We start from the raw sequence: 56,068 nt of genomic DNA on the forward strand, positions 1-56,068 counted from the left end.
GTTCGGTGTAATTCGGATTGAGTTGCCAGAGTTCGGTCAGTTCGGGGCTGAACGAGACCTCGGCATCGCAGGCACGCCAGGTCTGCTGACGATCCCAGTGTTGCGCCGAGCCTTGAATATAAAGGCTGTGATTGGGATTGATGTCCAGGTTCCAGCGCAGCGAGCCGGCATAGTCCTTGGCGATGACGTCGGAATTGTCCCCGGCGGCGGTAATCCCTGAGAACACCGGACGGTAGGTATAGGGCCGCTGGTTAGTCCCGTCCTTGGCATTCAGTTGCCAGTCGATGTTCTGGTTTTCATTGAGCGTCTGGCTGACGGCGAGGCTGAAGCGGTTCAAGCGACGACTGTCGCGGTAATCGGCACCGGTGCGGTCCGAGTCGAAGCCATCGTCTTGCTGGCCGGACAGCGACAGGCGCAAGTCGCCGCTGTCCCAACCCATGCCCTGGCTGGCATAGAAATCATTGATACCGCGCTGGCCACGGGTGACTTTCAGCCGCGTGCCGTGGCTGTCGGCCGGTTTGCGGGTGATGATGTTGACCACCGCCATCAGCGCGTTGGCGCCGTAGCTGACGGTGTTCGGGCCACGGAAAACCTCGATGCGCTCGATGTCTTCCATGGCCACCGGAATATCACTCCAGTCCACCGTGGCGAGGCCCGCGCGGTACACCGAGCGGCCGTCGATCAATACCTGCATGCGCCGCGCTTCGCTGGCATTGGTGCCGTGGTAGTTCACCGCCGCCTGATTGCCGCTGATGTTACCGACCATCATCCCCGGCACCAACCGCAGCAACTCGCTGATGTCCCGCGCGCCGCTGGCATTGATCAGTTCGCTGTCGATCACCGTCATGCTTCCCGGCACGGCCGCCGGCGATTGCTTCAGGCGCGTCGCCGTCAGCACTTGCGGCAGCGGATCATTGTCGAGGAACAGGTCGTCGGCCAGCAATGGCGAGCTGAAGACCAGCGCCAATACCAGCGGCGAGCGAGGGCAGGGAAAGCCAAAAGACACGGCACGGCCTTGATAGCGATTAGTTGGCGCGCATGTTAACCGAGCGCAAAGACTTTTCCAGTCACGTTGTGGGCATTTTCCTCGGTTTTCTTGGTCTTCTTCCTACAAGTGTCGGTAATTGATGCTGGGGCTGGCCGCGACCGGGCCGCTCCGTATAATGCCGGCATCGCCACTGGTATGGATTAACGGATTGCATATGACTGAACAGCGCCCAATTGCGGTCCTGGGAGGCGGAAGTTTTGGTACCGCCGTGGCTAATCTGCTGGCCGAGAATGGGCATCAGGTCCGGCTGTGGATGCGCGACCCCGAACAGGCCGAGGCCATTCGGGTCAATCGTGAGAACCCGCGTTACCTCAAAGGCATCAAGATTCTTCCGGCGGTGGAGGCGGTCACGGACCTGCAAGCCACCCTGGAGGCCTGCGACCTGTGCTTCGTCGCGCTGCCATCCAGCGCGCTGCGCTCGGTATTGGTCCCTCACGCCGAGCGTTTGAGCGGCAAACTGCTGGTGAGCCTGACCAAAGGCATCGAAGCCCATACGTTCAAGCTCATGAGCGAAATCCTCGAAGAGATCGCCCCGCAAGCGCGCATTGGCGTGCTGTCGGGCCCGAATCTGGCCCGTGAAATCGCCGAACACGCGCTGACCGCCACCGTGGTCGCCAGTGAAGACGAAGAGCTTTGCCAAAGGGTTCAGGAGGCGCTGCACGGCCGAACCTTTCGCGTGTACGCTAGCGCCGACCGCTTTGGCGTGGAGCTGGGCGGGGCGCTGAAAAACGTCTACGCCATCATCGCCGGCATGGCGGTGGCGTTGGGCATGGGTGAAAACACCAAGAGCATGCTGATCACCCGGGCACTGGCGGAAATGACCCGCTTCGCGGTGAATCAGGGCGCCAACCCGATGACTTTCCTCGGCCTGGCGGGTGTCGGCGATTTGATCGTCACCTGTTCGTCGCCGAAAAGCCGCAACTATCAGGTCGGGTTTGCCCTCGGCCAAGGTTTGAGCCTGGAAGACGCGGTGACGCGTCTGGGCGAAGTGGCCGAAGGGGTGAACACCCTCAAGGTGCTCAAGGCCAAGGCTTCGGACGCGGGCGTGTATATGCCTTTGGTCGCCGGATTGCATGCGATTCTGTTCGAAGGACGCACGCTTGATCAGGTAATTGAGTTGTTGATGCGTGGTGAACCGAAAACCGACGTGGACTTTATTTCCCCCAGTGGTTTCTAAGCACTTAACCGATACGAGCAGGGAGCGAGACAGACATGAATGATCCGAAAGTAGAAGCCAAGTACGAATCCATCCTGCTGCGAGTGCTGTGGATGATTGTCTATGTGCTGGTCTGGCAAGTGGCGCAATTGATCCTCGGTGCGGTGGTGCTGGTGCAGCTGATCTATCGTTTGATTTATGGCGCACCGAGCGCCAGCCTGATGAACTTCGGCGACAGTCTGAGCCAGTTTCTGGCGCAGATCGGTCGTTTCGGCAGCTTTCACAGCGACCAGAAGCCTTGGCCGTTCGCCGATTGGCCGACGCCGCGTACTCCGGAAGGTGAAGCCCCGCACGTTGTGGCGCCAGCACCGCATCCGGCCCGAGATGAGGAGCCAAAACTATGAAACTCTGGGTATTGCGTCATGGTGAAGCCGAGCCTCACGGTAGTCGCCCGGACTCCGAGCGGGCATTGACCGTCAAGGGGCGTGAAGAGGTGTTGCGCGCTGCCGCCCAATTGATCGGGAAGCCGTTAACCGCCATTTATGCCAGTCCTTATCATCGAGCGCAGGAGACGGCAGAAATTGTGCGTACGGCGCTGGGTTTCGCGCCGGAGATCCGCACGGTCGACTGGCTCAAGCCCGACAACTATCCGCAAGCAGTGGCGGAGCAGTTGGTGTCTGTGGATCACGCACTGCTGGTCAGCCATAACCCGCTGGTCGGTAACCTGCTGGGCTATTTGCAGCATGGTCATGTGCAGGAGCCGGAGAAAGTCGGCACAGCCGGGTTGGCGGAGCTTGAGGGCGACGAACTGCTGGTCGGGGCGATGAAGCTCAACGGCATCAAACACCCGTAATCTGCTTCTGCTCTGGCTTCTGCTTTTGTAGGAGCGAGGCTTGCCCGCGAAGCTTTTAGCGTTTTCGAAGGCTTCTTCGCGGGCAAGCCTCGCTCCTACAAGAGCGGTGGCGTTCCTTTTTTTAAAGGCGGCATTCCTGGTTTTTGTGTGAAATAGTCAACCAAGCACTTGCTTGGTTGACTACGCTTGCTCCAGACAAAAAATAAAGGAGCAAGTCGCATGTCTGCTGCTTCCCGTTTGCCATTGGACGCCTTCTACGAGCGTGAAACTCGTCATCCCCGCCAACGCTTTTTGGTGCAACCGATGGGTGGCGGCCAGGTCGAAACGCTGACCTGGGCCGACGTTGGTCATCAGGCGCGCTGTGCCGCCCACTGGCTGCGGGCTCGCGAATTGCCCCAAGGCAGTCATATCGCGCTGATCTCCAAGAACTGCGCCCACTGGATCATCGCCGATCTGGCGATCTGGATGGCCGGCCATGTCTCGGTGCCCCTTTATCCCAATCTGACCGCCGACTCCGTGGCTCAGGTGCTCAATCACTCCGAAGCCGCACTGGCATTCATCGGCAAGCTGGATGACTGGCCGGGCATGTCCGCCGGCGTCAGTTCCGACCTGCCAACCATCAGCCTGCCGCTGTGCCCGGCCGGCACCTTCGATTTCAGCTGGGCCGATCTGCAACGCAGCTCGCCGATTCAGGACGACCCCAAACCCGCCGCCGATCAACTGGCGACCATCATTTACACCTCCGGCACCACGGGCCAACCCAAAGGCGTGATGCACAGTTTCGGCACCTTGGGATTTGCCACCACTCGTGGCACGCAGTTGTTCGGCCTGAATGAGTCGGATCGCCTGCTGTCCTACCTGCCGCTGTGCCACGTCGCCGAGCGGATGTTCGTTGAGTTGGCGTCGATCTACACCGGACAAACCGTGTTCTTCGCCGAGAGCCTCGATACCTTCCTCACCGATTTGCAGCGTGCCCGGCCGACCGCGCTGTTTGGCGTGCCGCGGATCTGGACCAAATTCCAGATGGGCGTCTACAGCAAGATCCCGGCTCAACGCCTCGATTTTTTGCTCGGCTTGCCCTTCATTGGTAAACGGGTAGGGCACAAAGTCCTTGCCGGGCTGGGGCTGGACGCGTTGCGCATCGCCTTGTCCGGCGCGGCGCCCGTGCCGCGGAGCTTGCTGCTGTGGTACCAAAAACTGGGGCTGGATGTGCTCGAGGTGTACGGCATGACCGAAAGCTGCGGTTATTCCCACATCGGCCAGCCCGGTCCGAACAAACCTGGCTGGATCGGCAAGCCATGCCCGGAAGTCGAGGTGCGCATCGAACCGTGCGGTGAAGTACTGGTACGTAGCGGCGCGACCATGCTCGGCTATTTCAAGGAAGCTGAGAAAACCGCCGAAACCATCACCGAGGATGGTTTCCTGCGTACCGGTGACAAGGGCGAGGAAGACGCCGAAGGCAACCTGCGCCTGACCGGGCGATTGAAGGAAATCTTCAAAACCAGCAAAGGCAAATACGTCGCCCCTGCACCGATTGAAAATCGCCTGTCGGTGCATGCGCGGATCGAACAAGTGTGTGTGGTTGGCGATGGTTTGAGTGCACCGCTGGGGTTGTGCGTGTTGTCGGCGGTCGGTCAGCAGGACGCGAAGGGATCGGCCCGGGCGGGTTTGCATTCAAGCCTGGAAAAACTGCTGGAGGAGGTCAACGGTGCCCTCGACAGGCATGAGCGCTTGCGTCGGTTGGTGGTGGTCAAGGACAGTTGGGCGGTAGAAAACGGCTTCCTGACACCAACCCTGAAGATCAAGCGCAACATGATCGAAGCGGCTTACGGTGCGCGCTTCGAAGAATGGAGCGAGCGTAACGAGGCGGTGCTGTGGCAGGATTGAGCCACGAACAACTCCAACAAAGGAACGTAACGATGAGTCTGTGGCGCACCACTCCCAACGTCGAGCAGTTGAACGCAATCCAGAAAAACACCATCGGCGAAGTGCTGGATATTCGCTTCGAAGCCTTCGATGACGAGTCCCTGACCGCAAGCATGGTCATCGACCACCGTACGCACCAGCCCTATGGATTGCTGCACGGTGGCGCCTCGGTGGTGCTGGCCGAAACCGTTGGCTCGATGGCCAGTTTCCTGTGCATCGACGCCAGCAAGTTTTATTGCGTGGGCCTGGAAATCAACGCCAACCATTTGCGCGGCCTGCGCAGTGGGCGGGTGACGGCGGTGGCCAAGGCGATTCACATCGGTCGCACGACGCATGTCTGGGATATTCGGTTGAGCAATGATGAAGGGAAGGCCAGTTGCGTGTCGCGGCTGACCATGGCGGTGGTGCCGTTGGGGGAGAATCCTCCGGCGAGATGATTTAGAAGATCAAAAGATCGCTGCCTTCGGCAGCTTCCTAACCTGCGATCTTTTGATCTTTGCTACATCTCCTACCACCATTCCTGGCAGTTATGGTCATTGCTGTAGGACCCGGTCTTACGGACAATCAACCCCCGTTCTCGCTCATGGATTTGCAGGTATGTCGCAACAGATATTTTTCGCCCACGCTAATGGCTTTCCTTCGGGGACCTACGGCAAGTTGTTCGCGGCGCTGGCGCCCGAGTATCAGGTGACGCATCTGGAGCAGCACGCCCATGACCCGCGTTTTCCGGCGGATGACAACTGGAACAACTTGGTGGATGAGCTGATTTATCACCTCAAGCAGCAGCCCGAGCCGGTCTGGGGCGTCGGTCACTCCTTTGGCGGCGTGCTGCACCTGCATGCCGCATTGCGTTGCCCTGAGCTGTATCGCGGCGTGGTGATGCTCGATTCGCCGGTGCTGACCCGCGCCGATCAATGGGTGATCCGTGCCGCCAAGCGCTTCGGTTTCATCGATCGCCTGACCCCGGCCGGCCGCACGCTGGGACGCCGGGAAGAGTTTGCCGATCTGGACGCGGCCCGATTGTATTTCGCCGGTAAAACCCTGTTTCGTGGCTTCGATCCGGAATGCTTCGAGGCCTATCTTCGACATGGTTTGCACAATGTCGGCGGCAAGTTGCGCCTGCGTTTCGACCCAGCCACGGAAATCAGCATCTACCGTGGTGTGCCCCATACCAGCCCCGGCCGTGCCCGGCAATTGAAAGTGCCGCTGGCGGTGGTTCGCGGGCACAAGAGCCGCGTGGTGATGCGCCATCACGCCCGGTCCGTCGGGCGCATGCCTCTGGGCGAGTCCTTGACCATGCCCGGCGGGCATATGTTTCCCCTCGAACGTCCACAAGACACGGCCACGCTGCTGAAGAATCTGTTCAGTCGCTGGGAAGGTCGCAGCCAACAGGATTGCGCATGAACAGCGTCGTCGAAGAAGTTCGCCTGAGCCTGCCGCATATCGAGTTGGCGGCGCACTTGTTCGGTCCCGAGGATGGCTTGCCGGTGATCGCCTTGCACGGCTGGCTGGACAACGCCAACAGCTTTGCCCGGCTGGCGCCCAAGCTCCAAGGCGTGCGCATCATTGCGCTGGACATGGCCGGGCACGGTCACTCGGGGCATCGGCCGAATGGCGCCGGTTACGCGTTGTGGGACTACGCGCACGACGTGCTGCAAGTGGCCGAGCAGTTGGGTTGGAAACGTTTTGCGCTGCTGGGGCATTCCCTGGGGGCGATCGTCTCCCTGGTGCTGGCCGGGTCGTTGCCGGAACGGGTGACCCATCTGGCCTTGATCGATGGCGTCATTCCTCCTACAGACAAAGGAGAAAACGCTGCCGAGCGCATGGGCATGGCCCTGCAAGCGCAGCTGGATCTGCGGGAAAAACGCAAACCGGTCTACAACACCCTCGACCGCGCCATCGAAGCACGAATGAAAGGCGTGGTGGCAGTCAGTCGCGAAGCCGCCGAACTGCTGGCCCAGCGCGGCTTGATGCCGGTGCCGGGCGGTTATACCTGGCGCACCGACAACCGCCTGACCCTTCCATCACCGCTACGTCTGACCACTGAACAGGCGATGGCCTTCGTCCAGCGTGTCAGTTGTCCGACACACTTGGTGGTCGCGGCTGACGGCATGCTCGCCAAACATCCCGAGTTGCTGGAACGTCTACCCTTTAGCCGTGAACAGTTGCCTGGCGGCCATCATTTGCATCTGAATGACGAACCCGGTGCCGACCTTGTCGCAGACTGTTTCAATCGGTTCTTCGCCGTTCCTTGACTTGCGCCCGGCAACTGTCGAGGCTGGGCGGGTTGAAATGGGAGACAACCATGATAGATCTGTACACCGCTGCGACCCCGAATGGCCACAAGGTCTCTATCGTGCTCGAGGAACTCGGCCTGCCCTATACGGTGCACGCCTTGAGTTTCGACAAAAAGGAACAGAAGTCCCCGGACTTCCTCAAGATCAATCCCAATGGCCGGATTCCGGCGATTGTCGACCGTGCCAATGGCGATTTCGCCGTGTTCGAGTCCGGCGCGATTCTGATTTACCTCGCCGAGATGACCGGCAAACTGCTGCCACAGGACCCCAAGGGGCGCTCGGTGGTGTTGCAGTGGCTGATGTTCCAGATGGGTGGGATCGGTCCGATGCAGGGCCAGGCCAACGTGTTTTTCCGCTATTTCCCGGAAAAACTCCAGGGTGCCATCGACCGTTATCAACACGAAACCCGGCGCTTGTATGAAGTGCTCGACACGCGTCTGCAAGCCGTAGAGTTTCTGGCGGGCGAGTACAGCATTGCCGACATTGCCACTTATCCGTGGGTCCGTGGCCATGAATGGTCCGGTGTCGCGGTGGATGGCTTGTCATCACTGCAGCGCTGGATGGCGACAATGGAGGCGCGCCCTGCGGTACAACGCGGTTTATTGGTGCCCGAGCGCATCGATGACGACAGCGTCATCAAGGGTGCCCAGGCCATGCTGATTCGATGAGTCTATCCATGCGTTCACTCACTCTGCTGGCGCTGTGTTGTTTCAGTCCTCTTTTATTTGCCGCTGATGTCCCTGGCAGCCAGGACCTGCCGATCGTGCCGCGTATGGCCGATGCGCAGATCGTCGATTATCGCCCGGCTGTCGAGCTCGAGCGGATCTACCCGCTGGGTTCGATCCGCAAGATCAGTGGCCAGCTGCGCTTTGACGGCCAAGTCACCGCCCGGGGTCAAACCACCTCGGTGACCTACGAATTGCCACCGGAGCATTCCTCCACCGATGCCTTCACCACCGCTCGCGAAGCCTTGCAGAAACAGGGCGCCGAGTTGCTGTTCTGGTGCCAGGCCCGGGATTGTGGCGAAAGCAGTCTGTGGGCCAATGAAGTCTTCGGCAACGCCAAGCTGTATGGCGCCGATAATCAGCAGGCTTATTTGCTGCTGCGTCTGGCAGCCCCTCAAGACAACACACTGGTGGCGCTTTACAGCATCACTCGCGGCAATCGCAAAGCCTATTTGCACGTCGAGCAGTTCGACGCTGCTGCACCATTGGGCGATTTGGTGCCAACTTCCGCGACCTTGCTGCGACAGCTAAAAAGCACCGGAAAACTCGATTTCCCCAAACTCGACGGCGACCCTGACGAAACCTGGCTGCGTTTGCTTTCCCGAGGCCTGAACCTGGACACTACATTGCGCGTCAATGTTTCGGGGCCCAATGCCGAAGCCTGGCGTCAGGCGCTGATCGGCCAGGGTGTGCGCTCGGCGCGGATGGAAACCGGCAACGTCGAAGGCTCTGGCCTGCACTTCGAGCTGTTGCGATAAGCTTCATCAGGCGAACGCGGTTCGCGCGTTCGCCTACTCTTTGCTGGCTGACTTTTTCGGCTGACTTTTTTCGGGATCATACATGCTCAATAACGACCGGCTGTTGGTGCAGATTCTGCTCCTGGTGCTGTTTGGCGCGAGCTTCTGGGTGATGGCGCCGTTCTGGTCGGCGCTGTTCTGGGGCGCGGTGCTGGCGTTTGCCAGTTGGCCGCTGATGCGTTTGCTGACCCGTTGGCTCAATGGTCGTGAATCCCTGGCGGCGCTGTTACTGACGCTGACCTGGATGTTACTGGTGGCAGCACCGCTGGTGTGGCTGGGTTTCAACCTGGCAGATCATGTACGCGATGCCACGGCGTTCATCAAGGATGTGCAAGTCGACGGTCTGCCTGAAGCACCGACCTGGCTGGGCAGTATTCCCTTGGTCGGCGAGCGTTTGGTGGGTATCTGGAACAGCATCGATCAGCAAGGCGCGGCGATGATGCTGGCGATCAAGCCTTATCTGGGCCAGGTCGGTAACTGGTTGCTGGCGCGCAGTGCACAGATCGGCGGCGGCATCCTCGAGCTGACGCTGAGTATTGTCTTTGTATTCTTTTTCTACCGGGACGGGCCACGGTTGGCAGTGTTTATCCATGGGTTGCTGGAACGGCTGATCGGTGACCGCGCCGGCTATTACATCGAATTGGTGGCGGGCACCGTACAGCGGGTGGTCAACGGGGTGATCGGCACAGCGGCGGCTCAGGCAGTGCTGGCGTTGATCGGTTTCCTGATTGCCGGCGTGCCCGGGGCGCTGGTGCTGGGGATTGTGACGTTTTTGCTGAGTCTGATTCCGATGGGGCCGCCGTTGGTGTGGATTCCGGCCACGGCGTGGTTGGCCTGGAAGGGTGAGTACGGGATGGCGGTGTTCCTCGGGATTTGGGGCACGTTCATCATCAGCGGGGTCGACAACGTGCTTAAGCCATACCTGATCAGTCGGGGCGGGAATTTGCCGTTGGTGATTGTGCTGCTCGGGGTGTTTGGCGGGTTGATTGCGTTCGGGTTTATCGGTCTGTTCATCGGCCCGACCTTGTTGGCCGTGGCTTATAGCCTGCTGACCGATTGGAGCAAGAGTCAGGCTCGGGTCGAGGATCGCCGGCCCTGAGACGCCGGCACCGAACACCTTGAGAGATTCTATGTTGCAGGGCAACCCTGCAACTTCAGGTCGGCTGGTATTCGCTCTGATTTTTCATCAGGGCAAATGCCACCCGGCAGAGTTTCCCGGTCAAAGGCATATCGATAACGTATGGCGAATCGCTGTCGCAAAGGGTAGTTGGGCTGTTTCCAGTATTTCTTCCTCAAGAAATTGCTGAAAGTCTTCGATGTCCGGATTCTCCAGAAACAGTTGTTGGAGTGCTTCCGCTGTATCCAGGCAGCGACGCACAGCTTCTCGCCTCATTTCACGAAGCGCACCGTTCTCAGCATCCAGATTGAAGATGCGCAAGGTTTCGACTGCTCTGTGGCGCAACGGGGCATCGAGATCTGCACGTGGTGCAATTGTGCCGTCGCTGACGAAAATGAAATAGTCGTCAGGATTGTCTTCATCGGGTTTTATCAGGACGGTGTGATCATAGAGGCGACACCGGTCTTTGAAATTCCCACACGATTCTTCCCGTTTACATGAACCGAACAAATTGCTCCAATCGAAAGTACCTTGGCGGTGTCTTTTTCTCTGCCGAAAGTGTTCGATTTGCGCATTGGTGTGTTTGCTGATATCGGTTTCGCAGTAGGCGCAACGAGTATCTTGCATGGCTCGCAGATGTTCCCAGATTTGCGCACGCTCCGGCAGCGTCGGCGAGTCCAGCGACCATCTGTGCAATCCATGTTTGTAGCGGGTAAGACAGCGTGGTCCTTCACCCCGAACGAGCTTGCGCATGTACCCGATTCCCTCTTCTTACTGATTTGTCAGCTGTTTGCGTTTGAACGTTTCCAGTCTGATCAGCCGCTGGCAGTCAAGCATGTTGGGATGTTGAGTGCCGAAATGTTCATCCAGGTACTCACGGAGGGCCAGGCCCTCTGCTGACTCATGAAGGTCCTGCTGTATAAGCGCCATGTACTCGCTCAGTTTTTGAGCAGGCTCATTGTCCGGCGTCGGATCGATATCCATGACGTAGGCGAGCACCTGCGAACTGGCTACGCCCTGAGTCTGTTGATCCACATTGCTCACGGTGACCCTACGCCCTTTTTCGTCGGTCACGGTTTGTAGAACTCGGATACAGCGTGCTGGCACTGAAGTAATTACCTGCGGGCTGTGGGTCGTCACAATGAATTGGATACACGGGAAAGCCCCAAGCAGATCAGGTATGACGGTTTGCTGCCACGAGGGATGAAGGTGCATGTCGACCTCGTCAATCAACACGACCCCAGTACTTTTACGAGGGGCGAGGATACCCAAGTGAGGATTGAGTTTGACGCAGCGGTAGGCAATGTCGGCAGCCAGGGCGACAATATTGCGAATCCCGTCGCTGAGTTGGCTGACCTTCAGAACTCCGTGAACTGGATGCTCTAGCACCAGATCGGCGAACTCACTGCTATAGGCCAGATCTCGCCATCCTGTTTGAGTTGCCAGGACAGCATTCACTGCGTTCTGCACCGCTAGAACCGGATGGGCGAACTCGTCCTTCACGTCAATGCTGAGCTTTCCACGCTCAATATTACGAATTTGTTCTTCACGATAGCTGCGGAAAATTCGTGTGTACCATTTGGCAAAGTGTTTATAGCTGGAGGCCGGGTCAAGGCAATCGCGATAGCCATAGGTCCTCGAAAACTCAGCGTTTTCGGCCTTTTCAAAAGCTGCCGTCAGTTTTTTCTGACTCCAGAGCCGTCCGGTGCCGTAGTAAGCCAGAACAGGTAAGTCGAACGGTTTCAGTTGCCCGGAAACCGCTCTGTCAAAGATCTGTACTTCAAGTACTTCGGCTGTGGCTTCTAGCCTGGTGGCGTCGGCATCCCCCCGGGTTTGTGTACCTTTTCGGATGCTTTCCCGGCGACGTGACCACTGCCATACTTTTTCCAGAAATAAAGCATGGGCGGTCAGGCGAGAGGGGAGAGAAGGTTCCATCTGATGCGCTTTGACGGGGCGCAAAAAAACATCGTCTGGGTGTATGCCAGTGATGTCATTAGTGGTGCTACCGAGGTCAAATCCACGGAGGTAGGGCCACAATGCAACTTTGATGGCATCCAGCAGGCTGGTCTTGCCTTGGCCGTTTCGGGCAACCAACAAAGTCAGTTGCTCATCGATCTCGAGAGTGAGTGTGGGGAAGCAGCGATAGTTTTCCAGCTCCAGCCTGATCAGTTTCACAGACTTTCCTCCATGTAGACCGATGCCAGGCTGCGGCAGAGGTGATGTTTCCGGGGAACATATATGGCGCGGATTCTACTGTGAATGAAAACAGGTGAACACCATGGACATAGGGCGTTGCAAAACTACATCGGCTCCGGCGGCCCGATCAGTCTTCCCATCACCCCAAACAACCCCAACTCCCGAATGACCTCCAGCTCCCCCTGCGTCTCCACCATCTCCGCAATCAACGGTAGATCAATGCTATTGGTCGCCCGGAAAATCGCCTCGATGAACAGGCGCTTGTCAGTCTGTTCATCGATACCCCGAATGTAGGCTCCGTCGATTTTCAGGTAAGCGAGCCCCAACTGCGTCAGGTTACCGATCTGGCTGAAGCTGCCGCCGAAATGCTGCAAACCGATGCGATAACCGGTGTTAAGCAGGCTGTGACTCAGGCGTTGCAGTTCTTCGGGGGGCGGCAGTTGGCGTTCGTCGATTTCCAGGGTCAGCAGTGGCGCCAGTTCCGGCAGTGATTCAAGTATGTCGCAGATCAGTTTCAGTTGGGCCTGATCGCGCAGCGTGCTGCCGGACAAGCTCAGCGCGAGCGGCCAACGGTTGGCGGCCAGATACTCGAGGGTGGTTTCCAGCATCGCCAGGTCGAACCGTGCCGACCAGCCAAGACGCTCGATCCACGGCAGGAAATGTCCGGCGGCAATTGCCTCGCCCTGCGGGTCGAGCAGGCGTGCGAGGACTTTGTGATGCAGCACCTGGCTGGTATCGGCGCATTGCACCACCGGTTGGAAATACAGCTGCAGCTTGCCCTCGGTCAGCGCTTCGTCGATCCAGCTGCGCCAGTCATGTTGGGACTGGTTCGGAGCGGTATCGGAATGGGCCAAGTGTATCCACGGCCGCTCGGGGTGCTGTCGGGCCTGGGTCAGCGCTTGATCGAGGCGCAGCAGCACGTCGCTTACCGGTTCACCGGGGTTGTAGGCGACGACGCCCAGGTGCGCCACCGGCATACAGTCGCTGGCACCGGTCAGGCGCAGGTTTTCCAGAGTGGCGCTGATTTCGGAGGCCAGACGGGCGGCATCCTTAGTTTCCACGCCTGGCGTCAGCAAGCTGAATTCACCGCCACGATTGCGCGCCGCAAGCCAGGTTCGACGTTCCGGTGGCTGCGTCAGACGTTTAAGCAATTCGCCGACGGCGCCGATCAGGGTATCGGTGCGCTGGCCGCCCAAACGTTGGTTGAGACCGATCAGGTCATTGATCCGCAGCATGAGTAAATGGCCGTCGCGGCTTTGCTCGCAAACCAGTAGTTCATCGGCCAGTTGCTCATGCAGCAAGCGCCGGTTGGCTAAACCCGTAAGACTGTCCTGATAAGAATCGGACCGCAGTTTTTCGCTGCGCGCGGCCTCTTCTTCGAACAGCTCCTTGAGTTTCTCCACCATCTGATTCATGGCCAGCACCACGCGTTTGAGTTCCGGGGTTTGCGGCAGTTTCGGCAAGCTGCGAAACTCGCGCTTACTGATGGCTTCAGCCTGCTTGACCATCTTGTCGAGTGGGCGCAATTGCCGGCGCAACAGCCAGCCACCAAACACGGCGCTGAGCAGTCCGCAAATCAACAGCCAGATCAGGCTGCCGAGTGTACTGTCCCAGAGTTTGGCCAGGGCGAATTGTGGATTGCTCAACACTTCGACCCGTGCCGCCTGCTCCCATCCACGCATGATCAGTGCGTCGCCACCCTGTGGACGCAGGTTCACCAAACTTACAAACCAGCCCGGAACACCCTCGATTTGCGCCGGCGCGCTGCGTTCCACCAATACCTGTTCATCGACAATATTGACGACCCGGATGCTGCTGAAATAGCCACTGTCGAAAATCGAGCTGACCATCAACTCAATCATTGCCGGGTCGTCGATCTGCGCGGTCAATGAAAGGCCCAATGCCGTGGCGGCGTCCTGAGCGTGGGAGCGCAGCTGGCCGAGCATCTGTTCGCGAGAGCTTTCCAGGCTGACAAAAAAACTGCCGCCGAAGGCCACCAGCAAGAACAGGCAAATGGCGAGAAACAACTGTTTGCGCAGTGACATAAAACGCTCCTTGCAGTAGCGGCTAGCCTTCGCCCACGGCGAACCCTTCAAATTGCATCTTTCTCAACACGTCTTGCCAGCGCGACAGTTTTTTCGAATCGCTGCTGCGTTTGCCACCATTGGCTCCTGGTAAATACAGGCCTTCGGCGTTAAAGGCGTACACCGGTAACAGGTCTTTGCGTTGGGAAGCGGGGCGGATCTCGCCGATCAGATTGTCCAGCACCAGCGGGTCGGCCGTGGGGCTGCTGTAGAAGGTCAATACCATATGCGCCTGGTTCTGGGTCAGGGCCTTGACGTAGGTGATGCGCAGTTTCTCGCTGGGAATGCCGAGGTGACGCAGGCTGAAATATTTCGCCAAGGCGTAGTCCTCACAGTCGCCGGCGGCCTTGATCAGCGATTCCACTGGCGTGGCCCAGTAATCGGTCTGGTGCCAGATACGCGTGTCGTCCTGAAAACTCAGTTGTTGATTGAAGAAGCGATTGACCGCGTTCAGTTGTTCGCGCTCGGGCGCGTTGAGTTCGCTTTGCAGCATTTGAGTCCAGGCCTCGATCCGTCCTCGGGCCAAGCCAAGGGGGCCGTAACGTTTTTGGACCGTTTGCAGAGTCTGCGCAAAGTCGTGGTCAGCCGAGATGCTGCCTGACCCTGCCAGCAGAAAACTCGTCAGCAGCAGCCATCCACCGAACCGAAGTCGGAGCGTTGACCTTCCTGGACTACGCGGACTGCGGGACATGTCTGGCTGCTCGGGTGCAGATGTCTGAAGTCTAGGCGGTGTTTTCAGCGAGGAAGGGCAGGTCGTCGGCCCACAAAGCAAAAGATCGCAGCCTGCGGCAGCTCCTACACTGACCGGGTACACCGACAATGGTGTGGATGTACTCGATCCCGTAGGAGCTGCCGCAGGCTGCGATCTTTACCGCAAACACTTGAATCTCAAGTCTTGTGCAGCGTCTTCTGCCGAAGGATATAAACCGTCACCAGCACTGCACTGGTCAGCATGAACCCGCGCGCCCACGGCAAGGGCACCAGGTAGCAGGACAGCAGAATGCTTGCCCACATGATGCCGATCGCATAGACCTTGCCCTTGAGCGGAATGCCGTTGCCATCCAGATAATCGCGAACCCACGGCCCAAGCCGTGGATGTTCAACCAGCCATTGATAAAAGCGCGGCGAACTGCGGGCGAAACAGGCGGCCGCCAGCAACAGGAACGGTGTGGTGGGCAGCACCGGGAGGAAAATCCCGATCACCCCCAGCGCTACGCTCAGCCAGCCGATGGCCAGCAGCACGTAGCGCAACATCAGGGAGCGGTTGCCTATGGGGTTGTCCATAGGCAAAACCTTAGTGATGACGTGGCTTGAGAATCGCCGGTTTTTCGTCTGGCGCGTTGCACAGCAGGTACAGCGCGGTCAGGGCTTCCGGGATCTGCACGATCATGTCGTCCATCAGGTTGGCGTCGGCCGCGATGTCGGAGAACTCAGGCTGTTCGTCGAACAGACCCGAACCGACCATGATCGGCAGCAGCATTTCGCTGACTTCGTCTTCGGCGGTTTCGAACCAGGCCGCTTCGCGCAGGAACACGCCTTCCATGAAACCGATGCACCAGCCGCGCAGGTCGGAATCGTCCGGCTCGTCGCCCAGGTCGAGTTCGCACGGCAGTTCGAACTCTTCATCGGACGCCAGTTGGCGAGCGATGTGCGCCTTGAGCAGCAACAGGGTGGATTCGATCGCTTCACGCTCGGTGTCGTCGGCGTAATGCGGCTCTTCGGCGAACAGCGCGTCGATCCATTCACGGTCGGGAACGCTCTCGGAACAGATCGACAGCGCGGTGAGGTAGCCGTGGGCGGCCACGTAGTCCAGCGCCTCGTCATGCAGCTCGTCGGCGTCGAGGAAGACTTGCAGGCGGGTTAGTTGCTCAGCGAAGGACATTAAAGGGCTACCTTGGGGAATATACGATGCGGGAATTCTAGGCCTTCTTGAGCGCTCAGGCCAGCCGCGCGGCGTATTTGGCCCCCGGACACACTGCCTCCCCCTGTAGGAGCTGCCGAAGGCTGCGATCTTTTGATCTTCAACAATTCCAGCCGCGCCGAAATCAAGATCAAAAGATCGCAGCCTTCGGCAGCTCCTACAGAGGATCGGCGAGCGGCGTCCTTTGTGGGACAGGCGTCGGGTATACTCGCGCGTTTTGTGATGCCCTGCTGGCGTCACGGCTTAAATGTGCAGCGTCATGCAATGCGCACTTACGATTTGTCGGTGCAGCTTTCATGATTCTGAACCAGCCTTGCAGGGATGTTTCGGTGATTTTTGGAGTTTTTATGCTCGAACAGGCTCAACGCGTCCTCAAGGACATCTTCGGCTACGACAGTTTCCGTGGCCGTCAGGGTGCAATCATTGAGCGCGTGGCCAGTGGCGGCGACGCCTTGGTGCTGATGCCTACCGGTGGCGGCAAGTCCTTGTGCTTCCAAGTGCCGGCACTGCTGCGCCAAGGCCTGGCGGTGGTGGTGTCGCCGCTGATCGCGCTGATGGACGATCAGGTCGCCACCCTCGAAGAGCTGGGCGTCGCCGCAGCGGCGTTGAACTCCACGTTGAGCGCTGAGCAACAGCGTGATCTGGCGGCGCGGATCAAGCGCGGCGAGGTGAAAATGCTCTACCTGGCGCCCGAGCGCCTGGTTCAGCCGCGCATGCTGGCCTTCCTGCAAAGCCTTGAAATCGCCCTGTTCGCCATCGACGAAGCGCATTGCGTGTCCCAATGGGGGCACGACTTCCGGCGGGAATACCTGCAACTGGGCCAATTGGCGGAATTGTTCCCCAACGTCCCGCGTATTGCCCTGACCGCCACAGCCGACAAGCGCACCCGCGAAGAAATCGTCGATCGCCTGCATTTGCAGGATGCCGAGCGCTTCCTCTCGAGTTTCGACCGCCCCAATATTTTCTATCGCATCGTGCCCAAGGAACAGCCGCGCAAGCAGTTGCTGGCGTTCCTCGCCGAGCGGCGCAGCGATGCCGGTATCGTTTACTGCCTATCGCGCAAAAAGGTTGATGAAGTCGCGGTGTTCCTCAGCGAGCAAGGTTTCCCGGCGCTGCCGTACCACGCCGGTCTGCCCAACGACACGCGGGCGCATCACCAGAAGCGCTTCCTCAACGAGGAAGGGCTGATCATGGTCGCCACCGTGGCGTTCGGCATGGGCATCGACAAGCCCAACGTACGTTTTGTCGCGCACCTCGATTTGCCGAAGTCTCTTGAGGCCTACTACCAGGAAACCGGTCGCGGCGGTCGTGACGGCTTGCCGGCGGATGCCTGGATGGCGTACGGCCTGCAAGACGTGGTGATGCTCAAGCAAATGCTGCAAAACTCCGAAGGCGACGAGCGCCACAAACGTCTGGAGCAGCACAAGCTCGATGCCATGCTCTCGCTCTGCGAAGAAACCCGCTGCCGCCGCCAGACCCTGCTCGCGTACTTCGACGAAGACATGCCCGAGCCCTGCGGCCACTGCGACAACTGTGTCGATGGCGTGCAAACCTGGGACGCCACCGAGCCGGCCCGTCAGGCGCTGTCGGCGATTTACCGCACCGGTCAGCGTTATGGCGTGGGTCATCTGGTCGACGTATTGCTGGGCAAGGACAACGAAAAGGTTCGCAGCTTCGGTCATCAGCATTTGTCGGTATACGGCGTAGGCAAAGCGATGGGGGAAAGCGAATGGCGCTCCTTGTTCCGACAGCTTGTTGCCCGTGGTCTGGCAGACATCGACCTCGAAGGCTACGGCGGGCTGCGTCTGAGTGACACTTGCCGGCCATTGCTCAAGGGTGAAGTGACCCTGGAACTGCGCCGCGACCTCAAGCCGCAAACCACCGCTAAAAGTAGCAAGAGCCAAGCCAGCCAACTGGTTCGCGGTGAAGAGCGCGAACAGTGGGAAGCCTTGCGTGCCCTGCGCCGCAAACTGGCCGAAGAACACGGTGTGCCGCCGTACGTCATCTTCCCCGACTCGACACTGCTGGAAATGCTCCGCAGCCAGCCGACCTCGCTGGCGGAAATGGCCACGGTCAGCGGCGTTGGCGCGCGCAAGCTGGAGCGTTACGGCGAGGCCTTCCTCGAAGTGCTCGGCGGTCAGGTCGAGGCGCCGAAAGTGGTGGCCGATGTGCGCCACGAGCTGATCACATTGGCCCGGGCCGGCATGACGCCGTTGCAGATCGCTGGTCAGCTGCAATGCTCGGAAAAGAACGTTTACGCGATGCTCGCCGAGGCGATTGGCAAGCAGCAGTTGTCGCTGGAACAGGCGCTGGACCTGCCCGAAGAGTTGATGGGTGAAGTCCAGGACGCTTTCCTCGACGGCGAAGGCGAACTGCCGGCCGTGTCGGAAATTGCTGCGCTGTTCGCGGGGAGAGTTCCGGAAGGCGTTTTGTACTGCGTTCGTGCCGCCCTGCAGTCGGAATTCGAAGTCTGAATGACCAGCAGCACAGATGTAACGATTCAGTACAGAGCAAGCCTTGCCTATAGCCAAAGGTCATGCTTAGCTGACTAATAATTAGTTTTTCTCTATTTTCAGTCTGACCATGAGTGTTTTATGCCGTTCACCGATCAACACCGCTTTGGCATGCAACTGGCCCAGATGTCTCGGGGCTGGCGTGCCGAACTGGACCGCCGACTGGCTGGCCTGGGTCTGTCCCAGGCGCGCTGGCTGGTGCTGCTGCACCTGGCGCGTTTCGAGAATGCCCCCACCCAACGCGAACTGGCGCAAAGCGTCGGCGTCGAAGGTCCAACCCTGGCCCGACTGCTCGACAGCCTGGAAAGTCAGGGGCTGGTGCAACGCCAATCCGTGCTGGAAGACCGTCGGGCGAAAAAAATCGTCCTTTGTGCCCCGGCTCGGCCCTTGATCGAACAAATTGAAACCATTGCCACCCAGTTGCGCCACGAACTGTTCGAAGGCGTCGATGAGGCGGATTTGAAAGTCTGCATGCGAGTCCACGGGCACATCCTGGGTAACCTGGAAAAATCTTGAGGCACAACCACGCGCCGGACTTTTGAGATCCCCCGTTGGGCAGACTATAAAGAACTAGGGGGCGTTCTCAATGGGTTTCCCCACCGCGTTGTCGCCTTAAAGCGGGCCAGGCAAGGCGCAGGCCGCTGGGAATGGTTGTTCCCTTTCCAAGGCCTGCAACGCAGCCTGGCCCGCTTTAAGGCACAACCCGAAGGGCCGGGCCTGCTGTTGTGCAGGGCTGCGTTGCTCGAAGCTTGTTTGGAATGACCAAACCACGCTTCTCGCGCCTTGCCCTGCACAACAGCAGACCCGGCGCGGCGGGGAAACACATTGAGAACGCCCCCTAGGCAATATCGTGTTCGTACCGGGTGTGCGAACACGTACAGGTTGGTTCTGGTTATCTAAGGGATGCTCATGCTCGAGAGTTGGCACGTTGTATTGCGGTGTTGCGCCAGGCTGCTGCTGGTCGGTGGTGCTGTCACTTACTCGGCATTGGCTCCTGCGCTCGGGTTGGGTGAGATCACCCAGCATTCGGCGTTGAATCAACCGTTCAATGCCGACATTGCCCTGGTGGACGCCAGTGGTCTGGAGGAGGGCGAGCTATCGGTCAGCCTGGCGACGGCGGACGAGTTCAGCCGCGCGGGCGTCGAGCGGGTGTTCTTCCTCAACGACCTGAAATTCACACCGATCCTGCGGGGCAACCGCAGCCTGATCCGGGTAACCTCCAGTAAACCGGTCAATGAACCCTTCCTGAATTTTCTGGTGCAGCTCAATCAGCCCAACGGCCGTTTGCTGCGCGAGTACACAGTGCTGATCGATCCTCCGGGGTCACCGGGAATTGTTCCCGTCAACGACGACCCCGCGCCGCGCCCTCAGTCTTCAGCGTTCCCGTCCGTCGAGCCTGCTGTTGCACCGCCATCTGCTGTGAAAAGAGCGACGCCCAAGCCTGACGTCGGTAAACCAGCTGCCGCGCCCGCGAATGATGCTGTTGCCGAACAACTGGCCGCCAGCGTGCTGCAAAAGACCATCGATGAGCTCAATGCCAAGCTTCAAGCTCAGGATGAGCAGATCGCCGGGCAGAAAAAGCAGCTGATCGAGCTGCAAACCCAATTGGCGGAAGTCAAACAGTCATCGGTAGAGCCGGTCGTGCCTGAGGTGCCGGCGCCGGTCCCGGTGGTTGTCGAGACGCCCGAGGCCACCCACTGGCCGCTGATCATCGGGTTGCTGGCACTGATGGTGTTGCTCGGCGTATTCATTCGCCGTCAACGACAGGAGGTTCAGGCTCAGGTCCAGTCCGAGCCGTTACCCGTGCTGCCATCGCGTCATGAACCGGTGCTCAACCGCACAGCAGAACCAATCAGGCCGACGTCCCAGCCGCAACCGCTAGCCGGCTCGGCCGAAGAGACTCCTGCAGGCGACGTGCTGGAAGGGGTTGGTATTTATCTGGCGTATGGTCGTTTTTCCGAGGCGGCCGGTTTGTTGCGAGACGCGTTGGTCAGGGAACCCCAGCGCACCGATCTGGCCGTGCAACTGTTGGAAGTCCTCGGTAAACAGGGCGACGTGCAAGCTTATGACGCGCAGGAAAGCAGCCTGCGGGACGCCGGGTTCGATGCGCGGCAACTTCAGGACATCCGCGCCCGCCATCCGAAGCTGATCAGCGCCGCACCGGTGGTCGCCGCCGTGGCAGTGGCGCCGCCCACGCCTGCAATCCCTGACGTTGCACCGAGCGATGAATTCCAGTTAAACCTCGATGACCTGTCGATGGATTCGAATTGGGACCTGATCAGCCCGTTCGAAAATTCACCGTCCAGCGCCAAACCGTCGGATGAGCAAGCGCAGGCAGACGAGCCCGGGTTCACCTCGAACCTGCACGTGTTACCCGATGTCTTCGAAATGCCCGAGGAGCCGACACTGGACGAGCCCGAGCTTGAATGGATCGCCGAACCTGACGCTCAATCTCTGGACGAGACCTTTCTCAACGAGTTCAGCGATGCCGGCCAGCCGCTGGAGCTTGAGCCGCTGAGTGCTGAATTGATGGATCTTGAACCGGCGGGGCCGAGCAACGCGGGTAAACTTGAACAGGCCCAGACCTGCATCGATGACGGCGATCTGGACAGCGCCATCGAGCTGCTCAATGAGTTACTCAAGGAAGGCGATGAACCGCTCAAGGAGACGGCACGGACGCTGTTGGCCGGTATTCGATAAACCCTTTCCTGTAGGAGCGAGGCTTGCCCGCGAATCAGACGGCGCGGTTTATCAGAATAACTGCATTATCGTTCTTCGCGGGCAAGCCTCGCTCCTACAGGATCAAGGGCCACAGGAACTTTACCAATCATGACTGCACGTAAACCGGAAATCGTCATCACCTATTGCACGCAATGCCAATGGCTGTTGCGCGCCGCTTGGCTGGCCCAGGAACTGCTCAGCACCTTCGGCGATGACCTGGGCAAAGTGTCCCTGGTGCCCGGCACCGACGGGGTTTTTCACATTTTCTGTGACGATGTTCAGCTCTGGGAGCGCAAGGCCGATGGCGGTTTTCCTGAGGCCAAAGTGCTCAAGCAGCGGGTCCGCGATCAGATCGATCCAGACCGCGACCTGGGCCACAACGATCGCACTCAGTGAGACGCGGCTTCTGCCGCCACGGCGTTCTTGCTTGAGATGCCGGACAACCGGCTGGAAACCGCGATGGCCACGATGATCAATGCGCCCCCGATCAGCATGCGCAGGGTCGGGTTTTCATCGAACAACAGCCAGGCCAGGGTGATGCCGTAAACCGGCTCCAGAGCAAACACCACTGACGCGGTCCGGGCTTTGATCACTGCCAGGCTGGCGACGAACAGGCTGTGGGCGACGCCGGTGCAGAAGACCCCGAGCAGGCCGATCCACAGCCAGTCAATGGCGCGCACTTCGCTCAACTGCGGCACTGCCACCGGCAGCAGGCAGATCGCAACCACCACGTTCTGACACAGTGCCGCCTGCACTGGCGGAATTCGTCCGGAGCTGGCGCGGTTGGTCAGGGAGAGCAGGGCGAACAACAAGCCGCAAGCCACTGCCCACAACAGGCCAATGGTGGCGCCGCTGGCCAGATCGAAGGCCGGTGTGACCAGCACCAACCCAATGCTGACCAGCACCACCAACAGGATTTCGTTGACGCGGATTCGCTCGCGGAAGATCAGCCCTTCGAGGATCACGGTAAACGCCGGGAAACTGGCAAAACCCAAGGTCGCGATCGCCACCCCCGCCACCTTCACCGCGATGAAAAAACTCACCCAGTGCCCGGTCAGCAGCAAGCCGCTGAGCAGCAGGCGACGCAGGTCCGCGGCGTCAAGTTTCTGCCAACGGGTATTGCTGGCGAACCGTGCGAAAAACGTCAGCGCGAGGACAGCAAACGCGGCACGGCCGAACACGATGATGGCCGGCGAGGCGGCGGCGAGTTTGCCGAATACGCCAGTCAGGCCGAACATCAGTGCACCTATATGCAGAGCGCCAAGGGCGGTACGAGGAGTCATTGCAATCCTTAACGACAAACGAACAAATGTCCTACATTGAATCGTGCTAAGCCGGTTATGTCTGTCGCCAGACTCGCGTCATTTGTCGCCAGCCTCGCGACGCAATTTACCGGGTGAGGCTCCGAACTCACGCAGCACCGCCGCGGCGAACGCACTCTGCGAGCTGTAACCGACCCGACAGGCGATCTCGCCAATGGGCAGCGCCGAATCGCGCAACAGGCTCACGGCAATGTGCAGCCGACGACTGCGAATGTAGTCCATCGGCGTTTGCCCGCATTCCGCCACGAACCGGGCATGCAACCGAGCGCTGGACAGGCCGGCAATGCGCGCCAGATCGGCTACTTGCAGCGGATAGGCTGCGTATTGGTCGATGTGCGCATTCAGCGCTGCATAAGGCAGGCGCCGACCGCCCACGCTGTCGGGTTTGGCGTTGTTCAGGCTGGCCAGCAACAGTACCGCGCCTTGCTGGGCAATCAGCGGGTCACTGATCTGACTGCCCGCCAGCCAACTCACCAGTTGGCTTTGCCCGGCGTCCAGCGACAGGCGCCCAGCATTGTCGAGCAAGCGGCGGCTGGCTTCGGCGTGATCGCCAAGAGACTGCGAAACCCACTGGTCGCTCGGCACATCCAGCACCAGACCACGACTGCCATGGGCGCTATCGCAGGCGTGATGCGCGCCCGACGGCACCACCACGAAACTCTGCTGCACTACCTGACTGCCATGCCCCTCGACCTCGAAGTCCAGCGCGCCCGACAGCCCGAACACCAGTTGCGCGTGGTCGTGGCTGTGGACGATCAGGTCGTGGGTGTACTGGCGTAGCGTGAGGATCGGTCTCATCGCAGGTCTCATGGCGATTTTGATGAGTGAGGCGCAGTCTACACCGAGGGCACGCATGCGCGCGTTGTCACGGGACTGACTTGCGATTGTCATGGGCAATTAACCCGACCGGCGCAAGCTTGCCAAAACTTGTCCTGAGGGTTGCCCATGACCAGCGCCGAGCTCGCCAAACCCAGCCGTAAGCAACGTGTGCGGACCTTGTGGATTTCCGATGTGCATTTGGGCACCCGGGACTGCCAGGCCGAACACCTGTCGCAATTTCTCAAGGGCTACCACGCGGACAAGGTCTATCTGGTCGGCGACATCATCGACGGCTGGAAACTGCGCAGCGGCATGTATTGGCCGCAAGCGCATACCAATGTGATTCGTCGCCTGCTGACCATGAGCAAGCGCGGCACAGAAGTGATCTACGTCACCGGCAACCATGACGAATTCCTGCGCCGTTATTCGAAGCTGATTTTGGGCAATATCCAGTTGGTGGACGAAGCCGTGCACGTGACCGCCGATGGCCGTCATCTGCTGGTGATTCACGGCGATCAGTTCGACGTGATCACCCGTTACCATCGCTGGTTGGCGTTTCTCGGCGACTCGGCCTACGAATTCACCCTGACGCTCAACCGCTGGCTCAACCATTGGCGTGCCCGTTATGGCTACGGTTACTGGTCGCTGTCGGCGTACCTCAAGCACAAGGTCAAAACCGCCGTCAGCTTCATCAGCGACTTTGAAGAAGCCATCGCTCACGAATGCGTCAAACGCGAGTTGCACGGGGTGGTGTGCGGGCACATTCACCATGCCGAGATTCGCAAGGTCGGCGGGGTGGATTACCTCAATTGCGGGGATTGGGTGGAATCGTGCACGGCGCTGATCGAGCATTGGGACGGCTCGATCGAGTTGTATCGATTGGCCGATGCTCAGGCGCGAGAGGCCGAGTTGAAGGCGGTGAAGGTCGTGGAGCCGGCATAAACACAAGGTGTATGGATGGGCCTCATCGCGAGCAGGCTCGCTCCCGCATTCGAACTGTGGCGCGCCATAAATAGGTGGTTCACTGTAGATCCACTGTGGGAGCGAGCCTGCTCGCGATGGACCGCGCAGCGGTCCCCCGGATAGATCAGGCCGGCGCGTGCTCTTCCATCGCCGCCTTGTAAATCGAGTTTTTCGGCTGCGCAAACAGCCGCTCCACCATCGGTTCGAAGAAGCTCAGCGGCAGCGTGTCATACGCTGGATCAAACGCCGCCGCATCGTACCGGGCACAAAACTCGATGGTCGCCTGATACTGCGGATGACCGCTGAATTGCTCGCGCAAATGCCGGTCCATGCCCAGGTGATGAAAGAAGTAATAGCCCTGGAAAATCCCGTGCTTCTCCACCATCCACAGGTTCTCGGCGCTGACGAACGGCTTGAGGATCGCGGCAGCGATGTCCGGGTGATTGTAGGAGCCCAGTGTGTCGCCGATGTCATGGAGCAGGGCGCAGACCACGTACTCTTCATCGCGACCATCGCGCCAGGCGCGGCTGGCGGTTTGCAGGGAGTGGGTCAGACGATCCACCGGGAAACCGCCGAAATCCCCCTCCAGTAACTTCAGGTGCGCCACGATCCGTTTGGGTAATTGCCGGGCATAGGCACTGAAATCTGCGGCGATGATCGCCCAGTCTTCCTGCGTGCCGTCCTGCATATGGGTAAAACGGGCATGGGCATTCATCAGCTATCCTCTTGTTCTGATCGAAAGGGATGTGTTGAGTGTAGAACCTGGATCCAGCATTGGCTGCATAAGACGCTTTTGTGGCCAATGGAGCCTAGAGCGCCACGCGACCCAGAATCATGTCGCGGTACATGACGAAATCGCCGAGCAGGCTGTAAAGAGGATGCTGAAAGGTGGCAGGGAGATTCTTCTCGAAGAAGAAATGCCCGACCCAGGCGAAGCTGTAACCGGCCAGCGGCAGGGCCAGCAACATCCACCACGCGGTATTGCCGATGGTCAGCGCCAGAATGAAAATAACCAGGGAGGTGCCGACAAAGTGCAATCGTCGGCAAGTGCTGTTGCGGTGTTCGCTGAGGTAATACGGGTAAAACTCAGCGAAGCTGTTGAAGCGCTTGATGTTTTCCACGATTGCGATCTCTGCGGTTGCTGTGCACGCGACAAGTTGTTCTGCGGGTAGCTTATTTAAGTCTAGAGTGATCATTGGTATCAACCAGTGACAATAGGCGCCAGTTTAGTATCCTTGGGTATTGGGTCGTGGCATGCGGCCATCACGTAGTAAACGCCATGAGCGAACGAACGACTTCTGCAAGCTGGGCGATGGGGATTGTCAAAGCACTGGAAATGGACGGCCTGGATTGCCGGGTTCTGTTCAAGCAGCTAGGGCTCGACTATGCGGCACTGGATGATCCGGATGCGCGCTTCCCGCAAGATTCCATGACGCGGCTCTGGCAGCGCGCGGTCGAGCTGTCCGGTAACCCGGCGATCGGCCTGAACATGGGCAAGGTGGTGCGACCGGCGTCCTTCCATGTCGCCGGTTATGCCTTGATGTCCAGCCAGACCCTGGCTGAAGGTTTTCAACGTCTGGTGCGTTATCAGCGAATCATCGCCGAAAGTGCCGACTTGAGTTTCCGATTGCTGGATGAGGGTTATGCGCTGATTCTGACGGTGCATGGCGACCACCTGCCGCCGACCCGACAGAGTGCCGAAGCTTCAATGGCCTGCGCCCTGGCACTCTGCAGCTGGCTGACGGGCCGCACACTCCAGCCGCGCAAAGTCTTGCTGCAAGGCGATGAGCCCGTTGATTTTGAACCTTATAAACAAGCTTTCCATGCCCCGTTGATGTTCAGCGCGCCTTATGACGCCTTGATCTTCGAGCGCGCTGACATGGAGGCACCGCTGCCCACTGCCAACGAGGCCATGGCGCGGTTACATGACCGGTTTGCCGGCGAGTACCTGGCGCGGTTTTCCGAGACCCGCGTGACTCACAAGGCGCGCCAGGTGTTATGCCGTCTGCTGCCCCAAGGCGAACCCAAACGCGATGCGGTGGCCCAGACGCTGCACTTGTCGCAACGCACCTTGCAGCGTCGATTGCAGGAAGAGGGCACGAGTTTTCAGACATTGCTGGATGACACCCGGCGTGAACTGGCCGAGCAATACCTGGCGCAACCGAACATGACCCTGCTGGAAATTGCCTACCTGCTGGGGTTTGCCGATCCGAGCAACTTCTTCCGCGCCTTCCGACGCTGGTTCGATTCCACCCCCGGCGAATACCGGACGCGGATGATGGAAGCGCCCATGCCGATTAGTGACGCCAGAACGCCGGGATACACAGAACAAACACCGTAATGATCTCCAGCCGGCCCAGGAGCATGCCGAACGAGAGAATCCACTTCGCGGCATCCGGCAGGCTGGCGAAGTTACCCGCCGGGCCAATCGTTTCGCCAAGCCCCGGGCCTACGCCAGACACTGTGGCGGCCGCGCCGGTAAGCGCCGTCATCCAGTCCACGCCCAGTAGCGACAGCAGCAGCGCAATGACGCAAATGGTGATGGCGAAGAAGAACGAAAAGGTCAGGATCGAGCGCACGATCTCTTCGTCGAGACGGTGGCCGTTGTACTTCTGCTTGATCACCGCACGCGGGTGAATCAACTGGTTAAGGTTGGCCTTGAGCAGAATGTAGGCAACCTGGAAGCGGAAAATCTTGATCCCGCCGGCGGTCGAACCCGAGCAACCACCGATAAAGCCCAGATAAAAGAACAGCATCAGTGAGAAGTTGCCCCAGAGGCTGTAGTCCCCCAGTGCGAAACCGGTGGTGGTCACCACCGATGTCACGTTCAGCGCCACATGCCGCAAGGCTTCCAGCCAATGCAGCTGGGTGGTCCACCAGTACCAGGTGCCGAGCACCAGCCAGGTCACCAGCAACATGCCGAGCAGGCCTTGAACCTGTTCATCCTTGATCAGCGCCCGACGGTTACCGCGCAATGTGGCGACATACAGGGTGAATGGCAGGGCACCGAGAATCATGATGACGATCGCGACCCAATGCACCGCAGGCTCCGGCCACTTGGCCAAAGACTGGTCGGAGGTCGAGAAACCACCGGTGGAAATCGCCGACATCGCGTGATTGATTGCATCGAACGGGCTCATCCCGGCCCACCAGAACGCCAGGCTGCCGAAAATGGTGATGCCGACGTAGGCCGCAACGATCAAACGCGCCACCATGTGCGAACGGGGCATGACCTTTTCGGAACGGTCCGACGACTCGGTCTGAAACAGCCGCATGCCACCGATGCGCAGCAATGGCAGAATCGCTACCGCCATGCCGATAAAGCCGATCCCGCCGATCCAGTGCAGCAATGAACGCCACATCAAGATGCCGGGGGACATGTTGTCCAGGCCGTTAAGCACCGTCGCACCGGTGGCGGTGATGCCGGACATGCTTTCGAAGAACGAATCGGTGTAACTGATGCGCTGGGTCAGCAGGAACGGCAGCGCGGCGAAGATGCACACCACCACCCAGCTGCTGACGGTCAGCAGGTACATATCTCGCGGGCGCAGATGGATGTGCTCGGGGCGCCCGGGTATCACCAGGGCCAGGCCGGCGATAAAGGTGATCATGCTCGCCCAGAGGAACGATGGCAGGTCGCTGGTGCGCTCGAAGATCACCAGCGTGGCCATGGGCACGACCATGGCGATAGCCAGCGTGATCAGGAAGATGCCGATGATGAAACCAATGATCCGTAAGGTCGGCAACGCCATGAAGTCCGCTCGGGCTAATAGTAGGAAGGGCGCCATTCTACCTGCGGGGCAGGGCATGTAAACCGACGCCGTCGCGACAGTTGACGCTAGAATAGCCAAACATTTTCTACAGGAGGTGGCCGATGCAGGCTCTCGACGCTTTGCTCAACCGTGTTTCCGTCCCACGACTGCTCGATCCGGCACCCACTGCCGAGCAGCGGGAAGTGCTGTTTGCCGCCGCGATGCGCGCGCCAGACCATGGCCACTTGCAGCCTTGGCGCTTCCTGACAGTCGAAGGCGCTGCGCGCGAGCAAATGGGTGAGTTGCTGGCCGAAGCGGCGAAGCTGCAAGACAGTGATGTGTCCGAAGCCTTGCTGGACAAGGCGCGCAACGGCCCGTTGCGTGCGCCGCTGGTGGTTGTGGTGATTGCGCGTTTGCAGGAGCACGACAAGTATCCCAAGTCCGAGCAACTGTTGGCGGCAGGCTGTGCGGCTCACGGGATTTTGCTGGCGGCCTATGCGCAAGGTATTGGCGCGGTATGGCGCACCGGTGAGCTGGCTTATTCGGCGCATGTGGCTAAAGGTTTGGGGTTGGCGGAAGGTGAAGAGGTGATTGCGTTTCTTTACCTTGGTACGCCGCAGAAAGAGCCGCGTGTTGCGGAAAAGGTTGATTTGACCGAGTTCGTTAGCGCTTGGTCCGGTAAGGTCTGAAGATCAAAAGATCGCAGCCCCGTTTCACTCGACAGCTCCTACAGATGTACATATATCCCTGTAGGAGCTGTCGAGTGAAACGGGGCTGCGATCTTTTTTTGCGTCACCACCGAATTTAAGGCTGCACCACCGCCCCCGGCACCAACGGCAATTCCAGGCTGGCAATAAACCCGCCCTGCGGGTGATTGGCCAGCACCAGACTGCCGCCATGGCGCTCCGCAGCTCTACGCGCAATGGCCAGCCCGAGGCCATGTCCGGCCGCAGTTTGCCCCGGTGCCCGATAGAACGGTTCAGCCAGCTGATTCAAATGCTCGGCCTCAACGCCGGGGCCGTGATCGCGCACGCTGACCACAATCCTGTCGCCCTGACGCAACGCCTGCATTTCGATTGGTTGCCCGACCGGGTTAAAGCGCTGGGCATTGCGCAGCAGGTTGTCCACGGCGCGCTCGATCATGGTCGGCCAGCCTTTGAGGTTCAGTTGCGGCTCGGCCTCAAGGCGCACGTTCTGCTCGGGCGAGCCCAACTGAGCGTCTTTTTGCAGGGTATTGAGCAGCGCATTGAGGTTCACTTCTTCAGCACTGGCGTTGTCGGCATCGACGCGCGCCAGTACCAGGATTTCGCTGATCAGCGCTTCCAGTCGATCGCATTCACGGGTCAGGCGTGGCCAGAGTTTTTCCCGCTCTTCAGGATTGGCCCGCTCGGCCAGCGCCAACGCAATGCGCAGTCGGGCCAAGGGTGAGCGTAACTCGTGAGACACATCGCGCAGTAATTGCCGCTGGCTGCCGATCAGGCTTTGTAGGCGTGCACCCATGCGGTTGAAGTCGTTGGCCAGCACACCGAACTCATCGCGGCGGTTGGCCAGTTGCGCCAGGCTGTTCTGTTGATACGTTGTCTGCCCCAGGTCATGCACGGCGCTTCGTAAACGGTTCAGTGGTCGCGTGATGGAAAAGGTCACCAGCAAGCTGAACAGAGTCAATACCACCAGCGCGATGCCCAGTGCACTCAACGGCCAAAGGAGGCTTTCGCGGTGCCAGGCATCCAATTCCGGGTGCGGAACGCGATAGATCAGCAGATAGGTGTCGCCTGTCTTGGCGCTGGTGTATTCATCGGTCAGACGCCGCCATGGCAGGCGTCGATCATCGTTGTTCTGTCGGGCTTCGAAGGCCGCTGCCCGCCGTGGAAAGGTGCCGCGTACCACCGGGTCACCTGCCTCGTTGAGCACTTGAACGTTGATGTGATACTGACGCTTGCGCTGTTCCAGAATGTCCTGGGCGGCTTCTTCTCCCTGGCTTTCGTAGGTTTGCGTCCACTGTTCGGCCAAGGTGTTGAGGCCCGGGTGGCGACTGAGAATCCACGCGTCCTGGTTGAGCATGTGCCCAAGCAGAATGGAAAGCCCTGCAACCAGAGCGATGGCCAGCCAGAAGCTGGCCAGGATACGCCAGAACAATGAGCGCACAGAAAATCCTCAACTAGCGCAAATCCATGTGGGAGCGGGCTTGCTCGCGAAGGCGGTGTGTCAGACGACTGTAGTGCTGTCTGGCACACCGTCTTCGCGAGCAAGCCCGCTCCCACATTAAATCGAGTGGCAACAGACCCAACGGGGTTTAGCCGTTGGGTCCAGGGTTAACGCATTATTGCTTTTTTTGCGCTTGCTGCGCTTTCCAGGCCTTGAACTCGGCCCATTCGGCGCGACGCTCAGCTTTTTTCTTCTGGATCTCGTCGAATTGCTTCTGTTGATCCGGCTTCAGCAGTGCGCGAACGTCGGCTTCGGCTTTCTTGTGCTTGGCCGCCATCTCGTCTTTCAGGGCTTTCTGATCGGCTGGCGAGAGTTTTTCCAGGTACTTGTCGACCAGTTGCCGACGCTCATGCATCTGTTCGCCCATGATCTTGCGGATTTGCTCGCGCTGTTCGCGGCTCAGGTCCAGCTGGCTGTAAGGGCCTTTACCGTGCATGCCGTGCATCTGACCGCCGTGGCGTGAGCCGTCCATGTGGTCACCCATCGGACCTGCGCCTTCAGGCATGGCCATGGCAACGGTCGGCAGGGCGGCAGCAAACATCAAAGCGATAAGAGTCTTGCGCATGGTGTATCTCCTTGTCTCGTTCCCGGTACGTTCCGGATGTGTGCAGATTACGGAGATCAAGGTCAGCGGCGGTCAGCGGAGCGTAAAGCTTGGGTAAAGACGATTTTCTACGTTCCTGACAATTCCGCGATGCACCACGGTCCGGCGTAGGAGCTGCCGCAGGCTGCGATCTTTTGATTTTGCTTTTACCGGTCAAGATCAAGATCAAAAGATCGCAGCCTGCGGCAGCTCCTACGGAGGTGGTCGCAGGTCGCATCGCGTTCGGATTCAGAGGCTGTAGTAGTAACCACGACTGCGCAGCGCGACGATGCGCGGGCGGCCATCGGGGTGCGGGCCGATTTTTTTGCGCAGGTTACTCACGTGCATGTCCAGGCTGCGGTCGTACAGGGTCAGTTTGCGACCGAGGGCGACTTGCGCCAGTTCCTGTTTATCCAGCGGTTCGCCGGGTTGCTTGAGCAGGGCTTCGAGCAGACGGCTTTCGGAGACGGTCAGGGTGAATTCCTGTTCATCGATGCTGACCACGCCACGCACCGGGCTGAAGCACAAGTCGCCCAATTCGAGCTGGCTGGAGACTGCCGTCGGATGACTTCGGCGCAACACTGCGCGCAGACGTGCTGTCAGCTCCCGTGGGTCGCACGGTTTGGCCAGGTAATCATCGGCACCGAGTTCCAGGCCGAGGATGCGGTCCAGCGGTTCGCCACGGGCCGAAAGCATCAGCACTGGCAACTCCGGGTGGTCGTTGCGCAGTTGCTTGAGCAGTTCCAGGCCACTGCCGTCCGGCAGCATCACGTCCAGCACCACGGCCGCCGGGGACGTTTCGGCCAGCGCGCGACGGGCGCTCTGGCCATCGTGGCAGGCGCGGACCTGAAAGCCTTCCTGGCTCAGCCAACTACTCAGGAGCTCACACAGCTCCTGATCATCATCAATTAATAACAGCTCGCTCATGACTCACTCAATTTAGCCATTGCCGACGTTTTCTACGTGCACCACTGGCGAAGATACCGCAGAGCAGCGCCAATAGCGCTACTCCGGCCCCGATCACGAACCACTGTTGCTGATCCGTCAGCAGGCGTGGCAGCGGGCTGGCCAGGATTTCCTTGAGTTGCAGCTTCAGGCGCTGATTCTCTTGGCGCAACCGGCTCAACTGAGCGCTTTCGCGTTCGCCATCGGTATTTTGCAATTGTTTGCTCAGTGCTTCTCGTTGCTGCTCGCTAGCCTTCAAGCGCTGCTGCAACTCGGTGATCTGGCTGCCGGCACTCAAGGACAACGGCGTCGAATTGCCAACTTCGGCGCCTTCTTCACCGTGGGCGGGCGCCATGATCGACAACGTCACCAACATCAGACACAACGGACCTTTGCGCATCGCAACTCCTGATTCCAATACGAGTATTGGGCAGGTTGTCGGCCGGTAAACGAGAATAATGAGCGATTGAACGCGCTATGAACCGACAAGGTTCATCGCGCTGAAGGAGTTTGTGTCCTGTCTCACAAATACGTTCCTCTTTTGACGAGTGGCTGTTGCCGTCACGCAAGGCGCCGTGACGAGTCATAGCTCGCTATGGCGAGGAGCGGCAACGCAGCATGACGGCAACAGACGCCGTCAAAAAGGAACAGTATTTGCGAGACAGGACACTAGGGCAGGACTTGCTTGAACGGCTTGACCAAAACGTTGGCGTAGACGCCTGCGGCAATGTACGGGTCGGCATCGGCCCAGGCCTGTGCGGCGCTCAGCGAATCGAACTCAGCGACGATCAGGCTGCCGGTGAAACCCGCCGCGCCCGGATCATTGCTGTCGACCGCCGGGTGCGGGCCGGCCAATACGATACGACCTTCGCCTTTAAGCACTTGCAGGCGCTCAAGGTGCGCAGGCCGTGCGGCCAGGCGGGCTTCCAGGGAGTTGGCGACGTCTGTGGCAATGATTGCGTAAAGCATGTCAGTCCTCGGTTTTTGGCGTTGTGGTGTCGGCGTCGTGCAGGTGGCGTGACAGGTAAATGCCCTGGGCGACCAGGAACAGCAACGTCATGCCCAGGCTGCCGAAGACTTTAAAGTCGACCCAGTAGCTCTGGAACGTGAACGCAACGAACAGGTTGGCGGCGCCGCAAAACAGGAAAAAGCCGATCCAGGCGATGTTCAGACGGGTCCAGACCGGCTCTGGCAGTGTCAGCGCGTGGCCCATGATGCGTTTGATCAACAGTTGATCACCGATGAAGTGACTGCCGATGAACCCGAGGGCGAACAGCCAGTTGACCACCGGGGCTTTCCATTTCAGGAAGGTCTCGCTGTGGAACGCCAGGGTCAGGCTACCGAAGACCAGGCAGGCGATGAGGGTCAGCCACTGGCTCTTCTCCAGCTTGCGCTGCTTGATGAACAGCGTGCCGTAAACCACCAGGGAGCTGATGATCAGCACTGCGGTGGCGCTGTAAATTCCACCGACAGACAGTTGATAACCGCCGATGTCGATGATCCGTGGATCGATTTTGAAGACGATGAAAAACAGCAGAAGCGGGATGAAGTCGATGAATTGTTTCACAGTGGCAGCCAGAAGCAGGATGTGGCGGCATAATAACAAACATATTGACGCGCGATAGCGTCAGCTGATTTGAGGTTACACAGTCCTGTGAATGTTGATTTGCACTGCCATAGCACGGCTTCCGATGGCGCCCTCGCGCCGGCGGTACTGGTTGCGCGTGCGTTCGAGAAAGGCGTGCGAGTCCTGGCCTTGACCGATCACGACACCCTTGAAGGTCTCGACGAAGCCCGTAGCGCCGCGACGGCGCTGGGGATGCAACTGGTCAATGGCGTCGAATTGTCCTGCACCTGGGGCGGGGCGACGATTCACGTTTTGGGCTACGGTTTCGACGTCAATGCGCCGCCGTTGGTCGAGGCCATCGCAAAATTGCACGATGGCCGCTGGCTACGGTCCGAAGAAATAAGCCGCAAGTTGGCGTTGAAAGGCATGCCGGGGGCGCTCGAGGGCGCCCGGGCCATTCAACAGGAGCTGGGCGACAGCGGTAATGCGCCGGCCCGTCCGCATTTCGCCGACTGGATGGTGCGCGAAGGTTTCGTCAAGGATCGCGCCGAAGCGTTCCGCAAATGGCTGGGTGCCGGCAAATTGGGGGACGTCAAACAACACTGGCCGACCCTGGAAGACACCGTCGAAACCCTGCGCGCCGCGGGTGCCTGGGTCAGCCTGGCGCATCCCTGGCACTACGATTTCACTCGCAGCAAACGTCGCCGCCTAATTGCCGACTATATTCAAGCAGGGGGCCACGCGATAGAAGTGGTCAATGGCCATCAACCCGCCGAACAGGTGGGCAGCCTGGCGATTCTTGCCCGCGAGTTTGGTCTGCTGGTCAGCGCCGGCAGTGATTTTCATGGCCCTGGAGGCTGGTCCGAGATCGGTGAATACCGCCCGCTCCCGGAGGATCTGCCACCACTGTGGTGTCGATTCAAACATGACCCAATTATTGCCGTCGTCTGAACAGGTAGAGAATGTGAGTCAATTTTTCCAGATTCATCCGGAAAACCCGCAACCGCGCCTGATCAAACAGGCTGTCGAGATCATCCGCAACGGCGGGGTGGTGATTTATCCCACAGACTCTTCTTACGCCATTGGTTGCCAGATCGGCGACAAAAACGCCGTGGAGCGCGTGCGCCGGCTACGTCAGCTGGATGATAAGCACAACTTCGCGCTGATCTGCAGCGACCTGTCGCAGTTGGGGCTGTTTGCCAAGATCGACACCGGCACCTTCCGGGTGCTCAAGGCTCACTTGCCTGGCCCTTACACCTTCATTCTCAACGCCACCCGCGAAGTGCCACGGCTGTTGCTGCACCCGAAAAAACGCACCATCGGCCTGCGTGTACCCAGCCATCCGATAGCGCTGGCGCTGCTGGAGCAGCTCGGCGAGCCGCTGATGAGCGTGACCCTGATCATGCCCGGCGACACTGACCCGTTAAGCGATCCTTACGAAATGCGCCAGTTGCTCGAGCATCAGGTGGACCTGATCATCGACGGCGGTTTCGGCGGGATCAAGGCATCCACCGTGATCAGCCTCGCCGACGGCGAACCGGAAGTCATCCGTGTCGGTTGCGGCGACCCTACGCCTTTCATGGCCGAGGCCTAGATGTCTGCAGTAGAACCCGTCGACAGCCAGGCCGGCGCTCAGCAAGAACTGCCTTTCGCCATGGTCTATGGCCAGGCGGTCATGGAAATGCCGCTGGACCTGTACATCCCGCCGGATGCGCTCGAGGTCTTTCTTGAGGCCTTCGAAGGCCCGCTCGACTTGCTGCTGTACCTGATCCGCAAACAGAACATCAACATCCTCGACATCCCGGTGGCGGAAATCACCCGTCAGTACATGGGCTATGTCGAGTTGATGCAGTCGGTGCGCCTGGAGCTGGCCGCCGAGTACCTGGTAATGGCCGCGATGCTGGCCGAGATCAAGTCGCGGATGCTGCTGCCCCGTGCCGAGACGATTGAAGACGAAGAGGACGATCCTCGCGCCGAACTGATTCGCCGCTTGCAGGAGTACGAGCGCTTCAAGGCCGCTGCCGAAGGCATTGATGGCCTGAGCCGCGTCGGCCGCGACGTGGTGGTGCCCAAGCTCGATGCCCCGGAAGCCCGGGCGCGCAAACTGTTGCCGGATGTGAGCCTGGGAGAGTTGCTGATGTCCATGGCCGAGGTCCTGCGCCGTGGCGACATGTTCGAAAGCCACCAGGTCAGCCGTGAAGCGCTGTCCACCCGCGAACGCATGAGCGATGTGCTGGAACGGCTCAAGGGCGGCGGTTTTGTGCCGTTTGTCGAGCTGTTCACCGCTGAAGAAGGGCGCCTGGGGGTGGTGGTGACCTTTATGGCGATCCTCGAACTGGTCAAGGAATCCTTGGTCGAGCTGGTGCAGAATGAGCCGTTCGCGGCGATCCATGTCCGGGCCCGAGCCGAATAACGAGTTGAATCATGAACCTGACTGAACCCCGCGAGCTGGCGCCACTGCTTGAAGCCTTTCTGTTGGCCTCGGGAAAACCGCAATCGCTTGAACGCCTGTTCGAACTCTTCGAAGAAGGCGAGCGGCCCGAGCCCCCTGTTTTCAAGAAAGCGCTGACGATTCTGGCCAAGTCCTGCGACGGTCGTGCTTTCGAGTTGAAGGAAGTTGCCTCTGGGTATCGCCTGCAGATCCGCGAAAAGTTCGCGCCGTGGGTAGGACGTTTGTGGGAAGAGCGGCCGCAGCGCTATTCCCGCGCCATGCTCGAAACCATGGCCCTGATCGCCTATCGCCAGCCAATCACCCGGGGCGAGATCGAAGACGTGCGCGGCGTGGCAGTCAACAGCCACATCGTGAAAACCCTGCTGGAACGGGAGTGGATCCGCATCGTCGGTTACCGCGACGTGCCCGGCAAACCGGCGATGTTCGCCACCACCAAGGCCTTTCTCGATCACTTCAACCTGAAAAACCTCGACGATTTGCCGCCGCTCGCCGAACTGCGTGAGCTGGAACCTGATCCTGTCCTCGATTTCGACGACGCGCCGGTGCCGCAAGGCTTGCAGGAACTGGCCGACGCCAGCGCTGAACCGGAGGAGCCGAAGGAAGAAACCAGTTTCCACACGCTGTTGCTGGAACTGGACACCATGGAAGAGGGGCTCAAGACCGACTTCGACGATTTGCTGCGCGATGGGGCGGTGACTGAGACCGAGGGGGAGTTGGCAGAGCCCGAGCCTGAAACCGAAGCAGAACCTCAGGTCGAGACTGAAGCCGAAGCCGAAGTCGAATCAGAACAGGAACCAGAGCCAGAGCCAGAACACGAAGATGACATTCTTGGCGTCGCCGAAGCTCGGGAAAAACTCCTGGCCGCCGTCGCCGCGCTCGAGCAGCCGAAACCCGAGCCCGAGTTGACCGACGAAGAAGCCGAAGCCAAGGCTCTGGCAGAAGCAATCGAAGCCGAGCGTCGTCAGTTCGAAGATTGACCCAAATCCTGTGGGAGCGAGCCTGCTCGCGATGAGGGAGTGTCAGTCGACATCAATGTTGTCTGATACACCGCTATCGCGAGCAGGCTCGCTCCCACATTGGTTCAGTGTCGCGGTTGAGCAAACTCGGTGCCACCGGTCGGCGGAAAAACAAATAACCTTCCATCGATCAGCTAGTCTCTGATGCGCGAACGTCTCCATGAGCGTATGATTCGCGACCCTTCGGCGATCCCTTCGCCAAAGTACACAGATTTATAACTCTTCAGGACCCTCAATCCAGAGCATCCTGAACAGACCACACCGGGAGGTGCCCAGATGAGTATCAACGACCAGAAAGACGACCAGGAAATCGGCCCAGCAGGCGAAAAGCTGCAGAAAGTCCTTGCCCGTATCGGCGTCGGCTCGCGCCGTGACGTAGAAGCCTGGATCAGCCACGGCCGCATCAAGGTCAATGGCAAAGATGCCACCCTCGGCCAGCGTGTCGACCTGCATGACGCCATCACCATCGATGGCCGGGTGATCAAACGCGAAGAAGCCGCCGAGTCGGTACGCCGCGTGATCATGTACAACAAACCCGACGGTGAGATCTGCACCCGTAACGACCCCGAAGGTCGTCCGACCGTGTTCGACAAGATGCCGCGCCCGAAAGAAGGTCGCTGGATCAACATTGGTCGTCTGGACATCAACACCACCGGTTTGCTGATGTTCACCACCGACGGTGAATTGGCCAACCGCCTGATGCACCCTTCCTACGAAATGGACCGTGAATACGCGGTACGTGTACGTGGCGAAGTCGACGACGAGATGATTGAACGCCTGAAGGCAGGCGTGGTGCTCGAAGACGGCCCGGCCAAGTTCACCGACATCAAACAGGCTCCGGGTGGCGAAGGTTTCAACCACTGGTACCACTGCGTGGTGATGGAAGGTCGTAACCGCGAAGTCCGTCGTCTGTGGGAATCCCAGGGGCTGGTGGTCAGCCGCCTGAAGCGCGTGCGTTTCGGTCCGGTGTTCCTCAACTCCGACCTGCCGATGGGCCGCTGGCGCGAAATGAGCCAGTACGAAGTCGACATTCTCAGTGCTGAAGTCGGCCTGACCCCAGTGGCGATGCCGCAAATGAACGCCAAGAGCAAAGACAAGCTTGAGCGTATGCAGCGCAAATCGTCCCGTCCGGTGGGCAAGACCGAACGCGTGCGTACCCTGCGTCCAGCCGCTGGTTCGGTCGCTGCCAGCCCGCGCGAATCCCGCGAGCCGCAGATCGAAGGCGAGCGCCCGGCCCGCAAGCCAGCGCCACGTCAGGACGGCGAGCGCGGCCCACGTACGCCGCGTCCAGCCAACGGTCGCACTGAGCGCGGCGAAGGTCGTGGCGCTCCGTCCGGTGGTCGTGGCGATCGCGGCGCGCCTGCCGGCCGTGGTACGCCCGTGGCAGACCGCCCGGCGGACACCAAGCGCCCGGCCAAGCCGGCGCCGAAAAAACGCCCAGGTATCGTGCTGGTCGACCGTGACGCGCCATCGGGCAAGCGTCGCGGCGCGCCAGCCGGTTCCGGCCAGCGTCCAGGCTTTGGTCGTCGCAAGCCTGAGTAATCGGTAAGCGCTGCATGAAAAACGCCATCCCTCGGGATGGCGTTTTTTTGGGGGCTGGTCTTAGTTGTGTGGTGTTTATTAGGGCCTCTTCGCGGGCAAGCCTCGCTCCTACAGATTCGGCGCCGCCTTCGCGACCACCACAATCCCGTAGGAGCGAGGCTTGCCCGCGAAGGCATTGGCCGCATCACCGCAAAAACTGGATGCTAGAAAACAAACCGCCCATCAAACACCGGGTCGTCATCCAGCGCCAACACGCCACTGGAGAAGATCAGGTCCAAATGATGGCTGCCCTTGGCGCCACCGCCCAGCCCAAGGTGCAAGCCGCAATGGCGCTCCTCGAACCCCGCATTGCGCGCATACAACTCTTTCACGCCTTCGTTGGTGCCGATCCCCAACTCCTCGATTCGCCGATTGGACGGATTGGCGTCCAGGTACTTGTTGAAGTCATGTTCCAGTCCCGGCACGTCGGTGGCGATTTTGCTGATGGAAGAGTTTTCGATCCACAACTCCAGCGGTGACGCCAATACGCCGTACTTGCGGGCAAATGGAATCGTACTGAGGAAAGTCCCGATAAACTTCACCCGCCCATTAATGGTCTCGCTATGAGTAGCGATCTCACCGGGCGCCAGGTCGAAGTTGCCGATACCGTTGATGTCGGTCCACTTCTTGATACTGCTCAAGGGTGTTTCGAACCACGACCCATGATCATCTTTGAAGCTCAGGGTAGTGGCGTGGGACATGCGCTGGATCAAGTGGCTGTTCAACCCGGCAATTCGCTGCGGGGTGACACTGAACGTGTCGTAGAAATAATCGCCGTAATCCTTGAACAGCAGCGACTTCTTCCAGTTCTGCGCCATCACGCCTTGCAGCGCGCGGACAAACTCCGGGCCATCGGGACGCGGGTTGGGCAGGGTGGAAGAGTCGTAGAAGAAAATGTACAGATCGCTGTCGGTAATCGCCTGGGTCAGCAATTCGGTGGGTTCGAGGTCCAGACGCATCGCGCTGAACCTGAACCGTGGGCTGTTACCGGCCTGTTCGGCGATGGCGCAGGTGTGTGCCTCGTAATCAGCGGTATGGCCGAGCAAGACCTTCACCGGGTTGATACCGGCAACGGCAGGGTGGTGTTCGAGGTAGTAAAGGAAATGCGAGATGGCGCGTTGCTTATCCATGTAGTCCTCCCTGACAAACCGAGAAAGTGGCAGGCACCACCGGCCGGATCATGCCTGCCGGGATGTCTTACAGAGGCCACATCGCCGTGCCGAACGGAACAACCGCGTCGGCTTGCATCATTTCGACGGCGGCTTCATGGGTCGGTGCTTCAAACCAATCGTCCAGTTGCAGTTCAGTGTCCAAGTCTTTGTCCAGTGCTTGCATGGTGAATCTCCTAGATGATTTCTTCGGTAAGAACAGCTTCGGTAAGAACACTTTTGGTAAGAACAGTGGCGTGCTTTTCACTCGTTGAAGAGCGCGTCAACGTGCCGGTCGATGCGGCTCGGCAAGTCGCTGAAAACCTAGTTCACAGGGTTTTAGAATGCAAAAAAATAATTAAACAATTTCCATTTGAACTATTTATTCCATTTTTCGAAAGCCGATTTTCTTAATAAAAAACAGAAAACTAAGCAGGATATTTCCTTAGGAAGCTTCCTATCGTCAATTTACAGTCAGTGGGCTTATGGATCTGATTTGGAAAAGTTACGTTACGCCTTGTCAATAAAACCTTACGCAAAGCGCTCTTAAACCCCGTGGAATGCCGCGAGTGAAAGGTCTGTAAGGAAAACCTTCCGCCAACCGACGAGTTTGTAGTCTTCAAGGGCTCTGGCACGCTTGTTTCGGCAGCGCAGGAAGGGTGAGATGCGCCCCATGCCTGTCGTGCAGGTGCATAACAAGAAGGAGGCGCAATGAACGCCGTGGCTCGTCTTTACCTCTCTCCGTGGAGCGATTTTTCCGCCGCTCCCATCGATGACCTGCAAAGGTCTGACTCAATTTCTGCAGTCGCCCGAGACCCTCGAGGCGGACACAGGCAATCCCGGCAACCGACGCGCTGATCCAGCAGTGTCTGGCAGCAGGGGGTTACAGGTGTACAATGCGCCGCGTTTTAACTGTGACCCTCTGCGCAACAGCGCAAACTTCAAGGCCACCCGCCTTGTTCACTCCGCCGCGTCACGAGCGTGTCGGGTTCGATTTCGTCACAGATAAAAACAAACAGGTGACGCATGACTGTCGTAAAAACGCTGAACTCCTGGTGCCTGCGCTGGGGTTTGATCGGCGCTGCTTGAAATCGCAACCGAGCAGCAACGTCTACTGAACATCATCAAACCTTGCGTGAGACCCTTTTCATGAGTGGACAAAACTCGCATTCAGGCGAGCTGAAACGCGGCCTGAAAAATCGCCATATTCAACTGATCGCCCTCGGTGGCGCGATCGGTACCGGGTTGTTCCTTGGCTCGGCCGGCGTGCTCAAATCCGCCGGCCCGTCGATGATTCTCGGCTACGCCATTTGCGGCTTCATCGCTTTCATGATCATGCGCCAACTCGGCGAAATGATCGTCGAAGAGCCGGTCGCCGGTTCCTTCAGCCACTTCGCCCACAAATACTGGGGCGGTTTTGCCGGTTTTCTATCGGGCTGGAACTGCTGGATTCTGTACATTCTGGTGGGCATGTCCGAGCTGACCGCGGTCGGCAAATACATCCACTACTGGGCGCCGGACATCCCGACTTGGGTCTCGGCAGCCGGATTCTTCGTGTTGATCAACCTGATCAACCTGGCCAACGTCAAAGTCTTTGGTGAGACCGAGTTCTGGTTCGCGATCATCAAGGTTGTGGCGATTGTCGGCATGATTGCCTTGGGCAGTTATCTGCTGGTCAGCGGCAACGGCGGCCCGCAAGCCTCTGTGACCAACCTGTGGGAGCACGGTGGCTTCTTCCCGAACGGCGTCAGCGGTCTGGTGATGGCCATGGCGATCATCATGTTCTCCTTCGGCGGCCTGGAAATGCTCGGTTTCACCGCCGCTGAAGCCGACAAGCCGAAAACCGTGATCCCGAAAGCCATCAACCAAGTGATCTACCGGATCCTGATTTTCTACATCGGTGCGCTGGTGGTCCTGCTGTCGCTGACCCCTTGGGACAGTCTGCTGACGACTCTGAACGCGTCCGGCGATGCCTACAGCGGTAGCCCGTTCGTGCAAGTGTTCTCGATGCTCGGCAGCAACACCGCCGCGCACATCCTTAACTTCGTGGTCCTGACCGCGGCCCTGTCGGTGTACAACAGCGGCACCTACTGCAACAGCCGCATGCTGCTGGGCATGGCCGAGCAGGGCGATGCGCCGAAGGCCTTGGCGAAAATCGACAAGCGTGGCGTACCGGTGCGTTCGATCCTGGCGTCAGCTGCCGTGACCCTGGTCGCGGTGCTGCTGAACTATCTGGTTCCGCAACATGCACTGGAGCTGTTGATGTCGTTGGTGGTGGCCACCCTGGTAATCAACTGGGCGATGATCAGCTTCTCGCACTTCAAGTTCCGTCAACACATGGACAAGACCCAACAGACGCCGTTATTCAAGGCCCTGTGGTACCCATACGGCAACTATGTTTGCCTGGCGTTCGTGGTGTTCATCCTCGGCGTGATGCTGCTGATCCCGGGCATCCAGATCTCGGTGTACGCGATTCCGGTGTGGGTTGCCTTCATGTGGATCTGCTACGGCATCAAGAACAAGCGTCGTGATCGGCATGCATTGCAAGCTGCAGGTTCCGCTGCCAAGTAAGTGCAAAGCGCAGAAACAACAAACCCGGCCATGTGCCGGGTTTGTCATTTATGGGTTCCATACATAGTCCTGTAGGAGCGAGGCTTGCCCGCGAAGAAGACGCCGCGGTTCATCAGGCAAACCGCGTTATCGTTCTTCGCGGGCAAGCCTCGCTCCTACAAGGTATTCTGGCGGTCCTGATATCGGACTTTTTTTTCCATGCTGGTGATTTCCAACAACGTGCATCTGCCGGATGCCGAGATCGAGTTGACGGCCATTCGTGCGCAAGGCTCCGGTGGGCAGAACGTCAACAAGGTTTCTAGCGCCGTGCACTTGCGCTTCGACATTCCGGCCTCGTCCTTGCCTGAGTTCTACAAGGAACGGCTGCTGGCGCTGCGCGACAGTCGCATCACCAGCGAAGGTGTGTTGATCATCAAGGCCCAGCAATACCGCACGCAGGAAGCCAATCGCGCCGATGCGCTGGAGCGCTTGACCGAGTTGATCCTCAGCGCCACCAAAGTGGAAAAGAAACGCCGCCCGACCAAGCCGACCCTCGGTTCGAAGAAGCGTCGGCTCGAATCCAAGACCAAGCGCGGCAGCATCAAGGCTGGACGCGGCAAGGTCGATTTTTAACGGGCGTCGCGTTCTTCGCGGTGCTTTTCATTAAGGTACTTCGGCGCTTGCCGGTATAAGTAAACGCTCAGTGCCAAGCCACTCAGCGCGGCCAACGCGGCAAACAGGAAGATCGAGGCAAACCCGAATCCAGCCGCAATTGCACCCGCCAGCGGTCCGGTAATCCCCAGCGACAAATCAATAAACAGTGAGTATGCCCCGACTGCCGCACCACGGCTGGAGGCGGGCACCAGGTTGACCGCTTCCACGCCCAATGCCGGGAACACCAGCGAGAAACCGAAACCACTCAGCGCCGCACCAGCCAGTGCCCAATGGGCATCGGGTGCCAGCCACAGCAGCAACAATCCGAGGGTTTCCACTGACAGGCAGGCAATCGCCACGCGAAAGCCGCCGAGGCGGTTGATCAGGTTACCGAACAGCAATCGCGCACCGATGAAACTGGCGCCGAACAGGCTCAGGCACAGCACCGCGTTGGACCACTGCTGAGTGGCGTAATACAGGGTGATGAATGTGGCGATGGTGCCAAAGCCGATGGAGCCCAAGGCCAGACCGCAGCCGTGAGGCAGCACGCGCCCCAGCACGTGCATGAACGGCAGGCGTTCGCCGACAACGATCGGTGCAGCGGTTTTTGGCCAGGCCAGCGCCAGGCCCAGAACGGCCAACAGCACGATGCTCACGCCCATGCTCCACAAACCCAGTTGACTCACCAGCAGCACCCCCAACGGTGCGCCAACCGCCAGTGCGCCGTAACTGGCGATGCCGTTCCAGGAGATGACTTTGGCGGTATTCGCCGCGCCGACCCGGCCGATGCCCCAGCCGATCGACCCGGAACCGACCATGCTTTCCGCGCTGCCGAGCACCAGTCGGCCGATCAACAGGCTGATCAGGCTCAACGTCGGCAGGCTTTGGGTCCAGGCCGAAATCAACATGAACACACCGCTCAAACCGCAGCCGGCGAGGCCGTACATCACCGCCAGTTTGCTGCCCTTGTTATCGATGATGCGCCCGGCGTAAGGGCGACTGAGCAGGGTGGCCAGGTATTGCACGCTGATCACCAGCCCGGCGATCACGGCGCCGAAACCGAGGTCGCTGTGGACGTAGCCGGGCAATACGGCCAGGGGAATGCCGATATTCAGGTAACCAATGAACGTGAACAGGACGATTGAAACGACTTGCAGCGTGACCGCCATGGGGCGCTGGGTTTCTGACATGGTAAAAGGTCCATGGGGCAGCTGGATAGATAGGCTGCTTATGATAGCGGCGGGGGCGGTCGCGGGGCGTGGAAAAGTAAAACTATTTGCCGGACGGAGTGAGTCAGGGTTTGGCGGGGGCAACCAATTGCGTCGTGACCAGGGCGGCCAGGGCGTTTTCTTCGCTGCCGAAGCGGGCCAGCAGGGCGGCTTGTTTCTCGGGGGAAAGGCGGTTCCAGATCTCGATCATCTTCTCGGCGGTGCCGATCAGGACGCTGGCCTGAGCTTCGTTGAATGTAGCGCTGGATTCATCGGTCATGGAGAGGGCTCAAGGTTCAGGCGGTGTGGAAAGCGCATATTAGCGCTTTCCACACGGTCTGTTCGTGCGGGTGTATCAGTCTTCGCTGTCGGCCTGGCGGCGTTCAGGTGCTTCTTTCGTCTCGGGCTGTTGGGCACCGGCTTGTTGCGTGGTTGTCTGCTCAGTTTCGTGCAGGCTTGGGAAGGGGAGATTAGGGATCTCGTGCATGTTCGCGCTCCTCGCTAAGTCTGTTGATAGATCTGGTAGATCCGCGCTTTTAAAAAAGCCTGCGCAGGATACAGCAGGAGAAATGACAAATAGACTTTTATATCCAATTGTTGCGACGGATGGGATTGTCTAGACAGGTCAGCAAGAGAGGGCGACACCCTGCAAATGTGGGAGCGGGCTTGCTCGCGAAAGCGGAGTGTCAGGCAACGATGATGTCGACTGACACTCCGCTTTCGCGAGCAAGCCCGCTCCCACAGGGGGACTTGCAGTGCTTGATGGTTACTTGCAGACGTCAGCGATAGCTTCGGCCAGCAAGTCCAGACGCGTCGCATCAATCCCTGCCACGTTCGCCCGGCCTGAGCTGACCATGTACACGCTATGGCGTTCGCGCAGTTGCTTGACCTGTTCTGGCGACAAACCGGTGTAGGAAAACATCCCGCGTTGCACACCAATGTGCGCAAATTGCTCGCGCAAGCCATGGGGTTCAAGCGCTTCGACCAGACCGCTGCGCAACTGCGCGATACGCAAACGCATGGCTTCCACTTCGTCGGCCCAGCGGCTTTTCAGCTCTGGATCGCCGAGGATGGTCGCAACCACGGCGGCGCCATGATCCGGTGGCGTCGACCATAGGTTGCGGGCGATGTTGGCCAGTTGGCTGCGGATATCCACCAGCTTGTCGGCGGTTTTCGCGCAGACAATCAGTGCGCCGGTGCGGTCGCGGTACAGACCGAAGTTCTTCGAGCAGGAACTGGTGATCAGCACTTCCGGTAACTCGGCGGCAAACAACCGGGTCGACCAGGCATCTTGCTCCAGGCCGTCGCCGAAACCCTGATAGGCGAAGTCGATCAGTGGCAGCAAATCGCGACTGCGCACCACGTCCAGCACCCGACGCCAATCGTCATGGGACAGGTCGAAACCGGTCGGGTTGTGGCAGCAGGCATGCAGCAGCACCACATCGCCCTTGGGTACTTCATTGAGCACCGCCAGCATCGCTTCCACATCGAGGCGATTGTCGCTGCCCACATACGGGTAATGACTGACCTTGACCCCGGCCGCCGCGAAAATGGTTTCGTGGATCGGCCAGGTCGGGTTGCTCAACCATACGCCACGGCCCGGCAGGCATTGGGCGATGAAGTCGGCGCTCAAACGCAGCGCGCCAGTGCCGCCCGGTGTTTGAGTCGCGCCGGCCCGTTGTTCGGCGATCAATGCCGAATCAGCGCCAAGCACCAACTCGTTGATGACTTTGCCGAACGCTACATTGCCGTGACCGCCGATGTAGGTCTTGGTGGATTGACGCTCCACCAGGTGCTGCTCGGCGAGCTTCACCGCTTCGGGGATTGGCGTCAGGCCCTGGGCGTCTTTATAGACACCCACGCCGAGATCAAATTTGCGTGGGTCAGGGTCCAGCGCATAGGCCTCCATCAGGCCGAGAATCGGATCGCCGGGTACTCGGCCGATGGCGTCGAAATGCATTATTTACGGCCCTCGGCGTCTTTGGCCACTTCGTCAGTGCGCGCGGCCATGATGAAGTCGTTGCGGTGCAGGCCTTTGATGGAGTGGCTCCACCAGGTGACGGTGACTTTGCCCCACTCGGTCAGCAGGCCTGGGTGGTGACCTTCGGCCTCGGAGATTTCGCCGACGGCGTTGGTGAATGCCAGCGCGTGTTTGAAGTTCTTGAACAGGAAAACTTTTTCCAGCTGCATCACACTGTCGCGGACTTCGATGTTCCAGTCAGGGATCTGCTTGATCAGGATCGGCAATTCTTCGTCGCTGACCTGAGGGGCGCCGGCTTGGCAGGCTTCGCAATGGGCTTGGTTCAGAGCGTTCATGGTGTGTTCCTGAATTCGATTCTTGTTGGAAATTACTATTTTTGCGCGCAAGTCGCGAGCGGGATCTGCTCAGGCCGCTTTGGGCTTTGGCGGAAATTTCGGCGCGTGCAACCCCAGCTGCATACCTTGCTTGACCATGTCCATGATGTCTTCGTGGGCCAGATCGAACAGGCGCTTGAGGCTCGGCAGGACAAAGTACAGCGGTTGCAGAATGTCGATGCGGTACGGCGTGCGCATGCATTCCAGCGGATCGAAGGCCTGATGCTCTGGTTCGTCCGACAGGCAGTAAACGGTTTCTTTGGGCGAGGACAGAATGCCGCCACCGTAGATGCGCAGGCCTTGTGGCGTGTCGACCAGGCCGAACTCGATGGTCATCCAGTACAGGCGCGCCAGGTACACGCGTTCTTCCTTGGAGGCCTGTAGGCCAAGTTTGCCGTAGGTGTGGGTGAATTCGGCGAACCAGGGGTTGGTCAGCAGCGGACAGTGGCCAAAGATCTCGTGGAAAATGTCCGGTTCTTGCAGGTAATCCAGCTCTTCGCGGGTACGAATAAACGTCGCCACCGGGAACTGCTTGTTCGCCAGCAATTCGAAAAAGGTCTGGAAGGGAATCAGTGCGGGGACTCGGGCAACCTGCCAGCCGGTGGTTTCACCGAGGACCTTGTTGATTTCACCGAGTTGCGGAATGCGGTCGTGAGGCAGACCGAGTTTTTCGATACCGTCCAGGTATTCCTGGCACGCACGGCCCTCGACCACTTTCAGCTGGCGAGTGATCAGCGTGTTCCACACCGCGTGTTCTTCGGCGGGGTATTCGATAAAACCTTGCGCATCGGGCTCGCGAGCCACGTATTGCGTCTGCTTCATGCTGCTCTCCTGCTAGGGGATCCGTTCTTGTTGTGTGTACAGCTATAGACCTAGAAATACCCCAAGGCGTGCGGTGTTGCAGCAGGTGATCGTCGTTGCATGTAGGAAAAATCAGCACTTTTCGTAAAGTATTCGTTACGGATTGGCTGCTATGGCGCAAGTATTGATATTTGCGGGTTTGAAATGGCGCACGGGTGTCACATAATCTTGACGACTATTTGAGTGCCTCGGCAGAAAAATACGTCGGTCTACCAGGTATCCCTGTAGGAGCGGGCTTGCTCGCGAAGGCGGTCTGTCTGATACATCAATGTTGGATGGTCCGACGCTTTCGCGAGCAAGCCCGCTCCCACAGGTTGTGCGCTCGGCATCAACCTCACTCACCATTTTTCGGGCCTTTATATGCGTATCAAAGTTCACTGCCAGAACCGCATCGGTATCCTGCGCGACATTCTCAACTTGCTGGTCGAGTACGGGATCAACGTCGCTCGCGGCGAAGTGGGCGGTGAGCACGGCAATGCGATCTACCTGCACTGCCCGAACCTGATCAACATTCAGTTCCAGGCGTTGCGTCCGAAGTTCGAGGCGATTGGCGGGGTATTCGGCGTCAAGCGCGTAGGGCTGATGCCTAGCGAGCGTCGGCACATGGAGCTCAACGCCTTGCTCGGTGCCCTGGAGTTTCCGGTGCTGTCGATCGACATGGGCGGCTCCATCGTCGCGGCCAACCGTGCAGCAGCGCAGTTGCTCGGGGTGCGGGTGGACGAGGTGCCGGGGATTCCGCTGTCGCGGTACGCCGAGGATTTCGATTTGCCGGAGCTGGTGCGCGCCAACAAATCGCGGATCAACGGCTTGCGGGTCAAGGTCAAGGGTGACGTGTTTCTCGCCGACATCGCGCCGCTGCAATCGGAGCATGACGAAAGCGAGGCCATGGCCGGCGCGGTGTTGACGTTGCATCGGGCGGACCGGGTGGGCGAGCGCATCTATAACGTGCGCAAGCAGGAATTGCGCGGCTTCGACAGCATTTTCCAAAGCTCGAAAGTGATGGCGGCGGTGGTGCGCGAAGCGCGACGCATGGCACCGCTGGATGCGCCGCTATTGATAGAAGGCGAAACCGGCACCGGCAAAGAATTGTTGGCGCGGGCCTGTCACTTGGCGAGCCCGCGTGGGCAGTCACCACTGATGGCGCTCAACTGCGCCGGTCTGCCGGAGTCCATGGCCGAGACCGAATTGTTCGGCTACGGCCCCGGCGCCTTCGAAGGGGCGCGGGCCGAAGGCAAGCTCGGGCTGTTGGAGCTGACGGCGGGCGGTACGTTGTTTCTCGATGGTGTCGGCGAAATGAGCCCGCGCTTGCAGGTGAAATTGCTGCGCTTTCTGCAGGACGGATGCTTCCGTCGTGTCGGCAGCGATGAAGAGGTCTATCTGGATGTGCGGGTGATCTGCGCGACTCAAGTGGACTTGTCCGAGTTGTGCGCTCGCGGTGAGTTTCGCCAGGATTTGTACCACCGCTTGAACGTGCTCTCGCTGCACATCCCGCCGCTGCGCGAATGCCTCGACGGATTGGCGCCGCTGGTGGAACACTTCCTCGATCAGGCCAGTCGGCAGATCGGTTGCCCGTTGCCGAAACTGGCCCCAGCGGCAATGGAACGGCTCAGTCATTACCATTGGCCGGGTAACGTGCGGCAATTGGAAAACGTACTGTTCCAAGCGGTTTCCCTGTGCGACGGCGGGACTGTCAAAGCCGAGCACATTCGTCTGCCGGACTACGGCGTGCGTCAGCCGCTTGGCGATTTTTCCCTTGAGGGCGGGCTGGACGAGATTGTCGGTCGCTTCGAGAAAGCCGTACTGGAGCGCTTGTACTCCGAGCATCCGAGTAGTCGGCAACTGGGCAAGCGGCTGGGGGTTTCCCATACGACCATTGCCAATAAGTTGCGTGAGTACGAAGTCGGCAAAGAGCCGGGCTAGCGCCGGCAGCTGCTACACGCATGCGTTGAGCCCTAGAGGTCGACGCTTGCCGTAAGCGGCAGAACACCGCCGGTTTTTCGTCTTCTACACATTCCCCCAATCCCTTCTGAATCCCTCAAGTCCTCTGTTTGCCGGGCCCGGCGCCGCCAGAAAAAAGTTGGTCTGCAAATTGCTTATGGCTCAGCAGTACAGCGGTGGGCGGCAAACGTCCGGCATGCAGAGGAAAGAGTGTGGACAAGTACCTTTATGTGGCAATGACCGGCGCCAGCCAGAATGCACTGGCGCAGAAGGCTCATGCCAACAACCTGGCGAACATCTCTACCAACGGTTTTCAGAAGGACCTGGAACAGGCCCGTTCGATGCCAGTGTTTGGTGACAGCTTTCCGGCGCGTGCGTTTGCCATGACCGAGCGTCCGGCCACCGACTTCTCCCCAGGTGCGCTGGTGCAAACCGGTCGTGACCTCGATGTCGCGGTGCAGGGCAATGGCTGGATCGCCGTGCAGAACCCCGATGGCGGTGAAAGCTACGTGCGCACCGGCAGCCTGAACGTTGACGCGCTGGGCGTGCTACGTGCCGGCAACGGTATGCCGGTGATAGGCAATGGCGGGCCGATTGCCGTGCCGCCCGAGCAGCAAATCGAAGTCGGCGAAGATGGCACCATCAGCATCCGTGCAATGGGCGAAGGCCCTCGCGTGATGGCCGAAGTCGACCGCATCAAACTGGTCAATCCGGACTTCAAGAACATGACCAAAGGCCTGGACGGTTCGATCCACACCAAGGATGGCAAGCCGGCGCAGGCCGATGCCAACGTCAAACTGGTGTCTGGATTCCTGGAGTCGAGCAACGTCAATGCCGTGGAAGAAATGACTTCGGTGCTGGCGTTGGCCAAGCAGTTCGAACTGCACATCAAGATGATGAACACCGCCAAAGACGATGACCAGGCCATGGCTCGGGTCTTGCAGATCAGCTAATTATCAGAACGTCGCGCCGTAAAACAGGCGCACGAGGAGAATCGAATGCTTCCGGCTCTATGGGTTGCCAAAACAGGTCTGTCCGCCCAGGACACCAACCTCACCACCATTTCCAACAACCTGGCAAACGTTTCGACCACGGGTTTCAAACGTGACCGCGCCGAGTTCCAGGACTTGCTGTATCAGATCAAACGCCAGCCAGGCGCCCAATCGACCCAGGACAGCGAATTGCCGTCGGGTCTGCAAGTGGGTACCGGTGTGCGCATCGTCGGGACTCAGAAAAACTTCACCGCCGGTAGCCTGCAAACCACCGAGCAGCCGTTGGACATGGCCATCGACGGTCGCGGTTTCTTCCAGATTCTGCAGCCGGACGGCACCACGTCCTACACCCGTGACGGTACATTCCACCTGGATTCCAACGGCCAGATCGTGAATGCCAGCGGCTTCGCCCTGGAGCCGGCCATTGTCATTCCGAACGATGCCCAGACCTTCACCGTCGGCCGTGACGGCACTGTGTCTGTCACCGTTCCCGGCAACCCGGCCTCTCAGGTGATCGGCAACCTGCAAACCGCCGACTTCATCAACCCGGCCGGTCTGCAAGCGGTGGGTAACAACCTGTTCCTGGAAACCGCTGCCAGTGGCGCGCCGCAAGTCGGCACCCCGGGCCTCGCCGGTTTTGGCACCACGCTGCAGAACACCCTGGAAACGTCCAACGTCAGCACCGTTGAAGAGATGGTCAACATGATCACCACTCAGCGCGCCTACGAGATGAACTCCAAAGTGATCTCCACCGCCGACCAGATGCTCTCGTTCGTAACGCAGAATCTGTAATCAAGTCTATGAGGCGGCCATGAGGTCGCCTGCAACACCGTGAGGTAGGGTCATGAATCGCTTTGTATCTGTTCTGGCACTGAGTGGGGCCGTCGTGCTCGCGGGCTGTGTCGTCCCGCCGCCCAAGCCCAATGACCCTTACTACGCCCCGGTGTTGCCGCGCACGCCGCTGCCGGCTGCCGCCAATAACGGCTCGATTTATCAGGCCGGTTTCGAGCAGAACCTGTACAGCGACCGCAAGGCGTTCCGGGTCGGTGACATCATCACCATCACCCTGAACGAGCGCACCCAGGCGAGCAAGAATGCCAATTCGCAGATCGACAAGAACAGCAAGACCGACATCGGTCTGAGCTCGTTTTTCGGGGGCGGCCTAAGCACCAGTGATCCAGTGGGCAGCGGTAGCCTCAGTCTGGACGTCGGTTATGAGGGTGACCGCGCCACCAAGGGCGACAGCAAGTCCGGCCAGAGCAACAGCCTGACCGGTTCGATCACCGTGACCGTCGCCGACGTGTTGCCCAACGGCATCATCGCCGTGCGCGGCGAGAAGTGGCTGACCCTCAACACCGGTGATGAGCTGGTGCGGATTGCCGGCCTTGTTCGCGCCGATGACATCGCCACCGACAATACCGTGCCGTCGACCCGCGTCGCCGATGCGCGCATCACTTATTCGGGCACCGGTGCGTTTGCCGATGCGAGTCAGCCAGGCTGGTTCGACCGTTTCTTCCTCAGCCCGCTGTTCCCTTTCTAGGTGGCCATTCTGGTGAGCATGTTGAACTTCAAACACCTGATGGTGGGCGCCCTGTTGCTGACGGCAGCCTTCGACGCTCAAGCCGAGCGACTGAAGGACATCGCCAGTATTTCCGGCGTGCGTTCCAACCAATTGATCGGCTATGGCCTGGTGGTCGGGCTTAACGGTACCGGTGACCAGACGACCCAGACCCCGTTCACCCTACAGACTTTCAACAATATGCTTTCGCAGTTCGGTATCAAGGTGCCGGCAGGTTCGGGCAACGTGCAGTTGAAGAACGTCGCGGCGGTGTCGATCAGCGCCGACTTGCCGGCGTTCGCCAAGCCGGGTCAGCAGGTGGACATCACCGTAGCGTCCATCGGTAACTCCAAGAGCCTGCGCGGCGGTACCTTGCTGCTGACGCCGCTCAAAGGTATCGACGGCAACGTCTACGCTATCGCTCAGGGCAACCTGGTGGTCGGCGGTTTCGATGCTGAAGGTCTGGACGGTTCGAAGATCACCGTCAACGTGCCGTCGGCCGGTCGCATCCCCGGCGGTGCGTCGGTCGAGCGTGCGGTGCCGAGCGGCTTCAATCAGGGCAACAGCCTGACCCTGAACCTCAACCGTTCGGACTTCACCACCGCCAAGCGCGTCGTCGACAAGATCAACGACATGCTCGGCCCTGGCGTTGCCCAGGCCATCGACGGTGGCTCGATCCGTGTGACCGCGCCACTCGATCCGAGCCAGCGGGTCGACTATTTGTCGATCCTCGAGAACCTCGAAATCGATCCGGGTCAGGCGGTGGCGAAAGTCATCATCAATTCGCGCACCGGCACCATCGTGATCGGCCAGAATGTCAAGGTTTCGCCGGCCGCGGTGACCCACGGCAGCCTGACCGTGACCATCACCGAAGACCCGATCGTCAGCCAACCCGGCCCTCTGTCCAACGGGCAGACGGCGGTCGTGCCGCGCTCGCGGGTCAATGCCCAGCAAGAAGCCAAGCCGATGTTCAAGTTCGGCCCGGGCACCACCCTCGACGAAATCGTCCGGGCGGTGAACCAGGTCGGCGCGGCACCGGGTGACTTGATGGCGATCCTCGAAGCGCTGAAGCAGGCCGGCGCGTTGCAAGCCGACCTGATTGTGATCTGAGGACGGCGACCATGGATATGCGCAAAAGCGGTCTGGTCAGCAGCAGCGACTCGGGTTCCTACTCGGACCTGAACCGTCTTAACCAGCTCAAGGTCGGCGACAAGAACAGCGATACGAACATGCGCAAAGTGGCGCAGGAATTCGAGTCGCTGTTCCTTGGTGAAATGCTCAAGTCCATGCGCTCGGCCACCGAAGCGCTGGGTCAGGACAACCCGCTCAACACACCAGCAGCCAAGCAATACCAGGAAATGTACGACCAGCAGTTGGCCGTTTCCATGTCCCGCGAAGGCGGCGGTATCGGCCTGGCGGACGTGCTGATGCGCCAGATGTCGAAGAACAAACCGATGGCGCCGGGTGAGGCCGCGGCGGCGTCTGCCGCCAAGCAAGCTGCCGCGAAAGCCGCCGTGGAAACGCCGATTGCCGCTGGTACGGTTGCCACCAACGGGCCGCTGTCGCGCCTCAATGGCGAGCGCCCGTTGTGGGCTTCGCGCTCGGTGAAAACGCCAGCAAGTGCGGGTGAGGGCGCTCATCGCAATGACATGGCGCTGATCAATCAGCGGCGTCTGGCGCTGCCACCGAAACTGGCCGATCGTTTGCTGGCCGGTCTGGTGTCATCCGCTGCGACGACCGCCACAGCGGCGGTCAACAACACGCAATTGCCGGAACGCACCCCGACCACCGGTTCGGGGCCTCTGTTCAATGGCGATTGGCTGGCGAATGCACAAGCAGCGTCCACCGGGAGCCTGCAGATTCACGGTCGTGCCATTGCTCAAATTCCACTGGCACCGGCGAAGAAAGCCTTCAGTTCCGCCGACGAATTCGTCAACACCATGTTGCCGATGGCCAAAGAAGCTGCTGACCGTATCGGTGTCGATCCGCGTTACCTGGTGGCTCAGGCTGCCCTGGAAACCGGTTGGGGCAAATCGGTCATGCGCGCCCAGGATGGCAGCAGCAGCCACAACCTGTTCGGCATCAAGGCCAGCAGTAACTGGAAGGGCGATTCGGCGCGGGCGATCACCAGCGAATTCAGGAATGGTGCGATGGTCAAGGAGACCGCCGAATTCCGTTCCTACGGCTCTTACAAAGACAGCTTCCATGACCTTGTGACGCTGCTGCAAAGCAATAATCGCTATCAAGATGTGCTGAAGTCGGCCGATAACCCAGAACAGTTTGTACGCGAGTTGCAAAAGGCCGGTTACGCAACCGACCCAGACTACGCAAGCAAGATTTCGCAGATAGCCAAGCAGATGACGAGTTACCAGAACTACGCTGCGGCGGGCGTTTCCACCACGCCTTTATAGGCACAAGGATTAAGGTCTGAACCATGAGTTTGCTCAATATCGGGATGTCGGGTCTGGCCGCTGGCCAATCCTCGTTGATGACCACCGGCAACAACATTGCCAACGTCGACACCGCCGGGTACTCACGCCAGCAAACAGTGCAAGGCACCAAGGCCTCGCAGCAGTTCGGCAATGTCTACATCGGCACCGGCACAACGCTGGCTGATGTGCGTCGGGTATACAATAGCTACCTCGATGCGCAGTTGCAGACCACCACTTCGCTCAACAGTGATTCGGCCGCGTACCTGGGCCAGGTGACGCCACTGGACAAGCTGCTTTCGGACAGCGGCACCGGCCTCAATGGCGCCCTGACCAAATTCTTCGCCTCGGTACAGAACGTCAATGCCAAGCCGGGCGACGATGCTTCCCGCCAACTGCTGCTCAGCGATGCTCAGGCCCTGAGCAACCGCTTCAATTCGATCTCCAGCCAGTTGACGCAACAGAATGCCAATATCAACGGCAACCTGACGAACATGGCGGATCAGGTCAACAAACTGGCCGCCACCGTGGCTCAGTTGAACCAGAAGATCTCCGAAGTTTCCAGCGCCGGCGGCATGCCCAACGACCTGCTCGACGCGCGCAACGAGACCGTACGCCAACTGTCGACTTTCACCGGTGCGCAAGTGGTGGAGCGTGAAGGCAGCCTCGACATTTATTTGGGCAGCGGTCAGCCGCTGGTCATGGGCAACACGGTCAACAAACTCGAAGTGGTGCCGGGCAAAGACGATCCGGGCCGCTTGGCACTGCAGCTCAATCGCGGTTCGAGTACCATCGATATCACGTCGATCATGACCGGCGGCGAGATCGGCGGCTTGCTGCGTTATCGCAGCACCGTGCTGGACCCGGCCATGAACGAGCTGGGTCGCGTAGCGCTGGTCGTTGCCGATCAGATGAACACCATCCAGGCCCAGGGCATCGACAAGAACGGTGACTTCGGTTCGAACCTGTTCAACAGCATCAACAGTGCCGCGCAGATGGCCCAGCGCAGCATTGCCACAGTCGGCAACAGCGCGGGCTCGGGCAATTTCGATGTGACCATCGAGGACAGCGGCAAGCTGACCATTAACGATTACAAGGCCACCTTCACCACTGCCACTGACTACACCGTGCAGCGCCTGCCTGAAGGCACCGCCATGGGCGCATTCAGCACGCTGACCACGCCGCCGCCAGTGATCGATGGTTTCTCCATGAAGCTCACCGGTGGCACCGCAGCCGCCGGCGACACCTTCAAGATCACCCCGACCCGCAACGCGGCGACCAACATCAAGACCGAGATGACCGACTCCAAGCGTCTGGCCATCGCGGTACCGTTGGGTGCAGCCATCGCGCCCGGTGGCAGCGGCACATTGACGATTCCGGCCAGCGGTCAACCGACCCTGACCACGAAGTTCGATATTTACGATTCGGCGACCACCACGGCGATCCAGAACGGTCTGAAGACTTCGACTCCGGTCAAAATCGTATTTGGTGCGGCGGGTGGTACGACTCAGACTTACCAAATGCTCGATGCCCAAGGCAACCCGCTCAGCAGCGGCACCATTGTGCCGGGCCAGAACAATACGCTGAGCCTGACCATTCCACTGGTCGACGCCAGCGGTGCCGCGATCAATGATCCGGGACCGCCAGTCGTGCAGCGTACCGTGTCGTTTGACATGACCGTGGCCGGTTCGCCAGGTAACGGTACCGCGATCAACGTCTCGCTCAGCCAGCCGGGTTCGCTGGACAATCGTAACGGCACTGCACTGGCCGGTTTGCAGACCAAGCAGACCGTGGATACCGGGTCGGCCAGTAACGG

General features: G+C 59.5%; 57 protein-coding genes (2 of these 57 cut by a window edge). 31 read left to right on the top strand and 26 right to left on the bottom strand.

What is annotated here, in order from left to right; translation table 11 throughout:
* Positions 1-1,006, bottom strand: the start of a protein-coding gene (locus tag ACYZT2_RS09035) for a TonB-dependent receptor plug domain-containing protein (RefSeq protein WP_461971519.1). Its footprint begins 1,118 nt before the window's first position; 1,006 of the gene's 2,124 nt are visible here — the first part of the coding sequence; the start codon lies at positions 1,004-1,006; its stop codon lies beyond the left edge, outside the window.
* A 196-nt stretch (positions 1,007-1,202) separates the two neighbouring features.
* Here ACYZT2_RS09035 and ACYZT2_RS09040 point away from each other — a divergent pair, with 196 nt between their 5' ends.
* From ACYZT2_RS09040 to ACYZT2_RS09085, 10 genes are all read left to right on the top strand, one after another.
* A complete protein-coding gene (locus ACYZT2_RS09040; protein WP_461971520.1) occupies positions 1,203-2,225 on the top strand; it encodes an NAD(P)H-dependent glycerol-3-phosphate dehydrogenase in 1,023 nt (340 codons plus the stop codon).
* A 35-nt stretch (positions 2,226-2,260) separates the two neighbouring features.
* The gene (locus ACYZT2_RS09045; protein WP_052966905.1) at positions 2,261-2,608 is read left to right on the top strand and encodes a DUF4389 domain-containing protein; all 348 of its coding nucleotides are present in this window, start codon (positions 2,261-2,263) and stop codon (positions 2,606-2,608) included.
* Positions 2,605-3,057, top strand: a complete 453-nt coding sequence (gene sixA, locus ACYZT2_RS09050) for a phosphohistidine phosphatase SixA (RefSeq protein ID WP_461971521.1) — start codon at positions 2,605-2,607, stop codon at positions 3,055-3,057. Before ACYZT2_RS09045 ends, sixA begins: the two co-directional genes overlap by 4 nt.
* 219 nt (positions 3,058-3,276) lie before the next feature.
* Complete coding sequence (locus tag ACYZT2_RS09055; protein WP_461971522.1) at positions 3,277-4,944, top strand: AMP-binding protein; 1,668 nt, start codon at positions 3,277-3,279, stop codon at positions 4,942-4,944.
* 32 nt (positions 4,945-4,976) lie between these two features.
* Complete coding sequence (locus tag ACYZT2_RS09060) at positions 4,977-5,420, top strand: hotdog fold thioesterase (RefSeq protein ID WP_461971523.1); 444 nt, start codon at positions 4,977-4,979, stop codon at positions 5,418-5,420.
* Between the two features lie 160 nt (positions 5,421-5,580).
* The gene (locus ACYZT2_RS09065) at positions 5,581-6,387 is read left to right on the top strand and encodes an alpha/beta fold hydrolase (RefSeq protein ID WP_461971524.1); all 807 of its coding nucleotides are present in this window, start codon (positions 5,581-5,583) and stop codon (positions 6,385-6,387) included.
* Positions 6,384-7,238 carry an alpha/beta hydrolase gene (locus ACYZT2_RS09070; RefSeq protein WP_461971525.1) on the top strand — a complete coding sequence of 285 codons (855 nt, stop codon included), beginning with the start codon at positions 6,384-6,386 and terminating at the stop codon, positions 7,236-7,238. The genes ACYZT2_RS09065 and ACYZT2_RS09070 overlap by 4 nt, the downstream gene beginning before the upstream one ends.
* A gap of 50 nt (positions 7,239-7,288) precedes the next feature.
* Positions 7,289-7,948 (top strand): glutathione S-transferase family protein, encoded by a 660-nt coding sequence (locus ACYZT2_RS09075; RefSeq protein WP_461971526.1) that lies wholly within the window; start codon positions 7,289-7,291, stop codon positions 7,946-7,948.
* Between the two features lie 8 nt (positions 7,949-7,956).
* Positions 7,957-8,763, top strand: a complete 807-nt coding sequence (locus tag ACYZT2_RS09080; RefSeq protein ID WP_461971527.1) for a DUF4892 domain-containing protein — start codon at positions 7,957-7,959, stop codon at positions 8,761-8,763.
* Positions 8,764-8,845: 82 nt separating this feature from the next.
* Positions 8,846-9,901, top strand: a complete 1,056-nt coding sequence (locus ACYZT2_RS09085) for an AI-2E family transporter (RefSeq protein WP_461971528.1) — start codon at positions 8,846-8,848, stop codon at positions 9,899-9,901.
* Between the two features lie 120 nt (positions 9,902-10,021).
* On the opposite strand, the gene ptuB is transcribed toward ACYZT2_RS09085, so the two are convergent.
* From ptuB to ACYZT2_RS09115, 6 genes are all read right to left on the bottom strand, one after another.
* Entirely contained in the window at positions 10,022-10,672 is a 651-nt protein-coding gene (ptuB, locus tag ACYZT2_RS09090) for a retron Ec78 anti-phage system effector HNH endonuclease PtuB (RefSeq protein ID WP_461971529.1), read from the bottom strand.
* 18 nt (positions 10,673-10,690) lie between these two features.
* Positions 10,691-12,094, bottom strand: a complete 1,404-nt coding sequence (locus tag ACYZT2_RS09095) for an AAA family ATPase (RefSeq protein WP_461971530.1) — start codon at positions 12,092-12,094, stop codon at positions 10,691-10,693.
* 125 nt (positions 12,095-12,219) lie between these two features.
* On the bottom strand, positions 12,220-14,160 hold the full coding sequence (lapD, locus tag ACYZT2_RS09100; protein ID WP_461971531.1) for a cyclic di-GMP receptor LapD: 1,941 nt from the start codon (positions 14,158-14,160) through the stop codon (positions 12,220-12,222).
* 22 nt (positions 14,161-14,182) lie between these two features.
* Positions 14,183-14,890: a cysteine protease LapG gene (gene lapG, locus ACYZT2_RS09105; RefSeq protein WP_461971532.1), complete on the bottom strand. Its 708-nt coding sequence runs from the start codon at positions 14,888-14,890 to the stop codon at positions 14,183-14,185.
* Positions 14,891-15,087: 197 nt separating this feature from the next.
* Positions 15,088-15,483 (bottom strand): YbaN family protein, encoded by a 396-nt coding sequence (locus ACYZT2_RS09110; RefSeq protein WP_461971533.1) that lies wholly within the window; start codon positions 15,481-15,483, stop codon positions 15,088-15,090.
* 10 nt (positions 15,484-15,493) lie between these two features.
* Entirely contained in the window at positions 15,494-16,081 is a 588-nt protein-coding gene (locus ACYZT2_RS09115) for a UPF0149 family protein (protein WP_461971534.1), read from the bottom strand.
* Positions 16,082-16,467: 386 nt separating this feature from the next.
* Here ACYZT2_RS09115 and recQ point away from each other — a divergent pair, with 386 nt between their 5' ends.
* The 4 genes from recQ (at position 16,468) to ACYZT2_RS09135 (ending at position 21,750) form a co-directional block, all read left to right on the top strand.
* On the top strand, positions 16,468-18,594 hold the full coding sequence (gene recQ / locus ACYZT2_RS09120) for a DNA helicase RecQ (protein WP_461971535.1): 2,127 nt from the start codon (positions 16,468-16,470) through the stop codon (positions 18,592-18,594).
* A 120-nt stretch (positions 18,595-18,714) separates the two neighbouring features.
* Complete coding sequence (locus ACYZT2_RS09125; RefSeq protein ID WP_461971536.1) at positions 18,715-19,149, top strand: MarR family transcriptional regulator; 435 nt, start codon at positions 18,715-18,717, stop codon at positions 19,147-19,149.
* 393 nt (positions 19,150-19,542) lie between these two features.
* The gene (locus tag ACYZT2_RS09130) at positions 19,543-21,333 is read left to right on the top strand and encodes a FimV/HubP family polar landmark protein (protein ID WP_461971537.1); all 1,791 of its coding nucleotides are present in this window, start codon (positions 19,543-19,545) and stop codon (positions 21,331-21,333) included.
* Between the two features lie 129 nt (positions 21,334-21,462).
* The gene (locus ACYZT2_RS09135) at positions 21,463-21,750 is read left to right on the top strand and encodes an Rdx family protein (RefSeq protein ID WP_461971538.1); all 288 of its coding nucleotides are present in this window, start codon (positions 21,463-21,465) and stop codon (positions 21,748-21,750) included.
* Here ACYZT2_RS09135 and ACYZT2_RS09140 read toward each other — a convergent pair.
* Positions 21,744-22,637 carry a DMT family transporter gene (locus ACYZT2_RS09140; RefSeq protein WP_461971539.1) on the bottom strand — a complete coding sequence of 298 codons (894 nt, stop codon included), beginning with the start codon at positions 22,635-22,637 and terminating at the stop codon, positions 21,744-21,746. The genes ACYZT2_RS09135 and ACYZT2_RS09140 overlap by 7 nt on opposite strands.
* Before the next feature lie 78 nt (positions 22,638-22,715).
* Complete coding sequence (locus ACYZT2_RS09145; RefSeq protein WP_461971540.1) at positions 22,716-23,474, bottom strand: helix-turn-helix transcriptional regulator; 759 nt, start codon at positions 23,472-23,474, stop codon at positions 22,716-22,718.
* 147 nt (positions 23,475-23,621) lie between these two features.
* Here ACYZT2_RS09145 and ACYZT2_RS09150 point away from each other — a divergent pair, with 147 nt between their 5' ends.
* Entirely contained in the window at positions 23,622-24,437 is an 816-nt protein-coding gene (locus ACYZT2_RS09150) for a UDP-2,3-diacylglucosamine diphosphatase (RefSeq protein WP_461971541.1), read from the top strand.
* 145 nt (positions 24,438-24,582) lie between these two features.
* On the opposite strand, the gene ACYZT2_RS09155 is transcribed toward ACYZT2_RS09150, so the two are convergent.
* Positions 24,583-25,173 carry an HD domain-containing protein gene (locus tag ACYZT2_RS09155; protein WP_305422721.1) on the bottom strand — a complete coding sequence of 197 codons (591 nt, stop codon included), beginning with the start codon at positions 25,171-25,173 and terminating at the stop codon, positions 24,583-24,585.
* 94 nt (positions 25,174-25,267) lie between these two features.
* Positions 25,268-25,579, bottom strand: coding sequence for an Mpo1-like protein (locus tag ACYZT2_RS09160; protein ID WP_461971542.1), 312 nt, complete (start codon positions 25,577-25,579; stop codon positions 25,268-25,270).
* A 158-nt stretch (positions 25,580-25,737) separates the two neighbouring features.
* Between ACYZT2_RS09160 and ACYZT2_RS09165 the strand changes: the two genes are divergently transcribed.
* Entirely contained in the window at positions 25,738-26,799 is a 1,062-nt protein-coding gene (locus tag ACYZT2_RS09165) for an AraC family transcriptional regulator (protein ID WP_461971543.1), read from the top strand.
* Here the strand turns inward: ACYZT2_RS09165 and ACYZT2_RS09170 are convergent.
* Positions 26,756-28,210, bottom strand: a complete 1,455-nt coding sequence (locus ACYZT2_RS09170) for a TrkH family potassium uptake protein (protein WP_461971544.1) — start codon at positions 28,208-28,210, stop codon at positions 26,756-26,758. The two genes, ACYZT2_RS09165 and ACYZT2_RS09170, sit on opposite strands and share 44 nt — an antisense overlap.
* Before the next feature lie 122 nt (positions 28,211-28,332).
* On the opposite strand from ACYZT2_RS09170, the gene ACYZT2_RS09175 reads away from it, so the two are divergent.
* Entirely contained in the window at positions 28,333-28,899 is a 567-nt protein-coding gene (locus ACYZT2_RS09175) for an NAD(P)H nitroreductase (RefSeq protein WP_461971545.1), read from the top strand.
* 115 nt (positions 28,900-29,014) lie between these two features.
* Here the strand turns inward: ACYZT2_RS09175 and ACYZT2_RS09180 are convergent, their stop codons facing one another.
* The 6 genes from ACYZT2_RS09180 to ACYZT2_RS09205 form a co-directional block, all read right to left on the bottom strand.
* A complete protein-coding gene (locus ACYZT2_RS09180) occupies positions 29,015-30,355 on the bottom strand; it encodes a sensor histidine kinase (protein ID WP_461971546.1) in 1,341 nt (446 codons plus the stop codon).
* Between the two features lie 175 nt (positions 30,356-30,530).
* The gene (locus ACYZT2_RS09185; RefSeq protein WP_461971547.1) at positions 30,531-30,980 is read right to left on the bottom strand and encodes a Spy/CpxP family protein refolding chaperone; all 450 of its coding nucleotides are present in this window, start codon (positions 30,978-30,980) and stop codon (positions 30,531-30,533) included.
* Between the two features lie 267 nt (positions 30,981-31,247).
* Positions 31,248-31,925 (bottom strand): response regulator transcription factor, encoded by a 678-nt coding sequence (locus ACYZT2_RS09190; RefSeq protein WP_461971548.1) that lies wholly within the window; start codon positions 31,923-31,925, stop codon positions 31,248-31,250.
* Positions 31,926-31,932: 7 nt separating this feature from the next.
* Positions 31,933-32,343: a translation initiation factor 2 gene (locus tag ACYZT2_RS09195; protein WP_461971549.1), complete on the bottom strand. Its 411-nt coding sequence runs from the start codon at positions 32,341-32,343 to the stop codon at positions 31,933-31,935.
* 269 nt (positions 32,344-32,612) lie between these two features.
* The gene (locus ACYZT2_RS09200) at positions 32,613-32,912 is read right to left on the bottom strand and encodes a YciI family protein (RefSeq protein ID WP_007984134.1); all 300 of its coding nucleotides are present in this window, start codon (positions 32,910-32,912) and stop codon (positions 32,613-32,615) included.
* Between the two features lies 1 nt (position 32,913).
* Positions 32,914-33,510, bottom strand: coding sequence for a septation protein A (locus ACYZT2_RS09205; RefSeq protein WP_461971550.1), 597 nt, complete (start codon positions 33,508-33,510; stop codon positions 32,914-32,916).
* Positions 33,511-33,597: 87 nt separating this feature from the next.
* On the opposite strand from ACYZT2_RS09205, the gene ACYZT2_RS09210 reads away from it, so the two are divergent.
* The 5 genes from ACYZT2_RS09210 (at position 33,598) to rluB (ending at position 38,520) form a co-directional block, all read left to right on the top strand.
* Positions 33,598-34,461, top strand: coding sequence for a PHP domain-containing protein (locus ACYZT2_RS09210; RefSeq protein WP_461971551.1), 864 nt, complete (start codon positions 33,598-33,600; stop codon positions 34,459-34,461).
* A 13-nt stretch (positions 34,462-34,474) separates the two neighbouring features.
* Positions 34,475-35,104 carry an L-threonylcarbamoyladenylate synthase gene (locus ACYZT2_RS09215; protein ID WP_461971552.1) on the top strand — a complete coding sequence of 210 codons (630 nt, stop codon included), beginning with the start codon at positions 34,475-34,477 and terminating at the stop codon, positions 35,102-35,104.
* Between the two features lie 60 nt (positions 35,105-35,164).
* Complete coding sequence (locus ACYZT2_RS09220) at positions 35,165-35,923, top strand: segregation and condensation protein A (RefSeq protein WP_177319506.1); 759 nt, start codon at positions 35,165-35,167, stop codon at positions 35,921-35,923.
* A gap of 11 nt (positions 35,924-35,934) precedes the next feature.
* On the top strand, positions 35,935-36,939 hold the full coding sequence (gene scpB, locus ACYZT2_RS09225; RefSeq protein ID WP_461971553.1) for an SMC-Scp complex subunit ScpB: 1,005 nt from the start codon (positions 35,935-35,937) through the stop codon (positions 36,937-36,939).
* Between the two features lie 315 nt (positions 36,940-37,254).
* On the top strand, positions 37,255-38,520 hold the full coding sequence (gene rluB, locus ACYZT2_RS09230; RefSeq protein ID WP_461971554.1) for a 23S rRNA pseudouridine(2605) synthase RluB: 1,266 nt from the start codon (positions 37,255-37,257) through the stop codon (positions 38,518-38,520).
* A 203-nt stretch (positions 38,521-38,723) separates the two neighbouring features.
* Here rluB and ACYZT2_RS09235 read toward each other — a convergent pair whose 3' ends face one another.
* Both ACYZT2_RS09235 and ACYZT2_RS09240 read right to left on the bottom strand, forming a co-directional pair.
* Complete coding sequence (locus ACYZT2_RS09235; protein ID WP_461971555.1) at positions 38,724-39,689, bottom strand: M29 family metallopeptidase; 966 nt, start codon at positions 39,687-39,689, stop codon at positions 38,724-38,726.
* Positions 39,690-39,756: 67 nt separating this feature from the next.
* Positions 39,757-39,894, bottom strand: a complete 138-nt coding sequence (locus ACYZT2_RS09240; RefSeq protein WP_007938535.1) for a hypothetical protein — start codon at positions 39,892-39,894, stop codon at positions 39,757-39,759.
* A 962-nt stretch (positions 39,895-40,856) separates the two neighbouring features.
* On the opposite strand from ACYZT2_RS09240, the gene ACYZT2_RS09245 reads away from it, so the two are divergent.
* Together ACYZT2_RS09245 and arfB are read left to right on the top strand one after the other, a co-directional pair.
* The gene (locus ACYZT2_RS09245) at positions 40,857-42,278 is read left to right on the top strand and encodes an amino acid permease (protein WP_461971556.1); all 1,422 of its coding nucleotides are present in this window, start codon (positions 40,857-40,859) and stop codon (positions 42,276-42,278) included.
* 198 nt (positions 42,279-42,476) lie between these two features.
* Positions 42,477-42,890 (top strand): alternative ribosome rescue aminoacyl-tRNA hydrolase ArfB, encoded by a 414-nt coding sequence (arfB, locus tag ACYZT2_RS09250; protein WP_461971557.1) that lies wholly within the window; start codon positions 42,477-42,479, stop codon positions 42,888-42,890.
* Here the strand turns inward: arfB and ACYZT2_RS09255 are convergent.
* The 6 genes from ACYZT2_RS09255 to phhA all read right to left on the bottom strand — a co-directional run bounded on the left by ACYZT2_RS09255 (position 42,887) and on the right by phhA (position 47,296).
* A complete protein-coding gene (locus tag ACYZT2_RS09255; protein WP_461971558.1) occupies positions 42,887-44,101 on the bottom strand; it encodes an MFS transporter in 1,215 nt (404 codons plus the stop codon). The two genes, arfB and ACYZT2_RS09255, sit on opposite strands and share 4 nt — an antisense overlap.
* Positions 44,102-44,204: 103 nt before the next feature.
* On the bottom strand, positions 44,205-44,399 hold the full coding sequence (locus tag ACYZT2_RS09260) for a hypothetical protein (protein WP_461971559.1): 195 nt from the start codon (positions 44,397-44,399) through the stop codon (positions 44,205-44,207).
* Between the two features lie 75 nt (positions 44,400-44,474).
* Complete coding sequence (locus tag ACYZT2_RS09265) at positions 44,475-44,606, bottom strand: hypothetical protein (protein ID WP_007902501.1); 132 nt, start codon at positions 44,604-44,606, stop codon at positions 44,475-44,477.
* A 279-nt stretch (positions 44,607-44,885) separates the two neighbouring features.
* Positions 44,886-46,079, bottom strand: coding sequence for an amino acid aminotransferase (locus ACYZT2_RS09270; RefSeq protein WP_461971561.1), 1,194 nt, complete (start codon positions 46,077-46,079; stop codon positions 44,886-44,888).
* Complete coding sequence (locus tag ACYZT2_RS09275) at positions 46,079-46,435, bottom strand: 4a-hydroxytetrahydrobiopterin dehydratase (protein ID WP_461971562.1); 357 nt, start codon at positions 46,433-46,435, stop codon at positions 46,079-46,081. Before ACYZT2_RS09275 ends, ACYZT2_RS09270 begins: the two co-directional genes overlap by 1 nt.
* Before the next feature lie 69 nt (positions 46,436-46,504).
* Entirely contained in the window at positions 46,505-47,296 is a 792-nt protein-coding gene (gene phhA / locus ACYZT2_RS09280; protein ID WP_461971563.1) for a phenylalanine 4-monooxygenase, read from the bottom strand.
* Between the two features lie 399 nt (positions 47,297-47,695).
* On the opposite strand from phhA, the gene ACYZT2_RS09285 reads away from it, so the two are divergent.
* The 7 genes from ACYZT2_RS09285 to flgK form a co-directional block, all read left to right on the top strand.
* Complete coding sequence (locus ACYZT2_RS09285; protein ID WP_123720667.1) at positions 47,696-49,255, top strand: sigma-54-dependent transcriptional regulator; 1,560 nt, start codon at positions 47,696-47,698, stop codon at positions 49,253-49,255.
* A gap of 230 nt (positions 49,256-49,485) precedes the next feature.
* Positions 49,486-50,226, top strand: coding sequence for a flagellar basal body rod protein FlgF (locus ACYZT2_RS09290; protein WP_131061636.1), 741 nt, complete (start codon positions 49,486-49,488; stop codon positions 50,224-50,226).
* Between the two features lie 45 nt (positions 50,227-50,271).
* A complete protein-coding gene (flgG, locus tag ACYZT2_RS09295; protein ID WP_461971564.1) occupies positions 50,272-51,057 on the top strand; it encodes a flagellar basal-body rod protein FlgG in 786 nt (261 codons plus the stop codon).
* A 52-nt stretch (positions 51,058-51,109) separates the two neighbouring features.
* Positions 51,110-51,805: a flagellar basal body L-ring protein FlgH gene (gene flgH / locus ACYZT2_RS09300; protein ID WP_461971565.1), complete on the top strand. Its 696-nt coding sequence runs from the start codon at positions 51,110-51,112 to the stop codon at positions 51,803-51,805.
* An 18-nt stretch (positions 51,806-51,823) separates the two neighbouring features.
* Positions 51,824-52,933 carry a flagellar basal body P-ring protein FlgI gene (locus tag ACYZT2_RS09305; RefSeq protein ID WP_461973048.1) on the top strand — a complete coding sequence of 370 codons (1,110 nt, stop codon included), beginning with the start codon at positions 51,824-51,826 and terminating at the stop codon, positions 52,931-52,933.
* An 11-nt stretch (positions 52,934-52,944) separates the two neighbouring features.
* Positions 52,945-54,234 (top strand): flagellar assembly peptidoglycan hydrolase FlgJ, encoded by a 1,290-nt coding sequence (gene flgJ, locus ACYZT2_RS09310; RefSeq protein ID WP_461971566.1) that lies wholly within the window; start codon positions 52,945-52,947, stop codon positions 54,232-54,234.
* 23 nt (positions 54,235-54,257) lie between these two features.
* A protein-coding gene (flgK, locus tag ACYZT2_RS09315; RefSeq protein WP_461971567.1) for a flagellar hook-associated protein FlgK crosses the window boundary here: on the top strand, positions 54,258-56,068 show its 5' portion. 250 nt of this gene lie beyond the right edge of the window; the window shows 1,811 of its 2,061 coding nt (coding positions 1-1,811); the start codon lies at positions 54,258-54,260; its stop codon lies off the right edge, out of view.

The sequence above is a fragment of the Pseudomonas sp. MDT1-85 genome, assembly GCF_054898065.1.

Excerpts from the sequence above, each read along its gene's own strand:
- ACYZT2_RS09075 (WP_461971526.1), top strand. The coding sequence starts at position 7,289 with ATGATAGATCTGTACACCGCTGCGACCCCGAATGGCCACAAGGTCTCT.
- ACYZT2_RS09175 (WP_461971545.1), top strand. The coding sequence starts at position 28,333 with ATGCAGGCTCTCGACGCTTTGCTCAACCGTGTTTCCGTCCCACGACTG.
- ACYZT2_RS09115 (WP_461971534.1), bottom strand. The coding sequence starts at position 16,081 with ATGTCCTTCGCTGAGCAACTAACCCGCCTGCAAGTCTTCCTCGACGCC.
- ACYZT2_RS09255 (WP_461971558.1), bottom strand. The coding sequence starts at position 44,101 with ATGTCAGAAACCCAGCGCCCCATGGCGGTCACGCTGCAAGTCGTTTCA.
- ACYZT2_RS09060 (WP_461971523.1), top strand. The coding sequence starts at position 4,977 with ATGAGTCTGTGGCGCACCACTCCCAACGTCGAGCAGTTGAACGCAATC.
- ACYZT2_RS09070 (WP_461971525.1), top strand. The coding sequence starts at position 6,384 with ATGAACAGCGTCGTCGAAGAAGTTCGCCTGAGCCTGCCGCATATCGAG.
- lapG (WP_461971532.1), bottom strand. The coding sequence starts at position 14,890 with ATGTCCCGCAGTCCGCGTAGTCCAGGAAGGTCAACGCTCCGACTTCGG.
- scpB (WP_461971553.1), top strand. The coding sequence starts at position 35,935 with ATGAACCTGACTGAACCCCGCGAGCTGGCGCCACTGCTTGAAGCCTTT.
- ACYZT2_RS09185 (WP_461971547.1), bottom strand. The coding sequence starts at position 30,980 with ATGCGCAAGACTCTTATCGCTTTGATGTTTGCTGCCGCCCTGCCGACC.
- lapD (WP_461971531.1), bottom strand. The coding sequence starts at position 14,160 with ATGTCACTGCGCAAACAGTTGTTTCTCGCCATTTGCCTGTTCTTGCTG.
- ACYZT2_RS09165 (WP_461971543.1), top strand. The coding sequence starts at position 25,738 with ATGAGCGAACGAACGACTTCTGCAAGCTGGGCGATGGGGATTGTCAAA.
- ACYZT2_RS09150 (WP_461971541.1), top strand. The coding sequence starts at position 23,622 with ATGACCAGCGCCGAGCTCGCCAAACCCAGCCGTAAGCAACGTGTGCGG.
- ACYZT2_RS09190 (WP_461971548.1), bottom strand. The coding sequence starts at position 31,925 with ATGAGCGAGCTGTTATTAATTGATGATGATCAGGAGCTGTGTGAGCTC.
- ACYZT2_RS09285 (WP_123720667.1), top strand. The coding sequence starts at position 47,696 with ATGCGTATCAAAGTTCACTGCCAGAACCGCATCGGTATCCTGCGCGAC.
- recQ (WP_461971535.1), top strand. The coding sequence starts at position 16,468 with ATGCTCGAACAGGCTCAACGCGTCCTCAAGGACATCTTCGGCTACGAC.
- ACYZT2_RS09200 (WP_007984134.1), bottom strand. The coding sequence starts at position 32,912 with ATGCTTTACGCAATCATTGCCACAGACGTCGCCAACTCCCTGGAAGCC.
- ACYZT2_RS09235 (WP_461971555.1), bottom strand. The coding sequence starts at position 39,689 with ATGGATAAGCAACGCGCCATCTCGCATTTCCTTTACTACCTCGAACAC.
- ACYZT2_RS09045 (WP_052966905.1), top strand. The coding sequence starts at position 2,261 with ATGAATGATCCGAAAGTAGAAGCCAAGTACGAATCCATCCTGCTGCGA.
- ACYZT2_RS09055 (WP_461971522.1), top strand. The coding sequence starts at position 3,277 with ATGTCTGCTGCTTCCCGTTTGCCATTGGACGCCTTCTACGAGCGTGAA.
- phhA (WP_461971563.1), bottom strand. The coding sequence starts at position 47,296 with ATGAAGCAGACGCAATACGTGGCTCGCGAGCCCGATGCGCAAGGTTTT.
- ACYZT2_RS09155 (WP_305422721.1), bottom strand. The coding sequence starts at position 25,173 with ATGAATGCCCATGCCCGTTTTACCCATATGCAGGACGGCACGCAGGAA.
- ACYZT2_RS09065 (WP_461971524.1), top strand. The coding sequence starts at position 5,581 with ATGTCGCAACAGATATTTTTCGCCCACGCTAATGGCTTTCCTTCGGGG.
- ptuB (WP_461971529.1), bottom strand. The coding sequence starts at position 10,672 with ATGCGCAAGCTCGTTCGGGGTGAAGGACCACGCTGTCTTACCCGCTAC.
- ACYZT2_RS09040 (WP_461971520.1), top strand. The coding sequence starts at position 1,203 with ATGACTGAACAGCGCCCAATTGCGGTCCTGGGAGGCGGAAGTTTTGGT.
- ACYZT2_RS09125 (WP_461971536.1), top strand. The coding sequence starts at position 18,715 with ATGCCGTTCACCGATCAACACCGCTTTGGCATGCAACTGGCCCAGATG.
- ACYZT2_RS09140 (WP_461971539.1), bottom strand. The coding sequence starts at position 22,637 with ATGACTCCTCGTACCGCCCTTGGCGCTCTGCATATAGGTGCACTGATG.
- ACYZT2_RS09195 (WP_461971549.1), bottom strand. The coding sequence starts at position 32,343 with ATGCGCAAAGGTCCGTTGTGTCTGATGTTGGTGACGTTGTCGATCATG.
- flgJ (WP_461971566.1), top strand. The coding sequence starts at position 52,945 with ATGGATATGCGCAAAAGCGGTCTGGTCAGCAGCAGCGACTCGGGTTCC.
- ACYZT2_RS09270 (WP_461971561.1), bottom strand. The coding sequence starts at position 46,079 with ATGCATTTCGACGCCATCGGCCGAGTACCCGGCGATCCGATTCTCGGC.
- ACYZT2_RS09275 (WP_461971562.1), bottom strand. The coding sequence starts at position 46,435 with ATGAACGCTCTGAACCAAGCCCATTGCGAAGCCTGCCAAGCCGGCGCC.
- ACYZT2_RS09245 (WP_461971556.1), top strand. The coding sequence starts at position 40,857 with ATGAGTGGACAAAACTCGCATTCAGGCGAGCTGAAACGCGGCCTGAAA.
- rluB (WP_461971554.1), top strand. The coding sequence starts at position 37,255 with ATGAGTATCAACGACCAGAAAGACGACCAGGAAATCGGCCCAGCAGGC.
- ACYZT2_RS09110 (WP_461971533.1), bottom strand. The coding sequence starts at position 15,483 with ATGGACAACCCCATAGGCAACCGCTCCCTGATGTTGCGCTACGTGCTG.
- ACYZT2_RS09305 (WP_461973048.1), top strand. The coding sequence starts at position 51,824 with ATGTTGAACTTCAAACACCTGATGGTGGGCGCCCTGTTGCTGACGGCA.
- ACYZT2_RS09135 (WP_461971538.1), top strand. The coding sequence starts at position 21,463 with ATGACTGCACGTAAACCGGAAATCGTCATCACCTATTGCACGCAATGC.
- sixA (WP_461971521.1), top strand. The coding sequence starts at position 2,605 with ATGAAACTCTGGGTATTGCGTCATGGTGAAGCCGAGCCTCACGGTAGT.
- ACYZT2_RS09085 (WP_461971528.1), top strand. The coding sequence starts at position 8,846 with ATGCTCAATAACGACCGGCTGTTGGTGCAGATTCTGCTCCTGGTGCTG.
- flgH (WP_461971565.1), top strand. The coding sequence starts at position 51,110 with ATGAATCGCTTTGTATCTGTTCTGGCACTGAGTGGGGCCGTCGTGCTC.
- ACYZT2_RS09220 (WP_177319506.1), top strand. The coding sequence starts at position 35,165 with ATGGTCTATGGCCAGGCGGTCATGGAAATGCCGCTGGACCTGTACATC.
- arfB (WP_461971557.1), top strand. The coding sequence starts at position 42,477 with ATGCTGGTGATTTCCAACAACGTGCATCTGCCGGATGCCGAGATCGAG.
- ACYZT2_RS09240 (WP_007938535.1), bottom strand. The coding sequence starts at position 39,894 with ATGCAAGCACTGGACAAAGACTTGGACACTGAACTGCAACTGGACGAT.
- ACYZT2_RS09130 (WP_461971537.1), top strand. The coding sequence starts at position 19,543 with ATGCTCGAGAGTTGGCACGTTGTATTGCGGTGTTGCGCCAGGCTGCTG.
- ACYZT2_RS09170 (WP_461971544.1), bottom strand. The coding sequence starts at position 28,210 with ATGGCGTTGCCGACCTTACGGATCATTGGTTTCATCATCGGCATCTTC.
- ACYZT2_RS09260 (WP_461971559.1), bottom strand. The coding sequence starts at position 44,399 with ATGACCGATGAATCCAGCGCTACATTCAACGAAGCTCAGGCCAGCGTC.
- ACYZT2_RS09080 (WP_461971527.1), top strand. The coding sequence starts at position 7,957 with ATGCGTTCACTCACTCTGCTGGCGCTGTGTTGTTTCAGTCCTCTTTTA.
- ACYZT2_RS09265 (WP_007902501.1), bottom strand. The coding sequence starts at position 44,606 with ATGCACGAGATCCCTAATCTCCCCTTCCCAAGCCTGCACGAAACTGAG.
- ACYZT2_RS09145 (WP_461971540.1), bottom strand. The coding sequence starts at position 23,474 with ATGAGACCGATCCTCACGCTACGCCAGTACACCCACGACCTGATCGTC.
- flgG (WP_461971564.1), top strand. The coding sequence starts at position 50,272 with ATGCTTCCGGCTCTATGGGTTGCCAAAACAGGTCTGTCCGCCCAGGAC.